At 39.6% G+C, this 57,671-nt stretch carries 42 protein-coding genes, 1 tRNA gene and 1 pseudogene (1 of these 44 running past the window's edge); 26 read left to right on the forward strand and 18 right to left on the reverse strand.

What is annotated here, in order from left to right; genetic code table 11:
* The first annotated feature begins 1,038 nt into the window (after nt 1-1,038).
* On the forward strand, nt 1,039-3,150 hold the full coding sequence (locus ACFO3G_RS02020; RefSeq protein ID WP_380077491.1) for a hypothetical protein: 2,112 nt from the start codon (nt 1,039-1,041) through the stop codon (nt 3,148-3,150).
* Nucleotides 3,151-3,335: 185 nt separating this feature from the next.
* Here ACFO3G_RS02020 and ACFO3G_RS02025 read toward each other — a convergent pair.
* From ACFO3G_RS02025 to ACFO3G_RS02035, 3 genes and pseudogenes are all read right to left on the reverse strand, one after another.
* Nucleotides 3,336-3,737: pseudogene (locus ACFO3G_RS02025) on the reverse strand (Arm DNA-binding domain-containing protein); the annotation flags it as partial.
* 370 nt (nt 3,738-4,107) lie between these two features.
* A tRNA-Ser gene (locus ACFO3G_RS02030) sits at nt 4,108-4,192 on the reverse strand.
* A 499-nt stretch (nt 4,193-4,691) separates the two neighbouring features.
* Nucleotides 4,692-4,925, reverse strand: coding sequence for a hypothetical protein (locus tag ACFO3G_RS02035; RefSeq protein ID WP_380077493.1), 234 nt, complete (start codon nt 4,923-4,925; stop codon nt 4,692-4,694).
* Between the two features lie 95 nt (nt 4,926-5,020).
* Between ACFO3G_RS02035 and meaB the strand changes: the two genes are divergently transcribed.
* The 8 genes from meaB to aroB all read left to right on the forward strand — a co-directional run bounded on the left by meaB (nt 5,021) and on the right by aroB (nt 15,443).
* On the forward strand, nt 5,021-6,127 hold the full coding sequence (gene meaB / locus ACFO3G_RS02040; RefSeq protein WP_380077583.1) for a methylmalonyl Co-A mutase-associated GTPase MeaB: 1,107 nt from the start codon (nt 5,021-5,023) through the stop codon (nt 6,125-6,127).
* 640 nt (nt 6,128-6,767) lie between these two features.
* Entirely contained in the window at nt 6,768-7,244 is a 477-nt protein-coding gene (locus ACFO3G_RS02045; RefSeq protein ID WP_380077495.1) for an Lrp/AsnC family transcriptional regulator, read from the forward strand.
* An 8-nt stretch (nt 7,245-7,252) separates the two neighbouring features.
* Complete coding sequence (gene xseA / locus ACFO3G_RS02050; RefSeq protein WP_380077497.1) at nt 7,253-8,617, forward strand: exodeoxyribonuclease VII large subunit; 1,365 nt, start codon at nt 7,253-7,255, stop codon at nt 8,615-8,617.
* 96 nt (nt 8,618-8,713) lie between these two features.
* Nucleotides 8,714-9,466 (forward strand): SDR family NAD(P)-dependent oxidoreductase, encoded by a 753-nt coding sequence (locus ACFO3G_RS02055; RefSeq protein ID WP_380077499.1) that lies wholly within the window; start codon nt 8,714-8,716, stop codon nt 9,464-9,466.
* 18 nt (nt 9,467-9,484) lie between these two features.
* Nucleotides 9,485-9,910: a large-conductance mechanosensitive channel protein MscL gene (gene mscL / locus ACFO3G_RS02060; protein WP_380077501.1), complete on the forward strand. Its 426-nt coding sequence runs from the start codon at nt 9,485-9,487 to the stop codon at nt 9,908-9,910.
* Nucleotides 9,911-10,665: 755 nt separating this feature from the next.
* Nucleotides 10,666-10,935: a hypothetical protein gene (locus tag ACFO3G_RS02065; protein WP_380077503.1), complete on the forward strand. Its 270-nt coding sequence runs from the start codon at nt 10,666-10,668 to the stop codon at nt 10,933-10,935.
* A gap of 712 nt (nt 10,936-11,647) precedes the next feature.
* Nucleotides 11,648-14,275, forward strand: coding sequence for an alanine--tRNA ligase (alaS, locus tag ACFO3G_RS02070; RefSeq protein ID WP_380077585.1), 2,628 nt, complete (start codon nt 11,648-11,650; stop codon nt 14,273-14,275).
* 82 nt (nt 14,276-14,357) lie between these two features.
* On the forward strand, nt 14,358-15,443 hold the full coding sequence (aroB, locus tag ACFO3G_RS02075) for a 3-dehydroquinate synthase (RefSeq protein WP_380077505.1): 1,086 nt from the start codon (nt 14,358-14,360) through the stop codon (nt 15,441-15,443).
* 48 nt (nt 15,444-15,491) lie between these two features.
* Here the strand turns inward: aroB and ACFO3G_RS02080 are convergent, their stop codons facing one another.
* Both ACFO3G_RS02080 and ACFO3G_RS02085 read right to left on the reverse strand, forming a co-directional pair.
* A complete protein-coding gene (locus ACFO3G_RS02080; RefSeq protein ID WP_380077507.1) occupies nt 15,492-17,150 on the reverse strand; it encodes a TonB-dependent receptor in 1,659 nt (552 codons plus the stop codon).
* A 63-nt stretch (nt 17,151-17,213) separates the two neighbouring features.
* Nucleotides 17,214-17,690 (reverse strand): peptidase associated/transthyretin-like domain-containing protein, encoded by a 477-nt coding sequence (locus ACFO3G_RS02085; protein WP_380077509.1) that lies wholly within the window; start codon nt 17,688-17,690, stop codon nt 17,214-17,216.
* A 379-nt stretch (nt 17,691-18,069) separates the two neighbouring features.
* Here ACFO3G_RS02085 and ACFO3G_RS02090 point away from each other — a divergent pair, with 379 nt between their 5' ends.
* Entirely contained in the window at nt 18,070-19,386 is a 1,317-nt protein-coding gene (locus ACFO3G_RS02090) for a serpin family protein (RefSeq protein ID WP_380077511.1), read from the forward strand.
* Between the two features lie 272 nt (nt 19,387-19,658).
* Here ACFO3G_RS02090 and gcvP read toward each other — a convergent pair whose 3' ends face one another.
* The 4 genes from gcvP to ACFO3G_RS02110 are packed head-to-tail and all read right to left on the reverse strand — an operon-like array spanning nt 19,659 to nt 24,666.
* Nucleotides 19,659-22,517, reverse strand: a complete 2,859-nt coding sequence (gcvP, locus tag ACFO3G_RS02095; RefSeq protein WP_380077513.1) for an aminomethyl-transferring glycine dehydrogenase — start codon at nt 22,515-22,517, stop codon at nt 19,659-19,661.
* A 32-nt stretch (nt 22,518-22,549) separates the two neighbouring features.
* Entirely contained in the window at nt 22,550-23,164 is a 615-nt protein-coding gene (locus ACFO3G_RS02100) for an MBL fold metallo-hydrolase (RefSeq protein ID WP_380077515.1), read from the reverse strand.
* Nucleotides 23,165-23,196: 32 nt separating this feature from the next.
* Nucleotides 23,197-23,826 (reverse strand): 16S rRNA (guanine(527)-N(7))-methyltransferase RsmG, encoded by a 630-nt coding sequence (rsmG, locus tag ACFO3G_RS02105; RefSeq protein ID WP_380077517.1) that lies wholly within the window; start codon nt 23,824-23,826, stop codon nt 23,197-23,199.
* Nucleotides 23,827-23,841: 15 nt separating this feature from the next.
* Complete coding sequence (locus ACFO3G_RS02110; RefSeq protein ID WP_380077519.1) at nt 23,842-24,666, reverse strand: DUF3298 and DUF4163 domain-containing protein; 825 nt, start codon at nt 24,664-24,666, stop codon at nt 23,842-23,844.
* A gap of 306 nt (nt 24,667-24,972) precedes the next feature.
* Here ACFO3G_RS02110 and ACFO3G_RS02115 point away from each other — a divergent pair, with 306 nt between their 5' ends.
* The 9 genes from ACFO3G_RS02115 to ACFO3G_RS02155 all read left to right on the forward strand — a co-directional run bounded on the left by ACFO3G_RS02115 (nt 24,973) and on the right by ACFO3G_RS02155 (nt 35,085).
* Nucleotides 24,973-25,242 carry a hypothetical protein gene (locus tag ACFO3G_RS02115; protein ID WP_380077521.1) on the forward strand — a complete coding sequence of 90 codons (270 nt, stop codon included), beginning with the start codon at nt 24,973-24,975 and terminating at the stop codon, nt 25,240-25,242.
* A 661-nt stretch (nt 25,243-25,903) separates the two neighbouring features.
* Complete coding sequence (locus tag ACFO3G_RS02120) at nt 25,904-27,649, forward strand: S41 family peptidase (RefSeq protein WP_380077523.1); 1,746 nt, start codon at nt 25,904-25,906, stop codon at nt 27,647-27,649.
* Nucleotide 27,650: 1 nt separating this feature from the next.
* A complete protein-coding gene (locus tag ACFO3G_RS02125) occupies nt 27,651-28,175 on the forward strand; it encodes an FHA domain-containing protein (RefSeq protein WP_380077525.1) in 525 nt (174 codons plus the stop codon).
* 56 nt (nt 28,176-28,231) lie between these two features.
* Entirely contained in the window at nt 28,232-29,392 is a 1,161-nt protein-coding gene (gmd, locus tag ACFO3G_RS02130; RefSeq protein ID WP_380077527.1) for a GDP-mannose 4,6-dehydratase, read from the forward strand.
* 2 nt (nt 29,393-29,394) lie between these two features.
* Nucleotides 29,395-30,480 carry a GDP-L-fucose synthase family protein gene (locus tag ACFO3G_RS02135; protein WP_380077529.1) on the forward strand — a complete coding sequence of 362 codons (1,086 nt, stop codon included), beginning with the start codon at nt 29,395-29,397 and terminating at the stop codon, nt 30,478-30,480.
* A gap of 126 nt (nt 30,481-30,606) precedes the next feature.
* On the forward strand, nt 30,607-31,920 hold the full coding sequence (locus ACFO3G_RS02140; RefSeq protein WP_380077531.1) for an L-cysteine desulfidase family protein: 1,314 nt from the start codon (nt 30,607-30,609) through the stop codon (nt 31,918-31,920).
* A 284-nt stretch (nt 31,921-32,204) separates the two neighbouring features.
* Nucleotides 32,205-32,873 carry a PASTA domain-containing protein gene (locus ACFO3G_RS02145; RefSeq protein WP_380077533.1) on the forward strand — a complete coding sequence of 223 codons (669 nt, stop codon included), beginning with the start codon at nt 32,205-32,207 and terminating at the stop codon, nt 32,871-32,873.
* Nucleotides 32,874-32,999: 126 nt separating this feature from the next.
* Nucleotides 33,000-34,088 carry an RluA family pseudouridine synthase gene (locus ACFO3G_RS02150; RefSeq protein ID WP_380077587.1) on the forward strand — a complete coding sequence of 363 codons (1,089 nt, stop codon included), beginning with the start codon at nt 33,000-33,002 and terminating at the stop codon, nt 34,086-34,088.
* The gene (locus ACFO3G_RS02155) at nt 34,084-35,085 is read left to right on the forward strand and encodes a D-alanine--D-alanine ligase (protein WP_380077589.1); all 1,002 of its coding nucleotides are present in this window, start codon (nt 34,084-34,086) and stop codon (nt 35,083-35,085) included. The genes ACFO3G_RS02150 and ACFO3G_RS02155 overlap by 5 nt, the downstream gene beginning before the upstream one ends.
* Nucleotides 35,086-35,745: 660 nt before the next feature.
* Here ACFO3G_RS02155 and ACFO3G_RS02160 read toward each other — a convergent pair.
* Nucleotides 35,746-37,437, reverse strand: a complete 1,692-nt coding sequence (locus tag ACFO3G_RS02160) for an alpha/beta hydrolase (RefSeq protein WP_380077535.1) — start codon at nt 37,435-37,437, stop codon at nt 35,746-35,748.
* Between the two features lie 491 nt (nt 37,438-37,928).
* Between ACFO3G_RS02160 and ACFO3G_RS02165 the strand changes: the two genes are divergently transcribed.
* Entirely contained in the window at nt 37,929-39,092 is a 1,164-nt protein-coding gene (locus tag ACFO3G_RS02165; RefSeq protein WP_380077537.1) for a 1-acyl-sn-glycerol-3-phosphate acyltransferase, read from the forward strand.
* A 214-nt stretch (nt 39,093-39,306) separates the two neighbouring features.
* Here the strand turns inward: ACFO3G_RS02165 and porW are convergent, their stop codons facing one another.
* The 3 genes from porW to ACFO3G_RS02180 form a co-directional block, all read right to left on the reverse strand.
* A complete protein-coding gene (gene porW, locus ACFO3G_RS02170; RefSeq protein WP_380077539.1) occupies nt 39,307-42,864 on the reverse strand; it encodes a type IX secretion system periplasmic lipoprotein PorW/SprE in 3,558 nt (1,185 codons plus the stop codon).
* 388 nt (nt 42,865-43,252) lie between these two features.
* Nucleotides 43,253-44,452 carry a restriction endonuclease subunit S gene (locus ACFO3G_RS02175; RefSeq protein ID WP_380077541.1) on the reverse strand — a complete coding sequence of 400 codons (1,200 nt, stop codon included), beginning with the start codon at nt 44,450-44,452 and terminating at the stop codon, nt 43,253-43,255.
* Nucleotides 44,453-45,270: 818 nt separating this feature from the next.
* Nucleotides 45,271-45,540: a hypothetical protein gene (locus tag ACFO3G_RS02180; RefSeq protein WP_380077543.1), complete on the reverse strand. Its 270-nt coding sequence runs from the start codon at nt 45,538-45,540 to the stop codon at nt 45,271-45,273.
* Between the two features lie 272 nt (nt 45,541-45,812).
* Between ACFO3G_RS02180 and murC the strand changes: the two genes are divergently transcribed.
* From murC to ACFO3G_RS02210, 6 genes are all read left to right on the forward strand, one after another.
* On the forward strand, nt 45,813-47,186 hold the full coding sequence (gene murC / locus ACFO3G_RS02185; RefSeq protein WP_380077545.1) for a UDP-N-acetylmuramate--L-alanine ligase: 1,374 nt from the start codon (nt 45,813-45,815) through the stop codon (nt 47,184-47,186).
* A 183-nt stretch (nt 47,187-47,369) separates the two neighbouring features.
* Complete coding sequence (locus ACFO3G_RS02190; protein WP_380077547.1) at nt 47,370-48,296, forward strand: cell division protein FtsQ/DivIB; 927 nt, start codon at nt 47,370-47,372, stop codon at nt 48,294-48,296.
* 47 nt (nt 48,297-48,343) lie between these two features.
* Nucleotides 48,344-49,828 (forward strand): cell division FtsA domain-containing protein, encoded by a 1,485-nt coding sequence (locus ACFO3G_RS02195; protein ID WP_380077549.1) that lies wholly within the window; start codon nt 48,344-48,346, stop codon nt 49,826-49,828.
* 26 nt (nt 49,829-49,854) lie between these two features.
* The gene (gene ftsZ / locus ACFO3G_RS02200; protein WP_380077551.1) at nt 49,855-51,234 is read left to right on the forward strand and encodes a cell division protein FtsZ; all 1,380 of its coding nucleotides are present in this window, start codon (nt 49,855-49,857) and stop codon (nt 51,232-51,234) included.
* Nucleotides 51,235-51,372: 138 nt separating this feature from the next.
* The gene (locus ACFO3G_RS02205; RefSeq protein WP_380077553.1) at nt 51,373-51,831 is read left to right on the forward strand and encodes a LexA family protein; all 459 of its coding nucleotides are present in this window, start codon (nt 51,373-51,375) and stop codon (nt 51,829-51,831) included.
* Nucleotides 51,819-53,078: a Y-family DNA polymerase gene (locus ACFO3G_RS02210; RefSeq protein WP_380077555.1), complete on the forward strand. Its 1,260-nt coding sequence runs from the start codon at nt 51,819-51,821 to the stop codon at nt 53,076-53,078. The genes ACFO3G_RS02205 and ACFO3G_RS02210 overlap by 13 nt, the downstream gene beginning before the upstream one ends.
* A 552-nt stretch (nt 53,079-53,630) precedes the next feature.
* Here ACFO3G_RS02210 and ACFO3G_RS02215 read toward each other — a convergent pair.
* The 5 genes from ACFO3G_RS02215 to ACFO3G_RS02235 all read right to left on the reverse strand — a co-directional run.
* Complete coding sequence (locus ACFO3G_RS02215) at nt 53,631-55,076, reverse strand: T9SS type A sorting domain-containing protein (protein WP_380077557.1); 1,446 nt, start codon at nt 55,074-55,076, stop codon at nt 53,631-53,633.
* Nucleotides 55,077-55,372: 296 nt separating this feature from the next.
* The gene (locus ACFO3G_RS02220) at nt 55,373-56,239 is read right to left on the reverse strand and encodes a porin family protein (RefSeq protein WP_380077559.1); all 867 of its coding nucleotides are present in this window, start codon (nt 56,237-56,239) and stop codon (nt 55,373-55,375) included.
* Between the two features lie 199 nt (nt 56,240-56,438).
* A complete protein-coding gene (locus tag ACFO3G_RS02225) occupies nt 56,439-56,948 on the reverse strand; it encodes a DUF6108 family protein (RefSeq protein ID WP_380077561.1) in 510 nt (169 codons plus the stop codon).
* 22 nt (nt 56,949-56,970) lie between these two features.
* Nucleotides 56,971-57,450, reverse strand: coding sequence for a hypothetical protein (locus ACFO3G_RS02230; RefSeq protein WP_380077563.1), 480 nt, complete (start codon nt 57,448-57,450; stop codon nt 56,971-56,973).
* Nucleotides 57,451-57,456: 6 nt separating this feature from the next.
* Nucleotides 57,457-57,671: the final stretch of an RNA polymerase sigma factor gene (locus ACFO3G_RS02235; RefSeq protein ID WP_380077565.1), read on the reverse strand. The gene runs 286 nt beyond the window's last position; the window shows 215 of its 501 coding nt (coding positions 287-501); its start codon lies off the right edge, out of view; its stop codon occupies nt 57,457-57,459.

Below are 57,671 nucleotides of genomic sequence, written 5' to 3' on the forward strand. Positions count from 1 at the left end.
ATTTCTTCATGCTTAACCATTCGTTTTGACAACATTTCAATGATCTCTTTAGTGTTTTCGAACCGACTTTTGTCAGTTCTATTGTTTAACTTTTAATTTTTCGGTAAAAATTTACCGAAGTATTGATGTTATAGAAGATTCAATGCCAGTTGAACATTTACCTTCTGAAAAATAGATCCAATCATCATACAAATTTCTAAAGATTTTTATATCACTTATAGTGAGACCGAACTACTCAACCATTGTGACATCAAGGATGTCCTTTTTATCCTAAGAGAAAGAGAAATAATCATTTCCGTTTTAGTGTGCTGTTAGAAATGGCCAAACGACATAGAATATTAGAATCTATGTGGTACTCCGATGTCCTATCCGCAATATTTTCTGTTTATAGTTCTTAATGGAAAATCGAGATATTGCTTACGCAATTTTAAGCAAAACCTGCATGTCAAAAGTTTTCTGGGAACTACTCGGAATGCAGTGAAGCAAAACATCCATTGAACCAATCTAATCTCACCGAATCGCTCAAGTCGAACATATTAAAATAGAACTTTGCAAGTGGATAAATCAGTCCTTCTTGCCTCCTCCCATGCAGAATCAGTATAGAGAGACCCCCCACAAAAATAATCATGTGGACAAGAGACTATTTTTCCTTTGTCCACTTTCATGCAATCCATTATAAACTAAATCGTTTAGGATATTATTGGTTATATTATTGTTTTTATGTGAATATTTGTGCTGTATTAATTGTTTATTGTTTGAAAATACTTAATATTGCAGTGCTATTGATGCTATATATATTAAATATTATTGTTAATTCTGTGTTTGATTGGTTAATGATAAATTTATAATGAGATGTGTAATTCATCTGTAAGATGATTAGGATCTTGACCGTAGATTCGTGTTGTTTTTGTGAGGGTGTGAGTAATGTTTGGACAAGACATTATAATCAGAATATTCATCTAGGCCACAATCCTGCCACGTATATAATATTGTAACTTTAAATATATTAATTATTACTGTTAATAAATTGCAATTCTTATGCGAAAATTTGTTTTCTTATTGATGTTAGCAGTTGTTCCGGTACTTCTTGTGGGGCAACAGCGTGTACTGAGATCTCGGGTCTCTCAGTTTAAAAGTGAATCCAAGTATGTTGTAAAATCACCTATTTTAGAAACGAAAAATATAAAAGATAGTAATACGGTGAAGTTAACACTGTCTCCTCTAAATGCTGATGGATTTATTGCTGTTGAAGGTGCGGTTTATAATGAGAATAATTATTATTCTTTTGGCCTAGATGAAGAAACATTAGAACGTGTAGATACTCGAGACGATGTTCCGATAGGAACTTATGATTTGTATTATCTTTTTACTAAGAACAATGAGTATTACATTGTAGTGAAAGAAAATGTTAAGATTGAGAAAGATCAGATTGTTTCTTTTGATCCTAAAGACGCAGTTTTATCTGTAAATATCATTAGTCTAGATGAAACAGGTCAAGAACTTAAGCCGAATACTTATTCTGATGAAGAAGATGATTTTGGTAGTAGAAGGATCGTAAAAAATGGAAATGCGAATGGGCTTTCGGTTACTACTTTTCTGATTAGGAAGAATGTTGGGACCGTTGTCTTATTACCTCAACTTTTAAAAACGGAAAGTCAAAAATCCTTCTTGCATATCAATAGGTTGAGTGATCAATATAGGTTGGTTGATACAAGAAGTATGTTTAAAAAAGCTGACGATACTGATCCAGTATTCTATTTCTTATCATATTGTTCAAAGCTTGATGAATCGAAGGATATAAAAAATGATCCTGAAAAACTTGGACGTTATGTACAAAGGTTCACTATTTCTAAGGAAGGTGCCAAAGCGAATGATAGAAAAGCTCATATACCTGGTTTTATACATATAGCTTCATATAAGGGAGAGCAAGTAATGAATGACCATCCTCATTTTAAAGACATCATCCTTAAAAAAGATGAGCTGACATTCATGATAGATATGCAACCAGAAGAAGAATTTGATTTTGCCACTATGGTTGTACCTAGATTTGGTGACTATTCCAAGAAGATTTTAGATATGGGAAGGCCAATTGATAGTTTCTATTTTACTGAGGGAGTTCCTGTTTTAGGAAATGCTGATGAGTTAAAAACTGTTTTAAGGGGAATAGTTGGTAGTTCTTATAGTCTAAGTAATGACGTATACATTGTTTATCCTGGTCTTGATAGTTATTCGTTTAATGTAAACGAATACCCTAATTTAACTCTAGGTAATTCATGCCCGATCATGGTGCCTGAAATGCCAACAGAAGAGTCAGAAGGACTTATTTTTCCATATTATATTGGTAGATTTGGGGAAATTATGGGATCTTCAACCTCTTTTGTGAAGACCAAGGAAGAGAAGGACGGTAACATGATTGTTAAAACTTATACGGACGAAAATGTTTTAATTGACAATAGTATTGAAGGAAAGAATATTACTATGCTTAAGTTTGATTCTTCGAAAAAAAATGTAATGACTCCAACTTTACAATATCTTCAATTGAGGTCTATTAGTTCTGGAAATGTTACAGATAGATTTAAAGAATCTAATGATGTACGAATCTCATTTTCTGTGGCAGATGTTGAGCTTGTTCAAGGTGATGAAGATGATAACGAATATTATAAGTGTAATAAGGCTAAGACAGTTAAGGCGTTCGTTTCATTAAAAGGAAAAGATGAGTGGAAAGAGTTAACTGTAAAAGAATCCCCAGAATTATATTTATGGCCTTCTCTTGGATACTATTATTCTAGTCTTTTGAAAGATAGTTTTAAAGATATTCAACTTCCTTTTGGTTGGTATGATATTAAATTTGTTTTGGAGGGAACTAATGGAAGTGAAGAGATACAGATAATCTCTCCGGCATTTAAACTCGATAGTCAGGCAAGTATAGAAGAGAAGGTAAAATCTGATGATCTTCGAGTGCTAAAATCAGGAAACGAAATAGTGGTTGAAGGAGTTGTTAATCCTGGTTTATGTTTGTTTTCAGCGGATGGTGTAGTTGCAAAGACTTGTTCTTCAAATCATTTAGACATCAGTGGAATTCAAAGTGGTATATACCTTTTAAGAGTTGAGTTTAATGGATCTTCAAGGATAATTAAACTTAATCTTTAATTTCGTTGTTGAAAATAATAGCAAATCCTCACAGAGGTGCGTTAGTGTCTTTTGAGATGGACTGCGATAAATCGAGAAATGCCTGTAGTCTTTATCGCAGTCCATTTTATATTCGAAAAAGAGTAACTGCAGGTATAGAGTCTGAATCATTACGAATAATGATACAGCCTCACACTCTATACATTTTGTAGTGTGGCTGCAGTAACGTTTATTCCGACCTGCTTCTCCAAGTCTGAAAGATGCTTGTCAAATAATTCCATTATTGTAGAAATCTCATTTCCCTTACCCAAGTATTCGGACTTTATTCTTTCAAGTGAAAGGCAGTCGGTAACCTCAAGCTTCTTATATATGTTCATCAGCCCGCTCCTAATATTGTCAAGCTGTAAGTTAGTGTTAAGAATTTCCGTACTGCGTCCTTTCAGACGTTCTTTTTCATTGTCCCACAAGGACCGTTCCACGGCAATCCCCGCAGAGCCGGCTGACAGGCGTTCGTTGTTCAGATAAATCCGAATCATTACCGGAGTCTTACCCTCCTTGTTCACATAATTGCTTCTGAGATAGAAGGCGATTCTAAAAATTGACTTCATAATCCTTTGTTTATTACAGAGCCGGCTACAGTTATTTTTTTAGGAGAAGTTCTGTAGCCGCACAAATGTGGCAAACAGTCTGTTCCCCGAATTGTAACCGTTCTGCAAAGTTCAACATAAATATTTGAATTACAGCAATTTGTGTGTACTCTATACGTACTCTCTAAATACTCTTGGCTACATTTTTTCACTGCATAAATTTATGTAGCCGTATTGTAGCCTTTGAGGAGTATTTTGGGAGTATTCAGCGTATCTATACGAACTCGGAAATAAGGGATATATATAAAAGAAAAGTATCATAATTCCTTAGAACTATGATACTTACACATTTTGCTAAAATTCTCTGATTTTATTTTCAGAGTACTTAAAGCGGAGAGAGAGGGATTCGAACCCCCGGAGCCTCTCAGCTCAACGGTTTTCAAGACCGCCGCAATCGACCACTCTGCCATCTCTCCAAGAGACTTTGTTTGTCTCTCAAATCGGTTGCAAATGTATGTATTAGTTTTGAACTGCACAAACTTTTTGGGAAGTTTTTTTGATGATTTTATTTTGTTTGTTCATTAATGTGTTGATTTAATGATATATGAGTGTGTGAAATTTTTTTGAGTCTTTTATTGATGTTGTGGTTTGAAAGGCTTTTTTTGTGTCTTTTTTTGTTGTCTTGCTTAGGCCCTTTTTAGATTGGGTGTATTGTGCAAAGTTTGGTTTTTATTTGGAGGTGTGATTTGTATACAGTCTGATACGAGACTTCCGACTATTATGAATGAAAATCGAAACAGTTTCTAAAAATGCTCTGTCTCGGGCATTATTGCTCTTTTTTATTTCTTACCTTTGCGTTGTATTTAGGTGCTTGTCAAGCCGATATATCTGTATTTAGGTTGTTTGACCTTGATTGGGTTGTCAATTGAAGGCGATTGTGTGGTGACAAGTTGGTGGTTTATGAGCTTTTGATCATTACTCTGTAGCTGAATGGCTTGGAAAGATTGATGGCTGATGGTATTCTTGTCTTAGCATCGTCGCATTGGAAAGTTGTTTTAGAATCTGATGAAACGGGGATGGTATTTGAGGTATTTGCAATGTCTGAACCCTTTTATATACTCTTTTTAGTGTTATGATTGTCTGTGCAGATGGGAAATTAAGAAGAAGCTTTTCCATGATATGGCGATTTGTTTGAAACAACTTTTGCATACTTTTTTGGTTGGATGGCACCGCATATCTATCAATAACAATGTAATCTCTTATCTATCATGACAGATAAAGAACATTCTGCGCCGGCAGAAAATTTGCAACATCCGGAAAATAATGATTTGTACAAAGGTCTAAAAGTCAATAAGGGCATTGCTGATGTCCCTATGATTAATCCTTATCTCAAGCGTGTTAGGCGCAAAGAGTTGACTGTAGATGATTATGTCAAGGGAATTTTGGATGGAAATATCACTTTGCTTAGTCGTGCTGTTACTTTGATAGAAAGTCAACTCGCATCTCATCAGGAGATGGCTCAGCAAATTATTGAAAAATGTCTTCCATACTCGGGAAATTCGATGAGAATCGGTATAACCGGGGTTCCAGGTGCGGGTAAGAGTACATCTATTGATACGTTGGGGATGCATATCATCAAGCAGGGCAGAAAACTTGCTGTTTTGGCTATTGACCCTTCAAGTGAGGTTTCGGGTGGCAGTATCTTAGGCGACAAGACGAGGATGGAACAGCTTAGTCGCGAGAAAAATGCTTTTATTCGTCCCAGCCCTTCAGCCGGCTCTTTGGGAGGTGTTGCCAGAAAGACGCGTGAAACGATTGTATTATGTGAAGCAGCAGGTTTTGATACAATCTTTGTCGAAACGGTAGGAGTAGGGCAGAGTGAGACAGCCGTACATTCGATGGTTGACTTCTTCTTGCTGATCCAGCTTGCAGGTACCGGTGACGAGCTGCAAGGAATCAAGCGAGGTATTATGGAAATGGCAGATGGTATTATTATCAACAAGGCTGACGGAGACAATGTGCAAAAGGCTCAGTTGGCCGCTTCTCACTATCGCAATGCTTTGCGTCTTTTTCCTAAGGCTGAGTCCGGTTGGGATCCCAAAGTGTTGTGCTATTCCGGATATTACGGTATTGGAATCAAGGAGATCTGGGACATGTTGGATGCTTATCGTCATCATGCGATAGATAGTGGTTATTTTACTGAAAAGCGTCTTAAGCAAACGAAGTGGTGGATGAAGGAAACCATTGAAGATGCTTTGAGAGATTCTTTTTATCACAATACGGATGTAATGAATCTGTTACCGGAGATAGAAGATCACGTTCTTAATGACCGTATGACACCATTCACAGCTGCAGCTGCATTGATTGATAAGTATTTCAGTTGGATTCGTCAAAATACAAATCAAGGCTGATAATATTCTTTGCTTGAAGGCTGTGTCAAATATGGAATTGTAAGAAACTCTTTCCTTTTCGACAATCACATGCCTTTTAATCAAAATAGAGTAATCGCTATCATTGAGTTTTGGCTCTTTGATAGCGATTGTTCTTTAATTTTGGCATAGTCTTTACCGTGAATATGTTTCTTAATAATTAAAAACAGACTGCTATCTCTTTATTTTAGGAGATTTTTTGTGCTAATAATGTGTTGTCCGCAGAGATGCAGAGAAACAACAACTTCAAAATCATTTGTACATAACATCGAATTTTATTTCACATCCTTGCACTGCAGCCATTGTTTTATTGCATAGCATAATCCATGATGAGATTGCTTGCCTGATCTTTTGTACCAATTGCTGAGCTTTCGGAGCGGTTTTATTAAAATCTTCACTTATTTACTATTTGTTATTATTTAGTGCTTTATATATACGAATTTGGAATATTGATAAACATATTTCCTATTAAGTAAGAAATTGGTTACTTCTGTCTATATGTTTGATTTTAAGAGTCTTATTTTAGATAATAGGCTTTTTGTATACCTTTATGATTGTCAATAAGAATGTTATACAATTATTAGTATTACCTTTGCGACGAAATAATTAAAACTCGTGTTACATGGGAAGAATAGATAATTTGGATCGCCACATCCTTCGTATTATTTGTGGCAATGCTCGTATGTCTTTCAAAGATGTTGCTGAGCAGTGTGGAGTTTCTCGTGCTGCCATTCATCAGCGTGTACAGCGTATGCAGGAACAAGGTGTTATTACAGGTTCCGGATATACAATCAATCCCAAGTCTCTTGGCTACACTACATGCACATATGTTGGTGTTAAGTTGGAGAGAGGATCTCTTTACAAGGAGGTTGTTCCTCAGCTTTCTAAAATTCCCGAATTGGTAGAGTGTCATTATACAACCGGTACTTACTCTATGCTAATTAAACTTTATGCAAGAGATAATGACCATTTGATGCAGATTCTGAATTCTACCCTACAAGAGATCCCCGGTATTATTGCCACTGAAACTTTGATTTCTCTTGATTTGGCATTTATGAGGAATATTCCTATCCCAATGATTGATGAGGATAAAGAATAAAGTTCTCCATGGATAAGTCCTATTCCTTATTTGAATTTTGTTCCTCTATCAGGCGTTGTCTGCAATATCACTATAGTGGGAAGTACTGGATTCATGCAGAAATATGCGATTTGAGGGTTAATAAGGGTAGTGGACATTGTTACTTTGATTTGATTCAAAAAGGAGATGATGACCGTATAGTAGCTCGTTCGAAAGCTACTATATGGTCTAATAAAGCACAAGAACTATTACCAAAATTTCATAGAGAAACCGGCAGTGTATTGCAAAATGGTTTGGAGGTGATGCTGTTGGTTTCGGTTAATTTTCACGAACAGTTTGGCTTTTCGCTTAACGTGGACAACATCGATCCTACTTATACGCTTGGAGAGATGGCTCGTAAGCGTAGAGAGATAGTTGAGCGTTTGCAGCGTGAAGGTTTGTTAGATCGGAATAAAGAACTTCCTCTTCCTCGAATATTTCAGCGACTTGCAGTTATAACTTCAGCTACGGCTGCGGGTTGGGGTGATTTTGTCAATCATCTGAATGATACTCCCGAGTCTTTTGTTTTTTATACTCATTTGTACCCCGCATCGATGCAGGGAAAGGATACAGAGTCTTCAATTGTGAAGGCTTTAAGTATAATTGAGGGTCACAAGGAGCATTTTGATGCTGTTGTTATTATTCGTGGTGGTGGAGCACAGAGCGAGCTTGCGAGCTTTGACTCTTATCTTCTTGCTAAGGAATGTGCTTTGTTTCCTCTGCCCATCATTAGTGGTATTGGTCATGAAAGAGATATTTCGGTCGTTGATATGGTTGCCTCTATTTCATTAAAAACTCCTACTGCTGTGGCTGATTTTTTGATTGAAAGGATGCGATGCGAGTTGTCTTTGCAACAAGATATGATGCAACGCTTGAAGCTATCTGTTTCTCAGTTACAATCCGGTTATTCGGAGCGTATAGACCGTGTTGCGATGCGCCTTCCCGTGGTAGCCCAGTTTAAGCTGCGAAAAGAGGGCGAGAAGATTCACCTTGTGGAAAAGATGGTGACTATGGGAGCCGGCCGTCTTATAGAGAATGCTTCGGCGCAAATTACTTCTATATCTTCCAAACTTCCCACGCTTATTAGTCGAACCTTTGATCGCTCTTGGCAGATGATTGGATATGTTGGCCCCAGGCTTAGAATAGTCGTTGGAAAGAGGATGGGCGAGATGTCGAGCAGATTGGAGGTTATTGAGAAAACGGTGAGTTTGTCTGATCCAAGGCTTATTTTGTCGAAAGGTTTCGCCATTGTATCGAGTCAGGATAAGATATGTTGTCATGCAAAGGAGCTAAAGTCGGGATCAAAAGTCGAGATGACTTTTATTGATGGTGTTCGAACAGCGACAGTTGATTGAGAGTGCATTGTTCTTTTGTTTCTTTCAAGAGCCAACTTCTGAAAAATTGCTACCTTTGAAATGAGGAAATTCATCCTCGTCTAAATATCATTCATTATGAAACCAATAGCATTAGTAACCGGTGCAACTTCTGGTATTGGCAGGGCTACTGCCATTAAGTTGTCAGAAATGGGATACAGATTGATTATCGCAGCACGTCGCGAGGATAGATTAAACGACTTGAAGGCTTTGCTAAGCAAGACTACTGAGGTGCTTTCTATCACTTTGGATGTGAGAGATCGTAAAGCAGTGGAGGAGAGCTTGGGTCATTTGCCCGAGGAGTGGGCCGCTGTGGAAGTTTTGGTCAATAATGCCGGGTTGGCAGCCGGTCTTGAACCTATTCAAGATGGAGATCCTGATGATTGGGATCGCATGATAGATACGAATGTGAAAGGGTTACTATATGTTACAAAAGCTATAGCTCCCGGTATGTGCAGTCGTAAAAAGGGTCATATCTTTAATTTAGGTTCTATAGCCGGTAAGCAAGTGTATGCCAATGGTAATGTTTATTGTGCCAGCAAGCATGCTGTAAATGCGTTGAGCCAGGGTATGCGTATTGACATGCTTCCTTATGGAGTCAAAGTAACTCAGATTTGCCCTGGAGCAGTGGAGACAGAGTTTTCGCTTGTTCGTTTTCATGGAGATCAGCATAAAGCTGATAATGTGTACACAGGTTATGAGCCTCTTACGGGGAATGATATTGCTGATTGCATTGCTTCAGCCCTGTCTTTGCCTCAAAATATATGTATTAATGACATGGTTGTAATGCCCAAGTCTCAGGCTAACAGCATGTATTTTTATAAACAATAATTTATTAAATAGTTAGAAATGAGTAAGTTTATAAAGGAGTTTAAGGAGTTTGCCGTTAAGGGCAATGTGGTGGATATGGCAGTAGGTATCATTATTGGTGGTGCCTTTGGTAAAATTGTAGCCTCTTTTGTTTCGGATATTATTATGCCACCGATAGGTGTTTTGCTTGGTGGTACAGACTTTTCGGATCTGAAGATCGTTCTTAAGGAGGCTGTTAGAAATGGTTCGGAAGTCATAACACCGGAAGTCGCAATTAACTATGGTTCATTTATCCAAACGCTGGTTGATTTTTTAATTATCGCCTTTGCCATCTTTATGATGATCAAGGCTATTAATTCTCTAAAGCGTAAAAAGGAGGAAGCTCCGGCTCCCGAGAAGCCTGCTGAACCTTCTGAAGATGTCAAACTTTTGACTGAGATTAGGGACTTGCTCAAAAATAAATAATCATATTCTTTGTGCTTAAACGGCTTATTCTCTTTGAAGAATCTTAGGATCTCTTTTTGGAGAATAAGCCGTCTTTGCTATTGGTGTACTTTGTAAGTATGCAATAAAGAGGAAGGGTACCTGTATCCCTACAGACACCCTTCAGAAATGTATGTTAGTTAGTATAGATGTACCCATAGATGGGTTGTTGCAATTACTTAATGCGATCTTGTCAAATTGAGTCACATATGGTTTGTTTTAGTAGGGAGTGTTTCCAAATTATTTAGAGAAACATCCCTTTTGATGCCGGACAATTTCATTGTGTCCAAATCAAAAGAGATGAACTGTGAGACCATGTCCCATCAATTCGCTTGCCAAGGTAGTACATTTTTAAGTTATAAAGCAAATTTTGGTAGAAGTATTTTTCTCTTTTATGAATAAATCTATTATGTAAGTGCATGTCTATATCAATGTATATACGATTATGTTATTGATTTATAGTTATATGTAATGTTATTCTTTTCTAATAAATTTGGGTGAATGTTCTAAGATTAATTTTATTTCTTGTATTGTTAATGAACGACCGTTCATATATTTTATGGAGCTTTTAAGGGGATTATGAAGTTTAGTCTGATATGGAAAAGTGACTTTCATGTGATTGATAGCATCTATTTCTAAAATTCAAAAGGCTGAAGATCAATCCAATCGACAAAGTAATGTGTGATTGTTAATATAATTGATTTTTAGTATCTTAGCTACATAATCAAATAGAAACCATGGGAATACTCATAACACTCATCATATTATTGTTTTTAGTGCAGCTTGGAAGATCATGCTACCAAGAGGCAACAATTCGTCCCATAGGCTCTGAACAAATAATCACCTCGGCAAGCATCAAAAGCAATGGTCCTACCTATCTTTTCTTATGGGCTGTGAAGTTCGAAGAAAGAGCACTATATCTGTTAAATACTGTTGCTGCATCTAATGCTCTACAAGGGAATCAAATATCACTTATTTACAACGAATTTCATATAATTCGGGGTTAGGGGACCCTGACCCTATACGCACTTTGCCCGTTTTATAGTACGAAACGGGCTTTTTTATGCCTTATTTTAACAAATAAGCTCGTGCGAGAAGCAATCTATTCTCGCGCGACTTTAGATCTGATCTCGCGCGACCTTGACATGCGAAGTCGCGCTACTTCGGGTGCAACCTCGCGCGAGGATAGGTTCAAGGTAGCGCGAGAATGGATTGCAAGTCGCGCGACCTTCCCCAAAAAGTGGCCCGAAGTCGGTTTTTAAGCCGCCAAATTGCCCATAAAAAGTAGCATATACATATATTAACATTCAGATAGGACGGTTTCGTCCTATTGCTTTTAGATTTTGTGGAGAATGAGCCTCTTTGGGAAGTAAAAAAGAGCTGCATTGGAACTAAAAACAGGACAAGATAGTTTACATTATTTATCTATTATGATGTGCTTTGATATTCTATTTTTGACTACAAAGGAGTCCATTAGCATGAATAATCTTCGTAATAATTGCTATGTATTCTATCCATTGATTATTGATTATAAATGAAGTGATCATCGCCATTCTGTCCAATTTTTGCCAAGTATAATGGGCTATACTTTTTTCGAAGAAACAATAGTCATCCTCATATAACTTCATAATCGTAGTCAAACTCTAAAGACATATTTGCGTTGAAGTTACATTACTCCGCATTAAAAGCATTACTTTTGTAGATTAGAAAAGGATTTTTATTATGACAGCAAAAGAGATACGCCAGTCTTTTCTTGATTTTTTTGCAAGCAAAGGACATAAGATAGTACCATCAGCCCCTATGGTTATAAAGGGTGATCCAACCCTGATGTTTACAAATGCGGGCATGAACCAGTTTAAGGATATTATACTTGGCAATACTGAGCCAAAAGCTCGTCGTGTTGCCGATTCACAGAAATGTCTCCGCGTTAGTGGCAAACACAATGATTTGGAAGAGGTTGGAAGAGACACATACCATCATACCATGTTTGAAATGCTTGGTAACTGGAGCTTTGGTGATTACTTCAAAGAGGATGCCATTGCCTATGCGTGGGAATATTTGGTAGACGTTTTGAAGCTTTCTCCCGATCGTTTGTATGTTACCGTTTTTGAAGGATGCAAAGAAGAAGGCCTGGAGCGTGATGATGAAGCTGCCGGTTTTTGGGCTCGTCATATTGCTGAGGACCGCATCATCAATGGCAATCGCCATGATAATTTTTGGGAGATGGGTGACACCGGTCCTTGTGGTCCTTGCAGTGAGATTCATATTGATTTAAGAAGTGATGATGAGCGCAAAAAAATCAGTGGTAAAGATTTGGTCAATAAAGATCATCCTCAAGTAGTAGAGATTTGGAATCTTGTTTTCATGCAGTATCTCCGTCATGCAGACGGACATTTGTCGGGTCTTCCTCACAAGGTTATTGATACCGGAATGGGCTTTGAGCGCCTTTGTATGGCACTTCAGGGTAAGCAATCCAACTATGATACAGATGTGTTTCAACCACTTATTAGAGCTATTGGCACAATGTCCGGTAAGGTGTATGGTCAAGACGAACAAGTGGATATTGCCATGCGAGTGATAGCCGATCATATTCGTACGATTGCATTTGCAATAACAGATGGTCAGCTTCCATCCAATGCTAAGGCAGGCTATGTAATCCGTCGTATTCTAAGGCGTGCTGTTCGTTATGGGTACACTTTCCTGGATCGTAGAGATGCATTTATGTATGCACTTCTTCCTACCTTGATTGATTCGATGGGTGAAGCCTATCCTGAATTGAAAGCTCAGAAGACTTTGATCGAGAAGGTTATTAAGGAGGAGGAAGAGAGCTTTTTGCGTACCCTCGAAACCGGTATTAAACTTTTGGATAAGAAGATTGAAGAGGCAAAAGAGAAGGGAACAAAAATATTGAGTGGTGTGGATACATTTACTTTGTATGATACTTTTGGATTCCCTCTTGATTTGACTGAACTCATACTTAGAGAGCAGGGCTTGGAAGCTGATATCAAAGGCTTTGAAGCTGAGATGCAAAAACAAAAAGATCGTGCGCGCAATGCGGCTGCAGTTGAGACGGATGACTGGGTTGAGCTTGAGTCCGGAGAAACTGAATTTGTAGGTTATGATGCTCTCGAGGCAGATTGTAAGATTTTGCGTTATAGGCTTATCAAACAGAAAAAAGAGACTTTCTATCAAGTAGTCTTATCTGTATCTCCTTTCTATGCCGAAATGGGAGGACAAGTAGGAGATAGCGGTTACTTAGAGGATTCGTTGGGTGAAAAATATCCAATCTTTGATACTAAGCGAGAGAACAATCTTCCGGTTCATTTGATGAAAAAGATGCCTCAAGAGGTAACCGGTAGTTATCATGCCGTTGTTGATGCCGATCGTCGTCGGGCGTCTGAATGCAACCATACTGCGACTCACCTTCTTCATCAGGCTTTGCGAGAAATATTGGGTACTCATGTGGAACAAAAGGGGTCTTTTGTGAGTCCTGAAGTTCTTAGATTTGACTTTTCTCATTTTGCCAAGATGACCGATGAAGAGATTCGTCAGGTAGAGCGTAGAGTCAATGAGCGTATTCGCATGGACTTGCCAAGAGAAGAGCGTCGCAATATGCCAATCAAAGAAGCAATAGCTTTTGGAGCCATGGCTTTGTTTGGTGAGAAGTATGGAGATGAAGTTCGTGTCCTTAAGTATGGAGATTCAATAGAATTGTGTGGTGGTACTCATCTACCATCTACAGGGATGATTGGGACATTTAGGATTGTTAGTGAAAGCTCTATAGCTGCCGGCATTCGTCGTATAGAAGCTGTGACAGGTGTCGGAGCAGAGGAATATCTTTATCAACAGTCCGATCTTATTGCAGAACTCAAAGGTCTATTGAATAACAATCCTCAACCGGTCAAAGCTCTTCAGAAACTTATCGAGGAGAATGCTCAACTAAAGAAGTTGCAAGAAGAGGCTCTCAAGAGAAGGGCAGCTGAGATAAAAGATAAATTGCTTGCTGATACTACTGAAGTAGGAGGCGTGAGATTGTTTAGATTGGAAGCGAAAGACATTCCTGCAGAGGTGATACGAGATGTTGCTTTTAGAATTGATTCGGCAGTTAAGGAGTCTTATTTCTTTGCTGCAGCTACCTCTAACGAAGGAAGGCCTACCTTGACTGTCGGTATTGCTAAGAATCTAACGGAAAAAGGTCTCAATGCGGGACAAATCGTTAGGGAGGCTGCCAAACTAATCAAAGGTGGTGGAGGTGGTCAGCCACATTTTGCTTCTGCCGGAGGTAAAGATGTCGGTGGCTTGTCCAATGCTTTGGATAAGATAGTCGAGCTTGCCCAACTAAAATAAGTGTTTTGAAATTAGACATTCATTACGGAGGTTGTGTATCCTTTTGGGCATACACAATCTCCTTTTCTTTTATTTGTGCTTTATGAACCATTCATCAATTATCTTCTCTGGACCAAATGCCCTCAAGTGTGAATTGGTACCATATCTTATAGAGTTGGGTATCGATCGTGTTTTTATGATTCTTGATAAGATTTTGCTTGAAATTCATGCCGATACCTTGTATCCTCTTATGGATTTGCTGCCCAAAGAACATATTCTATTGATTGAAGCGGGGGAAGAGTATAAGCACCTTGATCAATGTCAAAAGGTCTGGCGTTTTTTTACAGAGTCAAAAGTAAATCGCAATGATGTTGTTGTCAATGTTGGAGGTGGAGTCCTTACCGATCTTGGAGGATTTTGTGCGTCAATTTATAAGAGAGGAATATCCACAATCAATGTGCCAACGACTCTTATGGGCATGGTAGATGCCGCTATAGGTGGTAAAACTGCTGTGGATTATCTGGGAGTGAAAAATTTGTTGGGTGCTTTTCATCTACCTATCGCTGTATGTGGCGATTCTTCTTTTTTATCCACTCTTACACAAAAAGAGCTTCTTTCAGGATTTGGAGAAATCGTAAAGCATTCTCTTCTTGTCGGTGGTGATATGTGGCAACGGGTCATTCAGTTTGATCCTTTGTATTCGGACTCTGAAGAATGGCAGTACTTTGTTGATCTTTCGATGAAGTACAAAGAAGCTGTGGTCAAAGAAGATTTGTATGACAATGGATTGCGAAAATGTCTCAATCTTGGACATACGATCGGACATGCTTTGGAAAGCTATTTTATCAATAGTAAATCTTCGTTTGGGACAGATAGAGATTTGGTTTCGCATGGCGAAGCTGTGATAGCAGGTTTGATAGCAGAACTCTATATGAGCAATCAACTCTTGGGCTTTCCCTCGGATATATTGCATCAACTGATATATCTTGCAAAAGAAAATTACGCACCTCTTCTTTTTACATGTAAGGAATACGACCCCCTTCTAAAGCTGATGAAGCAGGACAAGAAGAATATTTCAAAAGCTGTCAGCTATGTTGGGATGCGCTCTTTGGGTGAACCGGTACTATTGGAGGTTGATGATGAAGAGCTCAAAAATGGATTGGACTTTTATAGAGAGATGTTGTGTTGATATTGCTTCATCTCTGCTACAAAAGTCCATTATCCGATTCAGTATAGTTTAGTTGTCTCTATTGAGTACACCGGAGTCATTATCCTGATTGTTCATCTTTAGTTTGACATTTGGTTTAGATTTTCCGAATGTAAAGTTGTATGCAAAGTTGATATAGACCATATTGGCATTGCTTTTTATCAATTCAGACTCTGTCCGGGATATCAGGTTGGTACCTGTTGTTTTGTATTTTGTACTTGTGCCGTCGTAAAATGGGTATCTCAGACCTGCAGTGATGTTCATATTTTTGATCGGTCTATATGATAGTTCGGAGTAAAAGAGACTTGAGACTTCTCTTTTTATCTGTCCATCCAAGCTGGTCCTTGCAGACTGGAAGCAGGTTTCGAAGCTCCATTTCTTATAGTTGATTTTAATGGATGGTGCTACCATGTAGTCCGTATAGCTCCATTTCTCATTGTCTAATTTGTTTTGTTGATGATATACTTCGCTATATATCCTCAATCTGAGTAAATTGCCATTAAGAGGGTACCACTGCAAAAAGAGACTTGCTTTTGCCATATTGCTGTAATCGATATTGTCAAAGGTTTCGATGATGTCCGTATTATTTGTTTTGAATACGGGGGCAATGGGTTTGGATGCGTGGTCGAACGACGTTTCAGCATTGATTACAAATTTCTTGATTCCTTTGAAATACGAAAGTGATATATGATGTCTGTTATTGGGATTTAAGTTGGTGTTTCCGACAAAAATGTAGTTTTGACCCTTGTAGTAGGGATTGTTGGTGAGCTGTCCAATAGACGGCGTGTTGGTGTTGATTTCGTAATTGAGATTGCATTCGGAACTTTCGTCAATAAAGTAGCTTAATCTTACTTCCGGTCTGAAATATGTGTAATCAAATGATTGATCGAGTAGGGTATTGAAGTGGTTGTTGCTTAGTCCTATACTTGCGTTGTAGCTTATCTTGTTGCCAAGCATACCTGTCACTCCGGAGAAGCAGTAGAGCTCGTTTTCGGTGATATTATTTGGTTTTGGAAGATCTTCTTGCTTGCTGTGTGAATACATATATCTTGCTCCGACAAAGACTTGGTTTTGCTTCAATTTGAGGTTGTATAGGAAATCTCCAATGAGAGAGTATTTGTCTGTTCTTATGTTTGTAGCCGTATTAAAATGCTCTGTCTTGTCGCTTTGTTCATTGTAAGCGTAGTCGTATTTTGTTTTAAAATAAGTTCCTACTGCATTAAGGGTAATCTCATGCTTTTGTCCAAAGAGTTTGTTGTAGTAAATATCTGCAACCGGTTTGATATAGCTGTCATTATCTCTGCTAAAAGCTCTTTTTTGTGCTGTAAGTTCACCTTTAATAAATGAAATGTCTTGAGTGGAAGTTCTTCTTCTGTCAAAAGAAGATAAGCTTAGTTTTGTATTGGATACATAGCTTTTGGCTTTGCTGTTGGTAAGGTTCAGCTCTATGGTTTGATCCTCGTAGGCATAAGGACTCTTATGTCCTTTCTTATCTTTCTCTATGTACTGATCTTTGGGTTTGTAACGCATCATCTCATCCAAAATGCGTTTGCTGTAGTTTCGATAGCTGATATGATAAGTAAGTCCTATCTGTGTGTTGCCAAAATTGTATCTGCCATTGATTATGTCATTCCCCAAACCCGTTGTCAAAGCATTTTGTGTATTTACCCCAAACGAACCTCCGGTCACCTTGGTTTTAGTTATGATATTGATAACTGCTCCAAGTCCAAGGTTGGAGTATTGGACGGGTGGCTATGTATAATATTCTATCTTGTCGATATTTGAAGGTGAAATTGTGGATAGATCTATTGTGGCTGAATGTACACCATTGATTAGGATCTTCACAGCTTTGCCTCCCTCCAACATCAACTGTTGGTTTACGACTTTGATGCGAGGAAGATATTCCATTGCAGAAAGGGCATCCGAATAGTTTTCTTTGTCTTTAGCGGTAATTTTATATTCCTTTTTATCACTAAACCTTTTGACTGTTTTTCCCGTAATAACCAATTCGTTGAGTGATTGTACCTCTTCTTGTAGAATGATCTTCCCCAGATTGATGTTTTTGTCAATGCGAAAGTCTTTCTTGTACTCCCTAAATCCAATAAAACTAATCGAAAGGAGGTAGCTCCCCTTTCTTATTCCATCTATTCTAAAGTCACCCTCATATTGTTGCTTGAAACTCCTTTGTATATCTCTTTTGTATCCCCGGCATGAAGAACCACAGTACAACCGGCAAGCGGTATCGATCTATTGTCCGTAACTTTCCCGGAGATATAAAAGTCTTGAGCTTTTATGCCTGAAGTGATTGCTACGATAAGGCATAAAAGAATGCTAATCTTATTCATTATTACTGTTAATTAAATGTGATTGATTTGTTTTATTACCAAAGATGGTAAAATATAATTAACAAATTATGCTATTATCCTATCTTTTCCATATAGAGTATCGTCGTGTTTTATTTGTTGACATTTGATGCAGTATATGAGATTAATCTGCATTTATGTATAAAGAACTGATAAATAAATCAAATTTATTTGTTGATATTTGATGTAGTATTTGAGATTAATCTGCATTTATAGTATAAAGAACTAATAAAAATATTCCTGTTATGACTAAGTTTTATTGTTTGATAGCTATTTGTATAGCTCTTTTTAGCGTTAGCTGTAGTAAAGATACAAAAGGTGTAGACTCTAAGGCCGTGGCTAAGTATCAGAATAATATTCCATTGCCAAAAGATGGAGCCTCTTTGCCAAATGATAGGCGGGATTTGGACCTTTCACACATAAGTGATGCTCAGATGAAGATGGTTGAAGCAACCAATCGATTCGGGTACAGTCTTTTTTCCAATTACGCTAAAGAAGCGCAAGGACAACCGATTACGGTTATCTCACCTTATTCAATCGAGTTGTGTTTGACAATGTTTTTGGCAGCACTTGACGATCAGTCGTACACTAAGTTTACCAAAGCTATGAATCTGGAGAATATTGGAAGGGACGAACTGTTGCAGTTTTATTCTGACTTGACTGACAATATGGTCAAGAGTGATGAGAAGCAGCGAATATTCCCGGCTAATATTGCATGGATATCGGATGTTCGCAAAGATTATCTTCCTTCTTACGGAGAAACTTTGGGCAAGTATTTGGGTGCTGAAGTGGGATTCATACCATTTTTACCCGCTCGTGAAGCTGTATCGACAATGAATAAATGGATCAATCTCAAAACATATGGTCACATTGACAAGTTGCTAGCTCCTCAGGATATTGAGAATAGAAGTCTGGTATTATGTAATGCGGTCTATTTTTATTCTCCTTGGAATGATGAGTTCTTGGCAGACAATACTAAAGAAAGGCCATTTAGAAATGCCGATGGAAGTAAAGTGATGGTCCCGACAATGAATAAAACAACGTGGACAATGAGATATTGTGAGAATAATGAAGTTCAGATAGCTTCTCTCCCCCTAAACAACAATCAATTTTCTCTTTTGATTGTTTTACCCAAGTCCAAAGATTTATCTCTTGATCCTTCTAAACTTGCCGAATGGAATCCTATTGAGAAAATTGGGCATTCTAAGACCTATGATGTAGAAGTCTTTTTGCCGAAACTTAGTACCTATTCCGATAAAATGGATTTGGGTCAACCACTTATGGAGATGGGTTTCCCAGCCGACTATGTCTTATCTAATCTATTTACTACCCAAAACCATATTAACAATGGGTTTAATGTATATCAAAAAACATATGTAGGATGGGATGAAAAAGGTGTGGAAGCTGCAGCTGCTTCCACGGTTATTCCGATGCCTTCAGATTCTAACTCGAATCAAGAGGATGTTGTTCTTGATGTCAATAGACCATTCTTTTTTATCTTGATGCATGAAAAGTCTTCCAAAGCCGTCTTTATAGGGGCTGTCAATAGTTTTAACAAATGAGTTGAGAATGTTTGCACAAGGTGCCATTCACACAAATTACAAGCTAATTTAGGAATTTTGAAGAATGGATGAGATGCAAGGCGATGAGGGGTAGTGCTAAGGAGGCGTACTTGGGGTATGTGACCGAAGCCGATTACCGAAAGCAACGAGGCAAATCGCCATTATGCAACAGTCACGAGTTGAGCAGAAGACTCTGAGATAATAAGAAAGAGGCTGAGCCATTATGATTAATGACACAGCCTCTTTTTATGTTTTAGATTTATTGGACCTTATTAGTCACAAGCACATTTGTATGTTGGAATGAGGTTTCTGTCTCCATATCCGTTGTCAATTCGTGCCACATTGATCCAGAACTTGTTGTCTCTTAGATATTCCAATGGGTAGCAAGCTTTTGATCTTGGGTATGAGTGTTTCCATTCATCAGCCACAATTTCGTACTCAGGGTGAGGCGCATTCTTAAGGACATTGTCCTCTTTGTCCGCTTTGCCTTCTGCAACCTCTGTCATTTCTTGCCAGATACATTCCATTACTTCGACAAAACGATCAAGCTCTTCTTTGCTTTCGCTCTCTGTAGGCTCGACCATCAGTGTGCCATGAACCGGGAATGAAAGGGTAGGCGCATGATATCCAAAGTCCATAAGTCTTTTAGAGATATCATTTTCGTCACAACCACACCAGTCTTTGAGTTTGCGGCAGTCTACTATACATTCGTGTCCGACTCTTCCGGTTGCACCTGTGTATACGATACCATAAGTATCTTTAAATCTGCAAGCAAGATAGTTGGCGTTGAGTATGGCGATGCCGGTGGCTCTCCTGAGACCTTCATAACCAAGCAGTCTGATATAGCTGTATGTGATGGCGGCTATACCTGCACTTCCATTGGGGGCTGCTGCCACTTCCGTACCTTCATATCCCGGCTGTCCATAGCAATGTTGAGGCAGGCAGTCGATGAGGTGTGGAGCTACGCAGATCGGGCCCATACCGGGGCCACCACCACCGTGAGGGATAGCAAATGTCTTGTGAAGATTGAGGTGACAAACGTCAGCTCCAATATATCCCGGGTTGGTGATACATACTTGAGCGTTCATATTTGCACCATCCATATATACTTGTCCTCCAATCTCGTGGATTCTCTTACAAAGGTCTATAATGTTGGTTTCGAAGATGCCGTGTGTTGAAGGGTAGGTGATCATCATTGCTGCAATCTGATCTTTGTACTCTTCAGTCTTTTTCATAAAGTCATCCCAGTCAACATTTCCCTTTTCGTCGCAGTCAACATTGACAGTTTTGTAGCCGCATTGTACGGCAGAAGCCGGATTGGTACCATGTGCAGAAGCCGGTAAGATAACGATGTTTCTGTCCCCTTGTCCAATCTTTTCAAGGTAAGTACGAATGGTACGGAGACCACTATATTCACCTGCAGCACCTGAATTTGGTTGAAGTGTGACACCGGGCAAGCCTGTGATGGCTCCAAGGTATTTCTTCAATCCATCAATTAGCTCTTCATATCCTTCTTTTTGATCAGCCGGAGCGTATGGGTGGATGCAACCAAATTGTGGCATGGATAATGTAATCAACTCAACAGCTGCATTGAGTTTCATGGTACAAGATCCAAGAGGAATCATTGAATGTGCAAGTGAAATATCCTTTCTTTCGAGACGTTTGATGTATCTCATTAGCTCTGTCTCAGTATGGTACTTATTGAATACTTCGTTGGTAAGGAACTCGCTTGTACGTTCAAACTTCTTATCAAAGTATACATGCTTTGGACATACATCTTCTTTGATAGTTACCTCTTTGTCAATAGCAGATGAGAAGATATACAGCAATACCCCAAGATCAGACTGCATAGTCGTTTCGTCCAAGCTGATGCTTACTCTTCCATCATTTCTGTAGAAGAAGTTGACATTGCATTCAAGTGCAATTTCACGAAGCTTTTCAACTGTAGCAGCCGGAGCCATTTCAATGGTAAGGGTGTCGAAGAAGTTCTGATTGGAGATCTTGTAACCCATCTTTTTGATTTCCTCTGCCACAAATCCTGTGTATGCATGGATTCTGTGTGCAATGGTCTTAAGACCTTCCGGTCCATGATAGACAGCATAGAACCCACTCATTGTGGCAAGCAAAGCCTGTGCTGTACAGATATTGGAGGTTGCCTTTTCTCTTCTGATATGCTGTTCACGGGTCTGAAGTGCAAGTCTAAACGCCGGTTTTCCGTATGCGTCTTTGGATAGACCTATGATACGACCGGGTATCACTCGTTTGTATGCCATGGTTGCGGCAAGATAACCCGCCGATGGTCCTCCGTTGTACATTGGAATACCGAAGCGTTGGGTTGTACCAAATACAAGGTCTGCACCCCATTCTCCCGGAGGAGTAAGCAGCACAAGAGACATTAGATCAGCAGCAACAGCCACTTTGATGTCAGCAGCGTGAGCCTTTTCTACAAATGCTTTGTAATCTTCTACCTCACCTGTTGCATCCGGGTATTGGATGACTGCGCCAATCATCTTTTCTGTAAATTCTACGCTCTTCCAGTCTCCTTCCACGATTTCCATTCCTTGAGGGATGGCTCTTGTGCGAATAACAGCCTTAGTAGTTTCAAATACATTTTTATCTACAAAGACGACATTGGCTTTAGCTTTGGCCTTAGCTCGTGAGCGTTCAGAATGTAGAAGCATCACAGCTTCTGCTCCTGCAGTGGCTTCGTCAAGGAGAGAACAGTTTGTTAGTTCGAGTCCTGTAAGATCTGTTACCACATTTTGGAAGTTAAACAAGGCTTCGAGTCTTCCTTGAGATACTTCAGCTTGGTATGGTGTATAAGATGTATACCACGCAGAGCTTTCGAGTACGCCTCTTTTGATGACTGCAGGCGTAGCCGTATCGTACCATCCTTGTCCGATGTAGGATGTGAATATCTTGTTTCTTGATCCGAGCTCAAGAATATGTTCTTCAAGCTCTCTTTCGGTCATTGGCTCCGGCAATTCTACCGGTTTGGGCAACTTAATGTTGGTAGGAATGGTGTGGTCGATCAGCTCTTCGAGCGAATCAACTCCAATCACCTTTAGCATCTCTTTTTCATCAGCTTCACTGATTCCAACATGTCTGTTGACAAATTGATTGGTGTCCATGTTTTATAATTATTTTAATGGGTTTGTTATGCTTAGTTGTAATAGCTTCTGTAATATGGATTGTTACTTTTCTCGTGTCCGATAGTTGTCTCCGGACCGTGTCCACAATAAACTGTCGTGTCGTCAGGTAAGGTAAGTAGCTCTGAGCGAGTGTACTTGATCATATTGTCAAAACTTCCACCCCAGAGATCACATCTGCCAATCTCTTCATAAAAAAGTATGTCTCCTGCAAAAAGGCATTTTGCCTGCGGAATATAAAAGGCAAGATGTCCCGGGGTATGTCCCGGTACCATTAAGACCTCTATCTCAAATTTACCCAATTGGAGTTTGTCTCCGGGTTCTATGTAATCTATGGGTGTGTTTTTGATCTTTCCCGGCATAAAACCTCCTGTTTGCTCTTCGGGAGAAGGCATCCCTATGGCGTCTTCTTTGCTTGACTTTGGAATCAGTTTCCAAGTTTTCATTGCAAAATCATTGCCCCATACATGATCAAAATGCAGATGGGTACTAAGTAGAAGTTTCGGGATAAGTTTCTCCTCTTCGATATATCTTTTGAGTTTGTTTTGTTCCTCTTCAAACATACAACCACAGTCGATGATTGCCGTTTCTTTAGTTTCGGTGTCAGAAACTACATATGTATTTTCCATCACCGTATTGAAAACAAATTTCTTAACTTTTATCATACAGGTAAATAGATCACTTGTTTTGTTTTGAAATACTCCTCATCAAAATTAGGATAAATATCTTCAACTATAGCTTTATTCTTAAATGGGTTGAGCTCTGACGTCAGATTACCGCCCTTTAGGCAGATTATACCGTTCGGCAAAGCATTAAACTGGTCTTTTGTATTGACAAGATGCATGGATGAGTGTACCAGATCCTTCATCTGCATGGCTGCTCTGCTTACTACAAAGTGGCATTTTTCATCTTTAAGTTCTTCTGCTCTGCACTGGATAGCACGAACATTTTTTAGACCGACGGCCTCTGCAATAGCAGTAGTGACTTTGATTTTCTTTCTGATACTGTCAATAAGCAGGAAGTTAACATCCGGCATGAGTATCGCAAGAGGGATACCGGGGAATCCACCTCCACATCCGACATCTATTATTTTTGTACCGGCTTTGAATGTGATCATTTGTGTGATTGCGAGAGAATGCAGTACATGGTGAAGATAAAGGTAGTCCATATCTTTTCTACTGATCACATTGATTTTGCTATTCCAATCTTGGTATAGCTCTTGAAGCATCGCAAATTGCTTTTTCTGTAGGTCTGAAAGATTTTGAAAATATTTTTCGATAAGGTCGATCATTGCTGTTGTTCTGCTTTATTTTTGACTAATAAACTTTTTTATTGGAGAGTCTTGTTTTAGTATCGGTTCAAGTCTCTCATACGGGATAAACACATAGATTGTTCCAAATGCGTACGGTGCAATCTCGTATTCGTTGAAGCAGTATGTCAGCCCCTTTTCGTTTATGCTGAAGTTGCGATTAGGTCTAATCTTTTCAGAATCAAAAAATCCTTCTGATTCGAGGTCGGAAGGTGATTGCTTGCCCAATTGTTTGAGTAGACATTCGACGATTATTTTTGACAATTCGTCTTCATATCCTTCATTAAACAGGTCTTGCTCCTCAACGACAGTAGCATTCTTCCTGCTGATGTTGAAAAAGTTTCTGGTGCAACTGCCATGAGCTCCGCCCTCTTCGATGTAGTTTGTCACAAGTATATTTATCCATTGGTCATCCGAATATACAATGGAGTCGTTTAGCTCAAACGTCTGGTCCAGCAAAAAGCTGGGAAGCTTGTTGTCTGTCAATTCTGCAGATGTGTTGTCATCTCTATACTTACTGCCAAGTTGTTTTGTATATACGCGTATGGCGTCTGCCGGCTTCATGTCTGAAAGAGAGTCTCCAAACATGAGTGAATTGAACTTCTTTTGTAGGAGTGTGTCTTCTTTGGGAAAGATATAGTTTATGCTAACCTCCATAGAGGGGGTGTCGGCATCAGCCAAAAGAGGCAGGCTCTCCAGAGATGTAATAGTATCCAAATCAATTGCTGTCGAAACATTTGTTTTGTTCCTATTGCATCCGATGATAGCTGTTAGTATGATTACCATCACAGTGGGCATCATAAAAGAATCTTTATACTTCATAGATCTAAATCTTGTATTTCTTTACTTATACAAAGATACCAATTAAAGTCTGATATTTAGACGCATATTTATAGTGGTTTATTATTTTATTTCGTGCTTCATAAGATACGCTTTTTATGTGGCTTGTCTACGTCTTGTCAATCTGTATGATAAAGGTTGTCTAACTGCTTTTGTTTCAGTTGTATGGACTGTTCTCTTTGAGCATTTCAGGTCATTATCCTTTTGTGAAGTATCAGTAAAATGTAGTGTTATTGCCAAAGAGAATCCTTTTTAGTATATTAGTCATCAGTAAAAGAATATACAACCATGGAGATAAGCATACTACTTACCATACTTTTTATGATTGTTTCACTTTGTGGAACTTTCTTCCTCGGGGGTAAGTTGTGCCTTATCGGAGAAGTGCAAATAGATGCCGACTCAGTTATCAAATACATTGTCAATAATAGTTTCTATCTATGGGCTGTGAAGCTCATTTTAGGAGATTTGTATTTGTTAAATACTGTTGAGTTTTCTGATATTCAGAATGCTGCTCAAGTAGCATTAATTCAACTCAAAAATCACATAATAGAGGGTTAGGGTTACCTGACCTTCCTAACGACTTTGCCCGTTTTATAGTACGAAACGGGCTTTTTTATGCGCTATTTTAACAAATAAGCTCGCGCGAGAAGCAATCCGTTCTCGCGCGACTTTGGATCTGATCTCGCGCGACCTTGACATGCGAAGTCGCGCTACTTCAGGTGCAACCTCGCGCGAGGATAGNACAAAAAAAGCAGCCTAAAGTCCATTTTTAAGTCCCCAATTTGTCCATAAAAAGTCCTCTATACATATATTAACATTCAGATAGGACGGTTTCGTTCTATTATCTCTTGGCTTTGTCTCTATTCAACCCGTTTTGGAGTTAAGAATGGACTGTTTTTATACTAAAGAAAGGTCTAAATAAATTTACATAATTTACATTATAAGAGATAGATTTAGCGAAATAATATGCTGTATATCTCCTTTAATAGTTGTTTCCTTCTTAATTAGGAATGCCAAGTGTAGTGCTATTCTCGTAAATTTGTTCATATATTTGGTGACTTTGCAAAGAGGATAATATGATGCAAGGTGCTGCTGTTGAGGTTGAATGGGCCATGCTCATTTAGCGACTTACGCAGATCGCTTTTTGTGCAATAGATTTTAATTATATTTTGAAGACTCTAATATCTATTAAGAGCTTCAAATGATTACCTTTGTGGATATGAAAAAAGAAAGAATATGGATATCGCTACTGGTGGTCCTTGTCTTGCCTCTTTTCGGGGCAGGAGCAAACAAGTTGTCTCGTGGCGATTTTAATGATAGATGTTTCGTCTTTTCGGAGGATTCAGTGACTGATAATGTTGTAGAAAATGATTCTACTCTCAATGACAAGTATCAGGCATATTTGAATGCTTTGCAAGTCTATACCAGTGTCCTTCAGAATATTCAGATGTATTATGTAGATAATCTTCCGGTGGATACTCTGACCGACTATACCATCAATTGTATGCTTGGCAATCTTGACCCTTATACAACTTATTATACCAACGATGATAAGGAGGAGATTGACTTTATGCGTACAGGAGAGTACGGAGGTGTTGGTGCGACTTTGATGGCCAGACCTGATAGCTCTACGATGATTGTTTCGGTCATCAAGGGGATGCCTGCAGACCGAGCCGGTCTTAAGCCCGGAGATATAATTCAATCTATCGATGGTAAGGATTGTTTGTCTTTACCTTTGCCACAAGTTAGTGAGTCACTTAGAGGAAAGCCCGATACAGACATTGTTGTTGCTGCTTTGCGCAATGGCAAGAAGAAGGTGTTTAGATTTAAGCGAGAGTCGGTAGTGGTTCCTCCTGTATCTTACTATGGTATTGTTCCATCTACCGACATTGGGTATATATCAATCAATACCTTTAATGACAAAACGTTTGAGCAGACTAAAAACGCTTTAGTTTCGCTTGAGAAGACCAAGCATCTCAAAAGCTTGATTTTGGACTTGCGTTCCAATGGTGGAGGTTTGGTTAGCGAAGCTGTGAAACTTGCCAATCTTTTTCTTCCCAAGGGTAAGTCCATCGCTCAATTGCAGGGACGTGACAATATTGTGTTGCAGACTTATGAAACGACAGATAGTCCTCTTTTCCCAAAACTTCCGATTGTGATCCTTATCAATGAGAATTCGGCTTCATCGTCAGAAATTTTGGCCGGAGCTCTGCAAGACTATGATCGTGCAGTCATTGTAGGTCGTAAAAGTTTTGGCAAAGGGGTTGTGCAGAGTGTTTTGCAGCTCCCTAACGGTGGTGTTTTGAAATTTACTACCTCCCGGTATCATACCCCGAGCGGCCGATGCGTTCAGAAGGATGATCTGGGTGGTCGTCTTAATAGTTCTACCAAAGATTCGCTCTCTGTTTTTTATACTGCCAATCACCGATTGGTAACCGGAGGTGGTGGCATTTCTCCCGATATTGAAGTTAAGGTGGATACCGTTTTACCTATTGTCTATTTCCTGCCTTCCAATATTGGTGTGGTTGATTATGTGACTGAATATGTCAGAAAGCATACCGATGTGCCTAATCCTTTTACATTCAAATTGTCTAATGCCGACTATGATGAGCTTATCAAAAAGTTGGAGGAAGTTGATTATTCATATAATAGAATGAATATCAATGCATTGGATGTAATCGAGAAGAATGCAAAAACTGATGGTACTTACGATCAGGCCAAAGGTGCCTTTGAGGCCCTAAGAAAAGCTCTTAAGCCAAATCTAAGAAATGAATTGATGAAAAATCGCAATGAAGTTTCAAAGCTTGTGGAGCAGATGATTCTTCGTAGATATTTATATGATGAAGGGGCGCAAGCTCACTCTCTAAAAACGGATACCGATGTGCAGGCGGCAATAAATATCTTAGGGGACCGTACTAAATATCAATCTATATTGTCAAAACCTCAACAAACATTCGATAAATAAAATGAAGCGAGTGCATTGTCCCGGCTGTGACGAATTAATAACATTGCCAAAAGAGAAGCTGACAAAGGCTTGTGCTGATCAAGATGGACGAATAGTCGTAGTCTGTCCCGCTTGCGGGAGACAGTTGAAAGCAAAAATAAAACTTATTACCAAGGAGGAGCAGAATGACCTTCACCAAGAGGGAGACTTGGCTCCGGCTCGTATATTTGTGGTCGAGAACGCCTTCGCTTACAGACAAGAACTGGCCTTTGGACCTGGGCTTTTGTCAATCGGAAGACACAACAAAGATACAGATGTAGATCTTGCCATTCAGACCAGTGATCCTTCGATGGATAGACATCATTGTCTTTTGCAGGTTAAGAGAGATGACAACGGTGTTTGGAGCTATAAGATAGCTGATGACGAAAGCAGAGTGGGTACATTTGTATATGGCCGTATTTTAGAACCAAAGGAGTGGGTCAATCTTACAGATACCACCATTATAACTTTGGGCGCAACATCACTTATTTTTGAACCAAATCCATAAGCATTGCACGATGATAGACATTGTGCAATGCTTATTTTTTATAAAATGATATTACAATGAATCGAAATAATAAAGTTGCTCTTATAACAGGTATTACCGGGCAGGATGGTGCCTATTTGGCCGAGTATCTTCTTAAGCTTGGTTATGAAGTGCATGGCATCAAAAGAAGATCCTCCTTGTTCAATACAGAGCGTATTGATCATCTATATCAAGACCCCCATGAAAAGGGACGTCGTTTTTTTCTTCATTATGGAGACCTGACTGATTCGATGAATTTGGCCTCTATCATTCGAGAGGTGCAGCCGGATGAGGTGTACAATTTGGGTGCAATGAGTCATGTTAAGGTTAGTTTTGAATCTCCCGAATATACGGCTGATGTTGTTGGTACCGGAGCTTTGAGGCTTCTTGAGGCTATTCGGATGAATGGCTTGGAAAAGAAGACTCGTTATTATCAAGCCTCTACCAGTGAACTTTTTGGCCTTGTCCAGACTGTTCCTCAAAACGAAAAGACCCCATTCTATCCACGCAGCCCTTATGCTTGTGCAAAGCTTTATGCATATTGGATTACCGTTAATTATAGAGAGGCTTATGGGATGCATTGTAGCAATGGTATCCTTTTTAACCATGAGTCTCCTTTGCGTGGTGAGACTTTTGTAACGAGGAAGATTACTCGTTCGGTCAGTAGGATAGCCATGGGTTTGCAAAAGAGAATCTACCTTGGCAATCTTTCTGCGACGCGAGATTGGGGGCATGCCAAAGATTATGTCCGTTCGATGCATATGATTCTTCAACAAGATCGACCCGATGATTATGTGGTAGCTACGGGAGTAACCACTTCAGTGAGAGATTTTGCCAGAATGAGTTTCGATTTTGTCGGCATCAATCTTAGCTTTGAAGGTGAAGGTCTTCAAGAGACAGCAGTGGTACAATCTGTGGACGAAGCGAAGTTTATCAAAACTGTAGGCGAAAAATATCTTCCGGTCGTGCGATCTCTTATTGGACAAATTGTATTATCTGTAGACCCGGCTTATTTCCGTCCCACTGAGGTTCAAGCTCTTTTGGGCGATCCATCAAAGGCAAAGAAGGTTTTGGGTTGGACACCTGAGTATTCTCTCAGTGATATTGTGGAAGACATGATGAAGTATGACATCAAATTGATGCATAAAGAGGCATATCTAAAGGAGGGTGGCTATACCATTCTTAATTATTTCGAGTGATTATGAATTTAGAAGATAAGATATTTGTTGCCGGACATAGAGGCCTTGTCGGTTCAGCTATCAAACGATGTTTGGAGCAAAAAGGTTATTCCAATATTGTTGTGCGTACACATCAAGAGTTGGATCTTTTGGATGCTGTGGCTGTAGATCACTTCTTTGATGAGGAGCGTCCCCAATATGTTTTTCTGGCAGCTGCTTTTGTTGGTGGTATTATGGCCAACAGCAAGCGTCGTGCGGACTTTATATATCGCAATTTGGGTATTCAGCAGAACGTTATAGGCTCTTCATATAAGTATAAGGTCAAGAAGCTGCTCTTTTTGGGCTCGACCTGTATCTATCCCGGAAATGCACCTCAACCCATGAAGGAGGATGTACTTTTGACCTCTGAATTGGAATATACCAATGAGCCTTACGCAATAGCGAAGATTGCCGGACTTAAGATGTGTGAAAGTTTCAACCTTCAATATGGAACCAATTACTTGGCTGTGATGCCGACCAATTTGTACGGTCCCAATGACAATTTTGACCTCGTTTCGGGACATGTCCTTCCTGCTATGATTCGTAAGATGTATTTGGCTAAACTTCTTTTTGAGGGTGATTATGAAGCTCTCAAACGAGATTTAGCCAAAAGACCACTCCCTAATTTGGATATTGAAGTTGCTTCCAATCATGAGATTGCCGAGATCTTGAATAGCTATGGGATTTTTGCGGATCGATTGGAGCTATGGGGTTCCGGGACACCTCTGAGAGAGTTTCTTTGGAGTGAGGAGATGGCAGATGCCTCTGTCTATGTGATGGAGCATGTCGATTTTAAAGATCTTATCAAAGATAAGGAGAGGGATATTCGCAATTGTCATATCAATATTGGTACAGGCAAAGAGCTTACGATTGCTCAACTATCAGAACTTGTTAAAAAGGTTGCCGATTACAAGGGGCGTATTGTATTTGACAAAACACGTCCGGACGGAACCATGCGTAAGCTTACAGATCCCGGTCTTATACAGTCTCTTGGCTGGCATCATAAGATTGAGATTGAAGACGGTGTACCAAGGTTGTACAATTGGTATATCGATTCGATAGCTGATTAAGATTGCGGAGAGTCAATTACTTAGAAGTCTCTTACAAAGTAAGTATAATAGAATTTATCCTCGGCTTCAAATGGCCTTTTGGTGGAGCCGGCAGGGTTATTAATAGATTTTTTAAGGCACATTACAATGGATACAAAAACACAAGATCGAATTATTCAATTGCTCAACAAAGAGGTTGTACCTGCTACCGGGTGTACGGAGCCGGTAGCTGTAGCTCTTGCTGTTGCTTATGCTGCATCAGTATTGCCAACCAATGCGGTAGAACCGGATCGTATCGAGGTCCTTCTATCTGCCAATATGCTTAAGAATGCCATGGGGGTGGGTATCCCCGGGACCGGAATGATCGGGCTTCCGATAGCAATTGCTTTGGGCTATGTCGTGGCAGACCCAACCAAAGAACTCAAGGTGTTGGATGCTGTACCGGAGGAGCTGATGAATCGTGCAAAGGATATGGTTAATAATACCGGTCTAATTAATATTCAACTCAAGCCCGGTGATGTTGATAAACTTTATATAGAAGTCAATATATCAGCCGGGGGACATAACTCTACGGCTATTATCGAAAAGCAGCATACCAATATTTCTACTTTGCTGTTTGACAATAAAGTTGTCTCAACAAAGAAGAGTAACAAAGGTGAATGTGCCGGCAACGACACTGCTGTGGAGGAAGATATTACTCTAAACTTTGATTTGGTTTATGAGTTTGCAATGACTACGCCGATAGAGAAATTAGAGTTTATCAAAGAGGCTGCAGTACTCAATAAAAATGCTTCCAACGCATCTTTAAAAGGAGAATATGGGCATGCCGTAGGCCGAATGATTCAAAGTCCTTTGGGACAAAAGTATCTTGGAAACAGCCATTTGACAAGAATGCTTACATATACCGGGGCTGCTTGTGATGCACGAATGGATGGAGCTCCAGTAGCGGTGATGTCTAATAGTGGAAGTGGCAATCAGGGTATTACAGCTACTTTGCCGGTGCTTACTTTTGCTGAGGATGAGAAAAAGAGTCATGAAGAAACCATTCGTGCGTTGATCCTTAGTAATCTCATGGTTGTCTATATCAAGCAGAAACTTGGAAGACTTTCTGCCCTTTGTGGTTGTGTAGTGGCCGCAACCGGTTCGTCTTGTGGTATTACATATCTGATGGGAGGAACTAAAGAGCAGATAGGCTTTGCTATTAAAAATATGGTGGGCAATATCACAGGTATGCTTTGTGATGGTGCAAAACCGAGTTGTGCCATGAAGGTGACAAGCGGTGTTAGCTCTGCTATGCTCTCAGCCCTTTTGGCAATGGAACAAAAGGTTGTGACATCTTCTGAAGGTATCGTTGACAATGATGTGGATCTGACTGTCGACAATCTGACTTCTATTGGTCGTGAAGCTATGTGTGAAACAGACCAACTCGTTTTGAAAATTATGACAAGTAAGAATAAGTAGTACTTGCCTTCCATCGATATATTGATGCTAAGCTGTTTCCTTATTGCTTGGTATCGGGGATAGATGGTCGAGTAAACAACATAATTATATAAGAAGGGGTTGTGTCATATTTGTGAAATGTCACAATCCCTCTTGTTATTATAGACGCTTTTGAGACTGATGTACAAAGAGGTTCTAATCGTTTGTTGGATCAACTCACCTCTTTGTATTATTGTCATTTTTAACGAACTTTGTCCTACGATGTCGTTTTGTGCGGCTATAATTATTCCTTAAGGAAAGAACTTATGATAAATTTGAAAGATAGTTTGATAGGAAAATGGAGTGCTAAGCATCCTTTTATCGCCAGTATTGTAGCTATGATTTTAATCTCATGCTTTATCATATTTGTGGTTATCTTGGGCACCTCTTTGTACACTCGTCATGGACAATATAGAGTTGTTCCGGAATTGAAAGGTATGACAGTCGATGAGGCTATGGGCAAACTCGATGAATTGGGTTTGCGATATGAGGTTGTAGACTCGGTGTATAGCCGTCAGTATCCTCTTGGAGCTATCGTAGAGTTGGTGCCTGAGGTTGGAAGTAAGGTTAAGCCGGGCCGAATTATATTTATCACAGTTAACGCTTCTACACCTCAAAAAGGCATTATCCCTGATTTGAAGGATCTGTCTTTGAGACAAGCCCGATACACTTTGGAAGGTTTGGGATTTACTTCAATTACGGAAAGATATGTTGATGGTGAGCATCAAGACCTTGTTACCGGCATTGAGACAGATGATGGACGCAGCCTTGCTCAAGGAGATCGTATCGAGCTCAACACTCCTTTGGTAATATGTGTCAGCAGGAAGGCTGTTGTTACATACGAAGCTGATTCGGCACTGCTGGAGAAACCGGATATTGAAGAGTTGGATTCAGTTAAGCACGACAAGTCTAATTCAAATGAGAGTTGGTTGTAATATTTGCTTGAGTGCTTGTTGAATGTTATTTGTGGCAGGCGGTCTGCCACTTCTATTTAAATATGTTTACTTTATACTATGTCTTATAATCTTGGTGAAGATTCTTCGGAGCAATATGATAGTCCCATGTCTCAATCGTCTTATGATCCGTTGGATTATGAAGATGAAGAGGATGATTTTCAGGACGAAGACAATGGCTCATCCGAAAATGGTCTCTACGAACATTTCCGTTTTGTTGCAGATCCGGGTCAGGCATTGATGAGAGCTGATAAGTTTCTTCATGACAGACTTAAGCGAGTTTCAAGAAATCGTATTCAGTTAGCTGCTGAGGCCGGTTATGTTTTTGCCAATAATCAAGCTATCAAGAGCAGTTATAAGGTGAAACCGGGGGATGTGCTGACTCTTTGTTTGACCAGACCTCGTGCAGAATTTGAGATTATCCCTCAAGATATCCCTCTCGATATTGTTTACGAAGACTCTTACCTTTTGGTTGTAAATAAGCCGGCCGGCATGGTTGTCCATCCGGGCCATGGCAATTATTCGGATACTCTGTTAAATGCTTTGGCTTATTATTTTCAGAATCAACCCGGTTATGTATCTAAAGATCCTCGTCTGGGGTTGGTACATCGTATAGACAAAGATACGAGCGGGCTTCTGGTAGTTGCCAAAACAGATGATGCCAAGGCTCATCTTGCCAATCAATTTTTTCATAAAACATCTGCTCGTACTTATCGTGCTCTTGTATGGGGACGCTTTGATTCTCCGGAAGGTACGATAGAGGGAAATATTGCCAGAGATCCTAAGGATAGGGTAGTGATGAAAGTCTTTGCTCCGAATAGTGAAATCGGCAAACCGGCTATTACCCATTATACCGTCTTGGAGGAATTGGCTTTTACCTCATGGATTGAATGTCGTCTTGAGACAGGGCGAACACATCAAATACGAGCTCATATGTCTTCGATTGGCCATCCTCTATTTTCTGATGATAAATATGGTGGCTCAAAGATCCTAAGAGGAAATACAACAGCTAAATACAAGCAGTTTGTAAACAATTGTTTTGCATTGTGTCCCAGGCAGGCTTTGCATGCCAAGACCCTTGGTTTTGAACATCCGCATACCGGTGAGTGGATGAGTTTCGACTCAGAATTGCCGGATGATATGACACGTCTGCTGATGCGTTGGCAGGCATATACACACACTTTGACCAATGATTAATCAATCAATTATTGCCGTAGTAGCCGGTGGCTATTCCGGAGAATGGAAAGTCTCCATTGCTTCAGCTAAGTCGCTGATGCAATGGATTGACAGAAGTAAGTTTTCACCTTATCTCATTAAGTTGGATCACGAAGGATGGTCTGTGGTAGAAGGTCCCCAAGGGGAGTCTCTTAATCTACCTGTTGATAAGAATGTATTTGGATGTACTTTAGGTAATGGGGAAACGATTCGTTTTGAATATGCCTTTATTACTATACATGGTACTCCCGGGGAGAATGGTCTTCTTCAAGGCTATTTTGATATGCTTCAGATTCCTTACAACACAGGAGGTGTTTTGACCGAATCTCTGACATTCGACAAGTTTGCATGTAATCACTACTTGAGTAGCTTTCCCGATATTCATGTGGCTAAGTCCATACAAGTTCGTACTCTCCACAATATTCCAAAGGAGGATGATGTAGTTATGCAGTTGGGACTTCCGGTCTTTGTGAAGCCTAATGCGGGTGGATCTTCTATAGCTACCTTCAAGGTGTCTAACAAGGAGGATCTTCTCCCTGCCATAAAGAAAGCCTTTGATGAGGCAAACGAGGTCTTGATTGAATCGCTCCTAACCGGTACAGAGGTTACTTGTGGCTGTTATTATTCGGAAGGTAAAGGTTGTGTCGCACTTCCATTGACCGAGGTTGTGAGTCACAATACATTTTTTGATTATGAGGCGAAATACAAAGGGGCTGTGGATGAGATTACTCCTGCTCGCATTCCCGATGATTTGAGAGATCGATTGCAATCTCTTACAATGAAAATCTATGGATATGTCCACGCTCATGGATTTATCCGTGCAGATTATATTGTAAACGAATCGGGTGTACCATATTTGCTTGAAGTAAATACGACCCCCGGAATGACTGCAACCAGTTTTATTCCTCAGCAAGTGCGTGCTGCGGGCATGACGATGACAGAAGTATTGACAGATATTATCTCGCAGAAGTTGTCATGACACAAATTGCAATATTGGCTTATTTTATACTCTAACTTTGCTCATGTAGCAAGCTATATCCTTCGGTCAGAAGAGTCTCTTTCTATTGAGATATTTGGATATATTGCTGTCAGATTAGGGTAGATGAGGGTATATTGAAGTCTCTCAAACACCCTATTAATGTAGAAGAGCATTTCAATTTTGAAAGATAAGCTCCCCTTTTGGGATTCTAATGTCGGCTGTCCGATACAAACATTTTCAAGATTGAGTCATCAATCAGCATTTGATCCAAGCGAATGCTTTATGGGACAAAGAGTTTGCCTAAATGGATGGTTTTTCCTTTTTGAATGTATTGAAAGGTTGGCTGTCCGATAAAACTAAGCATGATTTTCAGGCTGATGCCTCGAAATAGGTGATACCGTTTGGTTAGAGAGCAATCGAGAGCAGTTTATATGAAATCCAAGTTTGTTGAGCTGTCAAAACTCTTATCGGAACAGCAATCATTTGGATAAAATGTTGTAGAGAAGTCTCTTTAGCTTGTTGTTTGATCAGATAAGGATTGAAAAGATTGATAAGGATAGATAAAGGAAGGGCCTCCACCGCTTTTATAATGCGGGAGAGGCCCTTCTTTTGTCCATTATGTATCAGGTGAAACTATAGTGTAGAAACCCTATTTGCTCGCTATTTGGTCACTTCATGGATCCATTTGGCCATATCCTGTAAAACCTCCTCAGATATAGTCTCTTCAATGTTTGCATATTCGTTTGGATATCCTGTGTTGCAATGTTGGAAGAGGTGGTTGAGGTTTGGATACCTCTTTATCATATTGTGCTTACCTTGAGGCAGGTTGTGACGAATGTTTTCGATGTTGTCATCTGCGAATACTTGATGATCTTTATCTCCGTTTAGAGCCATGATCGGACAACGAACATTTTGAATGTCTTTGGTAGGATCATATTGAACAAAATAACGCATCCATGGATTTTTCATCATTTGCGTTACCTGTTGAACTACTCTCTTTTGAAAATCATTTAGACCTTCCATCTTTGGATTGCCGGTTTGAGCCATCAAATCGTCTGCATCTTTATAGCTTCCACCTTTTGACAGGTAATCCATAATCTCTTTTACAACCTTTCTGAAAGCTTTGTTTTGGTTACAATCAGACATTTCATCAAAAGTGACCTGTTTGTATAGGATCTGATCTCCTCTTACTCCCGGTGCTGCCAGGCAGATGATGAAGTCCGTTTTTCCTTGAGCGGCAGCCATAAGTGCGATCATCCCTCCTTCACTGTGTCCGACTATTCCTATCTTTCTGAATCCCTCTTTCCTAAGAAATTGGACAGCTGAGACCGCATCTTGCATAAAGTCTTTTGTTGTTGCATTGGCAACTTCTCCTTTGGAGCCTCCTACGCCTCTATCATCATATCTCAGCGATGCTATGCCGTGGTGTGCAAAGTAATCGGCAATGACAGCGAAAGGTTTGTGCTCGAAGATTGTCTCATCTCTATCTTGTTGTCCACTACCTGATACAAAAACAATGATTGGAGTTTTTGCCTTTCTCTTCTTATCGTAGCCGATAGGGTAAGTAATAGTGCCTGCCAATGTACTGTTGCCTTGTGGATTGGTGAAGGTCACCTCTTGTGTCTTATATGAAAAAGGAGGTTGAGGGGTTTGTGGTCTTTTTATCTCTTTGAGCTTTCCCATCTCAATATCGGAAAGCCTTTGCATCTTCAATGGCAATGAGATATTCATTTGCAAGAATGTGCCCTCCATGCAATCGTCTTTGATTGCAGCTTTATATTTGACTCCGATACTTCTTACTTCTATCTCTACAGAGTCTGCCGATATAGAGATGAGATTGGCAGGTATGTCGTATGCCCGTTGGTCCGGGCTGTCCATCGTGACCTTTGGTGGGTTTTGAGAAAAGTTGAATCTGATGGTAAGGCTATTCCCTTGGACATTAAGGGCTCCACTCCAAGTACCTTGAATCTTTTCTAAAAGTTTCTGTTGCTCTCTGTTAAGCGTCTTTCTTTTCTTCTGTTTGTCCAATTTGATCGGAATCTTAAATCCTCTTTGAGAGAAGGTTCCTTGAAGTTGATCGTTTTTCAATTTGGCAGTAAATATGGCAGATAGCTCAGATGACTTTAGGGCTATGGAATCTTTGGATAAATACAATTCTTCCATAGGTAGATCGTATGCTTTTTGATCCGGACTGTCTACACTGTACCGATGGCTGTTTGTGTCAATGTGAATTACAATGGCAAGTTTTGTGCCCATGACATTGAGATTTCCCTCCCAAGCTCCGTCTAAAGATTGTCCCATAAGGGGCGCAAAGCTGAGGATACACAAGAATAGAAGTAACTTAGTTTTCATAAATTTAATTGAGTAAGAGAAGCCGCTTTGAGGAGACTTCAAAAAGGTATTCGGAAGTCCTTATCAAAAAGTCTCGAAACAAATCAAATCGGCATCCAATTATTATCCGACAAAGCTAAATATGTCATTAGATCTTTCTGAATACATATTTGGGATAAAGGTATAAATTAATTGCTGTCGTCTAATCAATAAGGAGGCGCATGGGTGATATCTTTTCAAACAGTTTATTTGAAACAAATCAGTACCTTTAGAAACTGTTTTGAATTTATTGTAAAGTACAAGCAAGGGTTTTGAATTATCGTTTGTCGGATTATCTGAAGCCATTTGAGTTGTTTCTCAACGAGATGTTCTCAATCTATAGCTTCATTTAACTCGAATACTTAGCTCAAAACATCTTCTTATTTTCAAAAATCATTAACCGGGATGTTGGGAGAAGTTGACCTTTTTATTGTTTGTCAATGCTCTTCTGCGTCAAGAAAGAAAGATTTATTATGATGGATTACAATTTTGATGATATTCGGCCATACACAGACCGGGAGACACCTCTTGCGGTCGAGACTCTTCTCAAGGATCAAGAGTTTCAGATGCTAAGGTCCAAGTTGATGCCTGATGTGGACAATGAAGCTTTTGCAAAGATATGTCGTACATGCAACCAAGCCAGAGATGCCTTTAAGGCGGTCATTGGTTGTGAGGTCGGGACTCGAATTTTGACTACATCGACCTTTACATACGATGCCTCGGGAAGAAGCCGTCTTGGTGAGGATAAGGCTTTTACCTACATCAGTAATCATAGAGATATTATTGTCGATCCTTTGTTTTTGAATGTAAGTTTGAAGAATATCAACTACAGGATGGCTCAAATTGCCATAGGAGACAATCTCATCAAGCGTCAGTGGATAGGTATCTTGGTCAAGTTGTTTGGTAGTTTCTTGGTTAAGAGAACTCCCTCTTTGAGAGAAAAGATAGCTGAATCGACTAAGTTATCAGCATATATTCATCATGTGACATCCGATCTCAATGAGTCTGTATGGATTGCACAGCGTCAGGGAAGAGCCAAAGATTCGGACGACAGGACACAGTCGGCTCTGATAAAGATGTTGACAATGGGTGCTGAAGGACCTATTATAGACCGTCTTAAATCATTGAATATTGTACCTACAACATTTAGCTATGAATATGATCCGTGTGATTTTTTGAAAGCGCGTGAGATGCAGGCTAAGCGAGACAATCCTTCTTACAAGAAGTCTCCTCAAGAGGATTTGATCAATATGGCTACCGGAGTTCAAGGTTCGAAGGGACGAGTCCATTTGACATTCGGTACACCACTTAATAAGATGTTGAATGAAGTTGATCCCTCTCTGTCAAACAAGTTGCAGATCGAATCCGTATGTAAGTTGATTGATCGAGAGATTCATTCGCATTATCGTCTTTATCCCGGCAATTATATTGCAGCCGATATGTTGGAGGGGTCGGATCGTTTTTCCAAAGAATATGGATTAGCTGACAGGATGCGCTTTGAGGATTACCTCAATTCTCAGCTTCAAAAGATTGTCTTCGAGGATTCTGCTATTCAGAAGGATGAGCCATTCTTGAAGAAATGTATCTTAAAGATGTATGCAAATCCTTTATACAACAAATTGGACGCTACCAAATAGAGATAAGACATTTCTTTGGATTGGGACAAAAAATTAGGGTCATAAAAGGATCTCTATTATCATCAAATGAAAATAAAGAGATGCTTTTATGACCCTTGTTGTATCTTCAAACCTCTTCTAATACCTTCTTTTGCAAGTCATATTGAGATAGGTTCTTTTGGCCTTGAGAATGGTTTGTCTACGCATGAAGGTTGTCTAAAGCGTGGTAAGAGGCCTAACTGTTTCTTTGTTTGAGCTTCTCTTTGCGCTCTTTCTCGCGCAATTTTAGTTTTTCTTTGCGCTCCTTCTCCTTTTCTTTGAGTTGGCGTTTGCGTTCTTTTTCACGCTCTTTGCGCTCCTTTTCTCTTTGCTTGAGTTTTTCTTTACGCTCTCTTTCTCTTTGTTTGAGCTGCTTTTTACGCTCTCTTTCTCTTTGGCGTAACTCAGCTTTACGCTCTTTTTCTTTTTGTCGTTTAATTTTTTCTTGTTCTCTTTTGCTGAGTTGCTCTTCTTCTTTTCGATCTTGGTACAACTCTTTGATGTCAGAGTAGGTTACATTCTCATTTGGTGTTACTACCGGCTTGAGCACATTTTGCGTCTTGTCTTCTTTCTCCTCCTTTTGGATTGGAGTTTTGGATGATGTTTCAACCTGCTTGGTAGAATCTGTTTTAATTCTTTCTTTAACCTCTTTTCTGTCTATCTCAAAATTGAGCGGTTGCTCTTCGGTTGCCTTTTTATCTTCAACATTCTTTTCTTCTGAAGGTTCTTGATCTGTGGCAATGGTTTCTTCGGACTGCGAAGTCTCTTTTACCTGTTTTTTATCCCTTTCCAAAGCCGGTCTTACTGATCTGATCTTCTTGTCTTTTGAAGATTCGGTAACCTGTTGAAGATCTCCATTATTTTGTTCTTTGTCATCTGTCTTTTCTATGTTTTGCCCCGTGAGAACTCTCCAGCGAGCTAATACGGTTTCTACATCTTGACCTTTATAGTTTTGTGCGACAAATTGGATATACTCTTTGAGACTTCTTCCTTTTTGAAGCAATTCCGCATTAGATTTGGAGATGGGGAACAACAATGCATCATCAATAAGTTTAGGCATATAGCCATCTTTGGCATAGGCTTGTCGTATATAAAACCAAGCGGTAGAGGCATTAGGCAGATCACTGATAATGATTTGTTGCCAGTCACCTATTTCGGACAACTTGGCATCCAGCGTGTATCTTGTAAATCTTGAATAGTCAAAAGCACTGACAGCAAAGATTATGGCATTGCGATCGATAGAGCCGGACGGGAAGATTAGTCTGAGTTCGTATCGGTCCGGTTTTCTGTCAAACTGAGGTAGGGTAGAGTCGGCTGCAGAAGCTCCGGCCCCTTCACCTGCAAACTGTATATTCCAGTCCATCTCTTTGTAACCACCTTGACTTATTCGTCTGCCCTTTAGTAGATCTCCCAGCATGGATTGTGCAAGTTCAGAAATATCTGCATCCGGCTTCATTGCAATGACCTCTTGAAGTGCTTTCTTAAATCCTTCGCTGTCATTTTCGAGCACATAGCATAATGCATCTAAGAATGCAATTTTAGGAAGCAGTTGCGAGGTGGGGAAGTTGTCTTTTAGCTCCTTGTATTTGCTTCTTACTTTGTCTTGGTCTCCCTTGAAATAAGCGTTGAAAGCTGTGTCATAAATGCTATTCTGCTCGTTATATTTAGCTCTGAGTTTCTTTATATAATCCTTGTCTTGAAGTGCTTTTGCTAAATTGTCTTCGGGAAATTCTTTCAGAATAAGCTGTCTGCATCGTTCGGCATCTGCAGTTTGATTTGTGCGAGCATAGAGCAGATACAGGTTGTACAATACATCCAATCTCTTTTCGAACTTTGGAAATCTCTTTAGTAGCTCTTCATAAGTGTATATAGCCTCTTCAAATTTCTCCATCTGTTCGTTGAAGACTTTGCCCATTCCGAAGAGTCCCTCCTCTATTATTTTGTTGGATCTCTCCATAGCTTCCGGAGTGAGAGGAAGGTTTTTGAGATAATACTCCCTTTCGAAGGGATCGTTTTCTTTCGATAGATCTTGTTGGGTAGAATCTTTGGCAGCAATCCCCTTAGCTCCATTTTTGTTTATCGAGGTCGAATCGGCAACCTTATCCATTTCTTGATTTTGCTCGGGAGCCGTAAATCCGGGTTCTTTGTTGCTTCTTCTCCAGTTGTCTTCGAGTATTCTTCGTCCCCATTTCTTTTCAAATGCCGCTTTTCCTTGTGTCATCAGAGGAGGATTGTAGAAATAAAATTCTCCGTTGTTCGGTACATTGCTTGGCATATCAGGAGTGTTGTTGCGGTTGGGGTTCATCGCATCAGCCTGCTGATTGAGTTTGTCTTGCCGGTTTTTAAGGTCAGCCATTTCGGCTTCTTTTGCCTTCCTTTTTGCCTCCTCTTTGGCCGTTTTTATTGCTTTGTCAATGATTTCCAAACGATCTTTTTCGGGCAAAGAGGCAAGATGTTGCAGGCTGTCTTGCTCTTCCACCTGCTTCGAAAAGACTACAAGTGCATCAAGGTCGGAAGATGTTTTATCTACTCTTTCATACTCCTGATTTGATTTGTTGATGGTCCTGAGAGCATTGGCAAAACAGGGCTTTGCTTTGGTGTATTTGTGTTGGCTGTAATAGATGTTCCCAAGTTTGAGGTTGCAAAGACCATAATCAGCAGCCTTGAGGTGGCTTGAGTCAGCTCCCAATTGATATGCCTTGATGGCTTTGGCTGTGTCAGGAATATTCATGTAGGTGTTGCCGATGGCAAGATAGATTTGATCCTGCACATCGTCATACTTTTCTTTGCGCGCCATGCGTTCAAGTTTTTTTGCAACAGGCAAGGGTTTGTCTCTGCCTTCTACCTCTGTGCATCTTATCCTTGCTGCAAGATCCAAATCGAAAGGAGGTGCGAGAGAGATGACCTTTTTATAGGCTTTGCGAGCCTCTTGATACATTTCGGATGCTTGTGCCAATTGTCCTGCAAGGTAATAGAGGCGTGCTCTTTGTCTTTTGTTCTTTTCCAACTTGGCTGCATTGACAAGGTGTCTTACCGCCTCTTTATCGTTGCCCAGCTTCCATTGGCGCTCAGCCATGGCTAAGTTGTACACCCTCTTGGAATCTTTTTTTTGAGGATTAGCTATGCTTTTGATTATTTCATCCGTGTCGTTTATCCATCCAAGAGCATTGTAACATCTTATCTGCCATAGTTTTGCTTCGTCTCTGATATATGGCTCGGTCTTGTATATCCTGGCTATGTACCCAAAGGTTGCCATAGCTTCGAGATAGTCTCCATTGTAATATTGCGATTTGCCAAGCAGCATCCAGGCATTATGGAGGAATGGATTGTATTCGACCTTTTCTAAGAAGGCCTTTTGTTTTTTGTCTCTTCGGTTGATCTTGAGTTTCTCCGGTTTAGCTCGCAGGCTATGAAGAGAAATGGCTTTTCTGGCTTTTGTAATGGCATTGTCATAGGGGCCTCCGATTGTTTTCTTTTCGTCAAATCCATTGTATGAAGATGGCTCGATGACAATAGGCTGAGAAAAACTCTCTTTATATCCTTCGATCATATTGTTGTAGGCTTCATCGAAGAAGTTCTTACCATTATAATAGACATTGTATCTGGTGGTAAAGCCCTGGTAGAATCGGTTGAATGCCGTGTTTTTCTTTGTGTTGCATCCGTAAAAACTCAAAATAGCCATAATACAAACAACCAAGAGGATGATTGTATATGGACCTTTGGTGATATGGGGCTGTTTGGTGTCGTGCATCATAAAAAGAGATAGTTTAGCATTGCCTTCCCTATGTTATACAAACTACAAAAGCCTCCAATTAGTATATGGAGAATCTTAGGTTGAATAGATTGGTCGTTTGAAAACGATGGCTAATGCATTGCTAAAGTACAAAATAAACAAATGTTTTTGTCTAATGAGGTCTAATTGGAGACTGCTCATCATTGTTCCATTGAACGATGTTAATCATGACTACTCCCTTCATAGTGTTCGATACATTGCAGATGGCTATTGGTATCCTTTATATTAAGAAGCCCCAACCATAAAATGTATGTCGCTTTTATGATGGGGGCTTATTTTTGTTGCAAATGTAAATCAGACTCTTGCTATTGAGAAAGTAGCAAGAGGTGACCTCGGAAGTAAGACTGTATCAAACAAACATACCCTCAAGAAAGGAGCGTTTTAATAAACGAAGCTTGTCCAATCTCAATTCAGATAAACGAATAAGTGTATCTAACTTGTGGAAGAAGGCGCCAATCTGCTTTTGTTCTTTGTATGAAGTCATTAAAAATTTCATTGTGAGAAATTCATCAAAACTAATACTCCTCCCATCTCTAATTCCATATGTAACCGATTCAAGATCTTTAATAAACTTTTCTGAATTAAAGATGTATTTCCAAAATATGTCATGATGAATTTCAGGAACTTTGAAATCTATGACCGTATATGCAGGAGAAGTAATCCCCTCAATTAATGAGTGTGCAAAACCTCCCTGAAATGATCTAAGGTGTATAACAAATTGTCCGGGTTTAACTCGTTTGTAGGTTGACTCGTTTTTCTTATCATGTGAAATGTTAAAATCTAAGTCTTCTCTTTTTACCATACCATATTCTTGTGTTGCCGACAATACCGGTAAATCTGGGTGGTTTTTATCCGAGATAGAGTAAAACAAATCTTCAGCTTTACACTCCACCCAGTCATCAGTAAATCCTTCAAATCTCACTTCGGGGACTTTTTGCCCGGGCTTTGGGAACATCTTTGTGAGCATGGACTTTTTAATATCATTCAGTTTGTCACATTTGCGCTGTTGGAGGTTAAGAAGATGATCTATGCGCTCGAAGAGCTTACCTATCTTTTTTTGCTCTGGAAGGGATGGAATAAATATGTCTTTTTGTAGAATTTCATCTTTTGTTATGCCCTTGATTGAAGTTCCTTGAACCAGATTTAAGTCTTTCAATAAGAGAGTGTAGATAGAGAATGCCGAAAAATATTTATCAGTTTTAAGTTTGGATAAGCTGGTAAAGTCTTGACTTGTAGCATAATCAAAAGGAATAAGAGCCAACTTTCCAACACCTACACGTGTAACAATAGCCAAAGAATTTGAAGGAATGAATTTAGTGGCAGTGTTTTTTAAAGCCTTTGCTGTGATAAATTTTCTTGGAACCACGTTGAGAACATCATCTTGTATAAGGTCGGAGGATTGTATCCATGGCAAACCACAAGATGACCAATAATCTTTATTGATGGTGGATGGAGTCCCTCCCCCATAATTACATTCTGCTATCTCCCCTAAGGTCTTTTCGCACCAGGCCTCTTCAAATCCTTGAAATCTTATTTTGGGCTTATCCATGTTCATCATCTTTATCTTCTCTGAGTACTTCAATGAGTTCGCCGATTCATATTTTTGTCTGTTGATGGCAAGACAACCTTGTACAACACATATCACAGGTTATCATTTTTGTACTCGTTTTCCTTGACTCTGTAACACATCTTATTGGCCAATTCCTGCCTATTCATTGTGAGAATCATTTGATTGTGAGGACAAATATACCAAAAAGGGTATGTAAATATGCTTCTTGTCCCTATTGCTTCCGAACGCTTTTTGCCTTTTGTCGCCCCCTTCTTTTAGCCATTTTTCTCCTTTCTTTCTACATAAAAAAGGTCATTTTCTCGTCTTTTTCCGTCAAATCACATCCCAAACAATGCATCTTTTTAGAGAAAATGGAGGACCCAAAACGGGTATTATATGGCAAATAATGTTAAATATTCAAGCCCGCTTTCAGACTCAAAACAGCCCTTTTTGACTTACGAATGAGGCTCATTCTCCACAAAATCAAAAAGCGATAGTACGAAACCGTCCTATCTGAATGTTAATATATGTATAGGCTACTTTTTATGGACAAATTGGGGGCTTAAAAGTGGACTTCAGGCTGCCTTTTTTGTAAGGTCGCGCGACTTGCAATCTGTTCTCGCGCGACCTTGAGGGTAGACTCGCGCGAGGTTGCACCCGAAGTAGCGCGACTTTGCATGTCAAGGTCGCGCGAGATCAGATCGAAAGTCGCGCGAGAACAGATTGCTTCTCGCGCGAGCTTATTTGTTAAAATAGCGCATAAAAAAGCCCATTTCGTACTAATAAAACGGGCAAAGCGTGTATTGGGTCAGATTCCCCTAACCCCGATAGGTGTGAATTTTGGTATAAAAAGGAGCTGTTTGAGCCCCTTTTGGAGTATTATGAATAGTAATAATATTTAACAAATACGACTCCTCTTTTGCGAGCTTCACAGCCTGCAAAAAACGAGTGCCCAAGGCCTTGATTTCTATCCCTGCCTCTAAGGTAATTTGCTTCGATGGAGCAGGACACAACTTACCTGTGCGGAGGAGTTTTCCGCCAAGCAAAATGCCAATCAAAAGCAGGGTAAGTAAAATGACTGTCTCCATAGTATTTGTTCTTTATCGAAGCCTAAGGTACAAAAAAGTCTGCTCTTTTGCAATGTTGATTTCTTATTGCTTGATCTGAATTTTGAGCAATTGATAAAGTCTATATTTGTCGTAGAAAAACTCTACCTTTGCTTTGATGATATCGCATCAATGATTGTTTCGATATTTTCAAACGCTATGATGGTGCTTTGATGATACGACTATTTGTACCTTCTTTTCGGTTCTTTGAGATCCTCTTGAGAGTGTGATTTACATTTGCAAACAGATAGAATATGCAACGGGTTTATTTCATAGGTATTGGTGGCATTGGAATGAGTGCCCTTGCCAGGTATTTTAAGTTTAATGGATTTGAGGTGGCCGGGTATGACTTGACCCCATCTCCTCTTACAGATGCTTTGTCTCGTGAGGGTATGGATATTCACTTTGAGGATGACCCCAAACTTATCCCCGCACCTTTTATGAATTCTGAGGAGACTTTGGTGGTCTATACTCCGGCTATTCCCAAAGATCATAAAGAGCTTTTGATGTTTCAGAACTCCGGATTTGAAGTTGTCAAAAGAGCTCATGCCCTTGGCGAAATTACCCGTATGGAGAAAGCACTATGTGTGGCCGGCACGCATGGCAAGACAACCACTTCTACTTTGCTTGCCCATATTTTAAGATCTTCCCATGTCGATTGCAATGCCTTTTTAGGCGGTATTTCCATCAATTACGGGAGTAACTATTTGCTTAGTAAGAAAAGCGATTTGGCTGTAATTGAGGCTGATGAATACGATCGTTCGTTTCACCAACTGTCTCCCTATATGGCTATCGTGACCAGTACAGAGGCCGATCATCTCGATATCTATGGTACTCCGGAGGCATATATCGAAAGTTTTGCAAAGTTTGTCTCTCTTATTAAGCCGGGAGGAGTCCTTATCATGAAGAAGGGGCTTACTTTGGCTGATAAGGTTAAGCCGGGTGTTTCTGTTTATACCTATTCTTCAATAGAAGAGGCGGACTTTTATGCAGATAACATTAGAGTAAGCAATGGACATCTTTATTTTGACTGGCATAGGCCCAATGGTCTGTCATTGAAGGATCTTGACTTGGGTGTTCCATTGCGGGTAAATGTAGAAAATGCTGTTGCGGCCCTTGCTGTTGCTTCTCTCAATGGTGTCAAAGATGAAGAACTTGTAGCTGCAATAAAGTCTTTTGGAGGTGTCGAGAGGAGATTTCAAAGAATTGTGAACAATGACAAGGTTGTCTTGATCAATGATTATGCCCATCACCCGGGAGAACTTAGAGCAACCATCAAATCGGTGAGAGAACTTTATCACAACAAGCGTGTCTTGGGGATCTTTCAGCCACACCTCTATTCAAGAACTCGTGATTTTTATAAAGACTTTGCCGAGGCTCTTTCACATCTCGATGAGTTAATCTTGATTGATATTTATCCGGCAAGAGAAAAGCCGATAGAGGGGGTTAGCTCTCAAATGATAGCTGACTTGCTCCCTGAAATGAAAATTCCGGTCTTGCCCAAATCACAACTTGTCGATTATGTCAAGCAGATGACTGACCTTCCTGATGTCTTTTTGATACTGGGTGCCGGGGATATCGATCGTGAGGTAAAACCTTTGGCCGACTATCTTAATACCCTTATTTGACATCTTTTATATAGTAGCATTGTTGGTATATAGAATCGTTTTGTAGAAATTTAATCATATTAAGAGAGTTTTATTGGTGACTAAAGAAAGAATAAGTACCTTAGCACAACTTCCTTCAATTGTGCTGTATGCAATGATGAAGGGCTTCTTTAGTGGGGATTTCATCTCGAAAATTACAGACTGATGAAAAGTAAAAAAGCTAATAAAGAACAATATACAGAAGAGCCGGTTGAGCAAGTTGATGGCGGTACCCCACATCAGGATCATGCCGAGTATACGGAGCAGCGTGACTCAGATCCCAATGATACTTCTTCAATAGAAACGAATATTGGGGCTTCTAAAAAGAAGGATAGCCGTTTGGTAAGGTTTTTAATTGCCTTGTGTGCGGTTGTTTGTTTGGGCTATGTTGTTTGGGCAATGGTGTTCTTTTCTCGCCCTCGATATTATGGTGAAATACCTACCTGTAAGCATCTGTACATCTCTTTTGCCAATAATGAGTCCAATATCAATCTTAATGAGGAGGATGTGATCCGGGAACTCAAGCAAATGAATCAATATCCCATTGGCAAAAGGATAGATCAAATCTCAGTATTGAAAATAAAAAAGCAGATTGAGCAGATAGGTCTTTTTAAGGATGCTGAGGTCTATTTGACAAGCAATAATGATCTCTATATCCATCTTGATCGCAATAATCCTCTTTTTGCAGCACAAATAAATGGAAAGTCATATTATGTTGGCGTAAATCGATCCCTTATGAAGGCCTCAACAGAGTACCCTGTGCCTTTGTCAATTTTTGTTTCCGGGCATCTGGACAGTACAATGGCGGTAACGAAGATTTATGATTTGGTTGAGATTCTGTTAAGTGACCATCAATGGAAAGACCTTTTTTCGCAAATCTATGTGAAGGATGATGGAGACATTGTTTTGCTTTCCAGAATATCCGATACAGAAGTTATTCTGGGTAAGTCTTCCAATTGGAGCGAAAAGCTTGACAATCTAAAGATCTTTGTAGATCAGGTTATTTCTAAAAGTGGCTGGGATCAGTTTAATACAATCAATCTTAAGTTTGAAGGTCAGATTGTGACACAGCCTAATATTAGACAGAAATAGATATTTTGATAAAACTTCCAACCTCAAAGAATAAAATAACTAAGCCTATGGATTCTAACCCAATCTTTGCAGTCATCGATCTTGGTAGCTATGAGACTGTCGGTATGGTAGGTAGAAAGGACGATGGCAAAATTTGTCCGATAGCCTATACCAAAGAGCCTTCGTCTACAGCTGTCAGACATGGATATGTATGTAATATCGACTCGGCTGCAACATTATTTGATAAGATTATAACAAAACTGAGTAAAGAGGAATACCTTGGAGAGAATCGAGCTATTACAAAAGTATATGTAGGAGTGGGAGCACAATCTCTCAATTCTACGGAGGTGGTGGTGGAGAGATCTTTCGAGGAAGATATTGTTATTACCCAAGAGCTTTTGCAAGAGATGCGAGACGAGGCTTCTCAACTTAGAATAGCGGGCAAAGACAATCTTCTTGTGACCACTCCCACTTACTTGGTCAATGATGTTCAGGAAAAGAATCCCAAAGGCATGCCTTGTAAGTGTGTAAAGGCATTTTATCAAGTCATCACAGCGAGAGAAAGCATTCGCAAAAATATTGAGATTGCTCTTAAACGGATCAATGTGACTTTGGTCGATATTTTGGTCTCTCCCATTGCATTGGCAGACATAACGATGACCGAAGCCAATAAGACTTTGGGTTGCTGTCAAATAGACTTGGGCGCCGGCAAAACTTCGGTTTGTATTTATAAGAACCTTACTCCCGTAGCTCTCTATATCCTTCCTATGGGTGGTCAGAATGTTACGACAGACCTTACCTCTCTTCGATTCCTTGAGCGTGATGCCGAAAAGTTTAAGATTGAGAAAGGGTCGATGGTTGTTGAGTCGGATAGAAACAAGGGTTTTACTTTTGTGGATCAGGACAAGACAACAGAACGCAAGATCAGGTATTATGATTTTACGAAGATTACCTCTTCGAGAATGAAAGAGATTTTCGCTAACATCCTGAATATTATCACTTGTAGCGGAATGCAGAACTCTTTGGATGCCGGTTTGCAGATTACCGGAGGTGGAGCCAAGCTTAGCAAGTTTAAGGATTTCATGATAAAGAATCTTGAGTGTGTGGCAGATGTTACTTTGAGGAAAGACATGATTATTTGGGATAAGCCGGATATTGCCGATCCTAAGTGTTTTACTGCTTTGGGCCTTTTGAGATTGGCCAAGGAAGACTGTGTAGACATCAATAAGAATATCAGTGATCTCTTTGAATCGGAAGAATCTGCGGCGCAAGAGGCAGAGCAAAAAGAGGATGTACAAGATCCTATATCTGCTCTTTGGACTGAAGATGACGAGGCCGTTGCCGATGGAGAGTATGATGGAGGCAGCGTCATTATTCAAGACGATAAGGAGAGTGAAGATGAGATGGACGACACGATTGAGATTGCCACAAATTCGCAAAAGCAAAAGAAGTCTAAGAAGGAGAAGAGGGGTGGTATAGGTTCCACTTTTGGCTCTCTTATTCATAAAGCTTTGGACTTTTTCAGTGATGACGAAGAAGAGGATATGAAATAAACTATTTACTGACATAAGACAGACTCATGCAAGACGACGAAAAGCTTTTAAATATCAATTATGAAGAGACTACCTCAGAGAATCCAAAGCTCATAAAAGTGATTGGTGTCGGAGGTGGTGGCGGTAATGCCGTAATGAATATGCATCGGGTGGGAATCAATGATGTTACATTCCTTCTATGCAATACCGACCGCCAGGTCCTCAATAAGAGTAATATTGCCGAAAGAATAGTTATCGGCGAGAAACTTACCGGGGGATTGGGAGCGGGCAATGTTCCTGAGCGAGGCAGAGATGCTGCTTTGGCAAGTGAAGAAGAGATTAGACGCACTCTGAATGATGGTCATACGCGTATGGTGTTCGTTACAGCAGGTATGGGTGGTGGTACCGGTACCGGTGCAGCTCCTGTGATTAGCAAGATTGCCAAAGATATGGGCTTGCTTACCATTGGCATTGTGACGATACCTTTTTTGTTTGAGGGGCGCATAAAGATCATTCAAGCTCTCAAAGGGGTGGAAGAGATTCGTAAGAATGTGGATGCTTTGCTTGTTGTCAACAACGAACGTCTTTGTTCTATCTATCAAGATTTGACTTTGACCAATGCTTTTCAGCTTGCAGACCAGACCTTGACCAATGCTGCGACCGGCATCTCTAATATGATTAGTATTGAGGGTGTCATCAATGTGGACTTTGCCGATGTGAAGACTACTCTTGAGGATGGCGGTGTAGCTATTATCAGTAGTGGTGAGGGTGTAGGGGCCAATCGTCTTCATATGGCTTTTGAAGAGGCTATTAGATCTCCGTTGCTTAACAATAACAATGTCCTTCAGGCCAAGCGTATTTTGATCTATATCTATCACTCTCATGAGTACGAGCTTCATATGGATGAGATCAGTGCTGTCAATGACTTTACTTCGAAGATAGAGGCTCCGTATAGCAGTATTTGGGGACATGCTTTTGATGATGAACTTGGCGAAAAAGTCAAGGTAACAATCTTAGCTTCCGGCTATGACTTTGAGACAACAAAGGAAAGCATTAGCGGTATGACCAATAATGTGGTTGATCCGATTAGTTCGAAAGAAGAGGAGCGTAAGAATAAGCATGAGGAAAATCTTATCAGCACTTATTATAATGTCCCGACAATAGAGATGGGGATGAGCAAGCCTGTGATCCTTTCGCTTGCCGAATTGGATTATGATGAACTTATCATTGAATTGGATCGTACGCCGACCTATTCAAGGGATATGAAAAACATATCCGATATTCGTAGGCGTCATCAAAGCAAACTCCAGGCTAAGTCAGATGAGTTGAGAAAAGTTATTTCGGAAGATAATGCTATAAGTGGCTCTGACAATTCTAAGGATGATAAGAAGTCGGAAGGCACAAATAGTCGCACTATTACATTCTGATGATAGCCACTTCATAAGTCTTGGGTCGGTAATGGGGAGTTCTCCAAAGTCATAATATTCGTTTGGATAGAGGACTTTGGAGAACTTTTTTTGTTTCAAACACCTTGAAATATTCATCTTGTAGTTTGTAGATTTATAATGTCATTAGAGAAGAGTAAGATAGAGATATATCGAATGCCTGAAGAAGGTCTTCACAAGCAATTCCCTTTTGTTGGGGATGTGGTGGCCGGGTTTCCCTCTCCGGCCGGCGATTTTGAGATGGAACCTTTGGATATTTTGGGCAAGTACACCAAAAATTCCGAAGCTATATTTATTGGTAGAGCTTATGGAGTATCGATGGATGGTTTTATTGATGAGGGGGATTATTTTTTGATGGATCGCTCTCTCAGACTTGATCCCATTGATGGAGATATAGCTGTATGTGCGCTAAACGGGGAGTTTACCCTCAAGCAAATTCATATCAAAGAGGATGGTATTGAGCTTGTCCCTTACAACAAAAATTATCCTGTAATCCCGGTTCATGAGGATGACAACTTCACAATCTGGGCTATCGTAACTCTTATCATAAGACCTACCCCAACAAGATGGTTGCGCTGATAGATTGTAACAATTTTTATGCCTCGTGTCAGCGTCTTTTTGACCCCTCTCTTATCGATCGCCCTATTGTCGTTTTGTCTAACAACGATGGGTGTGTAATAGCAAGAAGTCAAGAGGCTAAAGATCTTGGTATCCCTATGGGAGCCCCGGCTTTTAAGTATAAAGCCGTTTTTGAGTCACATAAGGTGGCTGTCTTTTCGGCCAACTTCCCCTTGTATGGTGATATGAGTAGGCGAGTGATGAGTATCTTAAGGCGTTATAGTCCTAAGCAGGAGATCTATTCGATAGATGAATGTTTCTTGGATTTGGATGGACTCGATATAGATGATTTCAGATCTTTTGCGGCTGAGATAAGACAACATGTCACATCGTGGACGGGTATTCCCGTGTGTGTGGGGATTGCTCCAACAAAGGCTTTGGCGAAGGTGGCCAATCATGTTGCCAAAAAATTTAAGAAGGAGACCAAGGGTATTCATGTCATTGATTCTGAGGTTTTGAGACTGAAGGCATTGAAATGGCTTCCTATTGAAGATGTTTGGGGAATTGGTAGACGCCATTTTGTCAAGCTGCATCGCATCGGTATCAAAACAGCTTATGATTTTACCTGCCTTGATCCCGAATGGGTACAACATCAGATGACTATCGTAGGGCTTAGGCTTTATAATGACCTAAAAGGGATTGCTTCTATTGGACTGGAATATGCGGAGAGCTCCAAATCTATTTCTGTAACAAGGACCTTCCCATATGAGTATAGAGAGTACGATCAGTTGAGAGATAGAATAGTGGCTTTTGCATCTTCATGTGCCGAAAAGCTTAGAAAGCAACACTCGCTTTGTCGTAAGATAAGCATCTTTGTTCAGAGCAATCGTTTTGATAAAGTCAATCCTTATTATTCAAAGAAGGTCGATATTGTGCTTCCTTTCGATACTGATTCGACACATGACATAGTTGATTGTGCCGTGAAGGCTTTGTATCAGATTTTCAAACCAGGCGTGGGGTACAAAAGAGCCGGCGTTACATTGTCACAATTTATAGATGGTCGGGTTTATCAGCCGGCACTTTTCTTTAATGCAAATCCGAAACACAAGAACTTAATGAAGGTAGTGGACCGGATCAATCATAAATATCAATCAAATCTGATTCGCTTGGCCGCTACTGATCAGACTCAACATAAAATGGAACAGGGACATCTTTCCCCTTCATATACAACCAATATAAAGGATGTGATAAAAGTAAAGATCGAATAGAAACTATTGGTGTCCGATAAAATTTTCCTTTCTTATTTGTGTATATTGCTGTTGTATAAAAGTTAGAAAAGACCTATTGAAGATGCTCAATCGCCGAATACCTACGGATGAGCATTTCAATTTTGAAAGATAAGTTCCCCTTTTGGATTCTAAAGTCGGCTGTCCGATAAAACTAAGCGTGATTTATAGACTAATGCCTCAGAATAGGTAATACCGTTTAGTTAGAGAGTAATCGAGAGAACTGTTTATGTGAAATCCAAGTTTCTGAGCTGCCAAAACTTTTCTTGGACAGCAATAATTTGCATAAGAAAAATCTTCGTTTAAAATATTTTCCTCATTTAAATCCAGATTTGTCGTTAGAAAAAGAGTTGTGTCATAATTGCATTAGCGCCAAATCAACTATCATTTGTTCTTTATTGGTAAAAGGGCTGTGACTATCGATTAGGAAGGATCTTTTGAATTCCATATCTTGACACAGCCCTTTTTATCATACCAAAGGGCTAAAAAATCGCCAAATCATATCAGATACTATTTAGTCAAAATGCTCATTAATCAATGTTGGACAGAAATCTTTATTGATTGAGTTCTATTAATCAGAACAACGTAAATACCATCATTAAGTGATGAAGTGTCGAACGACGACGTATTTGAACTTGTCATAAGTAATCTACCTTCAATTGAATAGATTTGAATCTTTTCAGCCTCTTTATTCAAGTTAGCAATATCTCTTACTGGCATTGGAGTAATAATAAATTGATCAAAAGTAATGGGGGCAAGACCTTCAGGTTCTTTTGGGTTCTCTGCTAGAATTGGGAATCCATCATTTTTATTAGAAGAATCTTTAACAAAAGCATTGCCTAGCTTTGTGACAAAATCATCTGTTTTCATGTCTTGAGAAGACAATTCAACAACCCCCTTTATTGCCTTATCACCATCAGATGTTAATGCTTCTGCACTTGCGACAGTAACCGTCTTGTCAACATAGACATGATCAAACTCAGACTTATCTTTATAAATAGGTTTATCGAATGTGCCAATAAATCGTCCTGTAAACATTGGATCTCCGTTAGAATCTCCAGAAATACTTACACTTACATAGCTGTTTTTCATTGTAAAAGGTGATCCAACAAAGCCGAAAGCCTGGCCAGCAAAAGACCCTTTACAAATCATTTGGCCATGAGCGAAGGTATTTATAATGACTGGAGGTGTTGTTTCATAACCTGTGACATTTATTCCTTCTGGAATATCTACATATGCACAGATTGCCCCCATTGTCATTGTGCCTATAAGATTACCTGTAAAAGAACAATGTTCAATTGATCCACCCAAAATGGTACTTACAATTCCGGCAGAAAATATGTCTTTTGCACTTACAGAAGCAGCAGAATGGCAATTAAAAATCCTACCCATGGAACATGATGCAAGGGAAGCAATACTTCCACCACCTACAAAAGTACAATTTTCAGAAAGTTTTAGATTCAACAATGAGCCATTTGGCCCGATGAACCCAAATAACCCTCCTCCTCCAATAGTTAGAATTTTCTTTGCTTTCTCCTCTTTTGAAGCATATGGATTATCTTCGTTGTCATAGAAGACATACAAGTTTGAAATTGTATGATTATCTCCATCATAAACACCATCGAAAGGAATGGACTCATCAAAGCTTTGTGTTTTATCATTAACAGTTTTCTGATAAGCATCAAATACTCCGATTGGTCTAAAACTCTTCTTGTCTTCAGGCAATGTAGATGCATTCATGTCAAAATCTTTAGTCTGCTTGAAGTAAACACCTTTAAAAGTTTTTTTTTCTGATAAGACAATCTTAGAAAGATAAGCTAGATTCTCAGGAGTTTCAATTAAATAAGGATTCTCTTTTGTTCCATTACCATTAGACCATTTAGAAGCCTCACCAGTCCAAATGCTAGAAGAATTTTGAGCAAATAGACCGCTAGTAAAAGACAGAACAATAAGAAATAAAAAGGTCAATAATTTGTTCATAATGTTTTGTTTTTAATAGTTAATAATAAATTATGTGATCCAAATGTAATGAATATTCATTAATATCTCAATGTTGAAGTATTATTTATTTTATAAATAAGGCTGAATCATTACGAATAATGACACAGCCTCATATTTTTATATAGAAGTATTACCGGAATCAATCAATGGTAAATGGTATGAGTATGAAAAAATGATTGTTCCAATGATAAATATATATTAGAAGTTGTTTTACGAATTGATCTTAAATATCTTTAACCCCCTTAGGATGGAAGACTGATATGATTTAGATCTTATCATAGACCGAGTGTTATGCCGGCTGAGAGCATATTTCCTTTAGGACCTTTATCCGATTTGAATGCTGATGTCAGATCATAAGACAAATAGGCTCCAAGCATGCTATAGTTTACTTTAAACATAAGCGAAGGCACTACAGTCCTAAGTCCCAAGTTGTCTCCAAGTTTGGTATGTCCGCTAACATTTGGCACCCATACTTTTGAACTGGAAGCAGTTCGGATTTTTAGCTGTGGTCCAAAGGATATATTCAAATTACGTATAGGCTTATATCCAATCATAAATGGAATATCAAGGTAAGTGATGTGTAATCGGGAAGTGGAATAGTTGGTTCCATCTTTGGACTCTTGTACAGAAGATGTATTGTTGTCTGATTCTACGAAAGCATAATTACCGCTTAGATGAAGAGAGTTGAATTCGATGTTTAACCCTAATGTGAAGTTCCAATGGTTGTAGTCAACTCCTTGTCTTATCAATCCAATGGTATACCTTAGAGATGAGGCCCCCTTGAGGTGATCCCCGGCATCATCCAAAATGGTAGAAGGTCCGAACCCAAAACCTCCAAAACCAACGTAGAAGTAAGGTTTTGATTTTTTGCGGCAACAATCTTTGGACTCTCCGAATATGATCTTATTGATTCCGGAATTGATAAAACGCCTTTCTACGCTTCTTCCACTACCATAAGTCCCATTGAAGATACGAATGGTATTGTTGCCTTTTCCTTCAAAGATATCTACTGATACCCCCTTATCTCCAAGATTTTTTACTATTACAGTCTGATTGCCACGCCTTACAGTATCACAATTTTGTGCTGTACCTATTCCTATCGATATCAGACATGCGGAGATTATAAGTAATAATCGCTTCATAAGTTTTGATTGTTGTTATGGGATGAACCCGATTTATTTTAATTTAATTGATTACTCTTTGTTTTATGATCATTGCCCCCAAAGAGGCAATGATCTAAACATCTATTATTAAGCTAAATGAAAGAAAGTCTTTTTATCATTTTCAAAGAGAAGAAACAAAAGCAAAGGTCAAACTTTTTATACTTCTCTGTGGGTTGCTTTATCTGGCATTTATCCTGAGTTGCTCTGCCAATTCTTCTGTATCGTTTGCTCCACAAAGGACAATGAGGTACAGACTGTTTTCTTCAATATTGCGAGAATAGATCAAATACATTTTTGTTCTGGGAGTTGCCGGGGAGGTGCTAAATATATAATACCCGGAAACCAAAATACCTCCGTCGATGATTTCTCTTACCACTCTTGCCAATTCACGGTCTTTTGTGATAGCTGCCAAGATTTTTTTGAGTTGACTATCCTTTACCTTCTTGAGATATAGTGTTCTGCAGTAGTCAGAACCAAAATCTCTCAATGGCTCCCTTCCCAGTTGGGCAAATGTCGCATTGGTAGCCTTTCTGAGATTCCATAAAGTAATCTCACTCTCTAAGTGGATTGGTTTCTTTTTTTGTGCACACATCATTGAAGGCGCCAATGCCAAAAGCAGAATAGATATAAAGAATATCCATATCCTGTTGTGATGTGTTGTCATCTGATTTGATATATTCCAGTTCATAAGACAATTGACCTTTTTTATATTACTTTTTACCCGGTAGCAACGCTTTGACAACATCTTCTTTTCGAGGCTTTTTAGCCACATCAACATTGTTTAATGCTGTGATTGTCAGATCTTTTGCTAATTCGGGAGATCCTATGTATTCATTAGAAACAATGGCATAACTCTTGGAATAGTCATCATAATCCGGAGCCATGAAATACAGGCTTACAGTTGTAATGACAGCAATTAGGAGACAGGCTGCAGCCGATAGACTGAGGTAGAGTTTACGACCAAATAGGTTGCGGCGTGCTTTGAATACTTCAGAACTTATTTGTGGTATCTCTTTGCTGACAACCTGGCTACAAATCTCGGATGAGAAATCAAATAGCGGTCTCAATGTTTCATACTTCTCAGGTAAGACGTCTTTTGAGAAGAAAATCTTCAATTCCTCTTCTTCACTGTGAGAAGTCTTGCCTTCAAAATACTTATCCAACAGATTATCTATGTATTTGTTATCCATAATCGATCATTTACTTCTTGACAAAGAAATCAATAGCTCTCTTAATCTTTTGCGTGCCCGACTCAGATGGTTGTAGACGGCACTTGCATCAACTCCCAAGATTTGAGCAATCTCGTCAGATTCATATCCTTCAACCTCTTTCATGTAGAAACATAGGCGCTGCAAACGGGGTAGCTTTTCGATTGCTTGCTGAATCTGGTGAGATAGCTCGCTTCGCTCGA

It is taken from the genome of Falsiporphyromonas endometrii, from assembly GCF_042654485.1.
GTDB classification, from domain to species: domain Bacteria; phylum Bacteroidota; class Bacteroidia; order Bacteroidales; family Porphyromonadaceae; genus Porphyromonas; species Porphyromonas endometrii.

Bases quoted from the DNA above. Each gene is read 5' to 3' on its own strand.
- ACFO3G_RS02020 (WP_380077491.1), top strand. From the start codon at position 1,039: ATGCGAAAATTTGTTTTCTTATTGATGTTAGCAGTTGTTCCGGTACTT.
- ACFO3G_RS02035 (WP_380077493.1), bottom strand. From the start codon at position 4,925: ATGCAAAAGTTGTTTCAAACAAATCGCCATATCATGGAAAAGCTTCTT.
- ACFO3G_RS02045 (WP_380077495.1), top strand. From the start codon at position 6,768: ATGGGAAGAATAGATAATTTGGATCGCCACATCCTTCGTATTATTTGT.
- xseA (WP_380077497.1), top strand. From the start codon at position 7,253: ATGGATAAGTCCTATTCCTTATTTGAATTTTGTTCCTCTATCAGGCGT.
- ACFO3G_RS02055 (WP_380077499.1), top strand. From the start codon at position 8,714: ATGAAACCAATAGCATTAGTAACCGGTGCAACTTCTGGTATTGGCAGG.
- mscL (WP_380077501.1), top strand. From the start codon at position 9,485: ATGAGTAAGTTTATAAAGGAGTTTAAGGAGTTTGCCGTTAAGGGCAAT.
- ACFO3G_RS02065 (WP_380077503.1), top strand. From the start codon at position 10,666: ATGGGAATACTCATAACACTCATCATATTATTGTTTTTAGTGCAGCTT.
- aroB (WP_380077505.1), top strand. From the start codon at position 14,358: ATGAACCATTCATCAATTATCTTCTCTGGACCAAATGCCCTCAAGTGT.
- ACFO3G_RS02090 (WP_380077511.1), top strand. From the start codon at position 18,070: ATGACTAAGTTTTATTGTTTGATAGCTATTTGTATAGCTCTTTTTAGC.
- gcvP (WP_380077513.1), bottom strand. From the start codon at position 22,517: ATGGACACCAATCAATTTGTCAACAGACATGTTGGAATCAGTGAAGCT.
- ACFO3G_RS02100 (WP_380077515.1), bottom strand. From the start codon at position 23,164: ATGGAAAATACATATGTAGTTTCTGACACCGAAACTAAAGAAACGGCA.
- rsmG (WP_380077517.1), bottom strand. From the start codon at position 23,826: ATGATCGACCTTATCGAAAAATATTTTCAAAATCTTTCAGACCTACAG.
- ACFO3G_RS02110 (WP_380077519.1), bottom strand. From the start codon at position 24,666: ATGAAGTATAAAGATTCTTTTATGATGCCCACTGTGATGGTAATCATA.
- ACFO3G_RS02115 (WP_380077521.1), top strand. From the start codon at position 24,973: ATGGAGATAAGCATACTACTTACCATACTTTTTATGATTGTTTCACTT.
- ACFO3G_RS02120 (WP_380077523.1), top strand. From the start codon at position 25,904: ATGAAAAAAGAAAGAATATGGATATCGCTACTGGTGGTCCTTGTCTTG.
- ACFO3G_RS02125 (WP_380077525.1), top strand. From the start codon at position 27,651: ATGAAGCGAGTGCATTGTCCCGGCTGTGACGAATTAATAACATTGCCA.
- gmd (WP_380077527.1), top strand. From the start codon at position 28,232: ATGAATCGAAATAATAAAGTTGCTCTTATAACAGGTATTACCGGGCAG.
- ACFO3G_RS02135 (WP_380077529.1), top strand. From the start codon at position 29,395: ATGAATTTAGAAGATAAGATATTTGTTGCCGGACATAGAGGCCTTGTC.
- ACFO3G_RS02140 (WP_380077531.1), top strand. From the start codon at position 30,607: ATGGATACAAAAACACAAGATCGAATTATTCAATTGCTCAACAAAGAG.
- ACFO3G_RS02145 (WP_380077533.1), top strand. From the start codon at position 32,205: ATGATAAATTTGAAAGATAGTTTGATAGGAAAATGGAGTGCTAAGCAT.
- ACFO3G_RS02150 (WP_380077587.1), top strand. From the start codon at position 33,000: ATGTCTCAATCGTCTTATGATCCGTTGGATTATGAAGATGAAGAGGAT.
- ACFO3G_RS02160 (WP_380077535.1), bottom strand. From the start codon at position 37,437: ATGAAAACTAAGTTACTTCTATTCTTGTGTATCCTCAGCTTTGCGCCC.
- ACFO3G_RS02165 (WP_380077537.1), top strand. From the start codon at position 37,929: ATGATGGATTACAATTTTGATGATATTCGGCCATACACAGACCGGGAG.
- porW (WP_380077539.1), bottom strand. From the start codon at position 42,864: ATGATGCACGACACCAAACAGCCCCATATCACCAAAGGTCCATATACA.
- ACFO3G_RS02175 (WP_380077541.1), bottom strand. From the start codon at position 44,452: ATGGATAAGCCCAAAATAAGATTTCAAGGATTTGAAGAGGCCTGGTGC.
- ACFO3G_RS02180 (WP_380077543.1), bottom strand. From the start codon at position 45,540: ATGGAGACAGTCATTTTACTTACCCTGCTTTTGATTGGCATTTTGCTT.
- murC (WP_380077545.1), top strand. From the start codon at position 45,813: ATGCAACGGGTTTATTTCATAGGTATTGGTGGCATTGGAATGAGTGCC.
- ACFO3G_RS02190 (WP_380077547.1), top strand. From the start codon at position 47,370: ATGAAAAGTAAAAAAGCTAATAAAGAACAATATACAGAAGAGCCGGTT.
- ACFO3G_RS02195 (WP_380077549.1), top strand. From the start codon at position 48,344: ATGGATTCTAACCCAATCTTTGCAGTCATCGATCTTGGTAGCTATGAG.
- ftsZ (WP_380077551.1), top strand. From the start codon at position 49,855: ATGCAAGACGACGAAAAGCTTTTAAATATCAATTATGAAGAGACTACC.
- ACFO3G_RS02205 (WP_380077553.1), top strand. From the start codon at position 51,373: ATGTCATTAGAGAAGAGTAAGATAGAGATATATCGAATGCCTGAAGAA.
- ACFO3G_RS02210 (WP_380077555.1), top strand. From the start codon at position 51,819: ATGGTTGCGCTGATAGATTGTAACAATTTTTATGCCTCGTGTCAGCGT.
- ACFO3G_RS02215 (WP_380077557.1), bottom strand. From the start codon at position 55,076: ATGAACAAATTATTGACCTTTTTATTTCTTATTGTTCTGTCTTTTACT.
- ACFO3G_RS02220 (WP_380077559.1), bottom strand. From the start codon at position 56,239: ATGAAGCGATTATTACTTATAATCTCCGCATGTCTGATATCGATAGGA.
- ACFO3G_RS02225 (WP_380077561.1), bottom strand. From the start codon at position 56,948: ATGAACTGGAATATATCAAATCAGATGACAACACATCACAACAGGATA.
- ACFO3G_RS02230 (WP_380077563.1), bottom strand. From the start codon at position 57,450: ATGGATAACAAATACATAGATAATCTGTTGGATAAGTATTTTGAAGGC.